General features: G+C 48.7%; 65 protein-coding genes and 1 pseudogene (1 of these 66 only partly in view). 40 read left to right on the forward strand and 26 right to left on the reverse strand.

Annotated features, from left to right (window positions below):
- Positions 1–57, forward strand: partial view of a YutD family protein gene (locus ACNA6I_RS18645; RefSeq protein ID WP_048007039.1) — the 3' portion only. The gene continues 219 nt to the left of window position 1, outside the view; only the last 57 of its 276 coding nucleotides appear in the window; the start codon falls outside the window, past its left edge; the stop codon is at positions 55–57.
- Positions 58–93: 36 nt separating this feature from the next.
- Here the strand turns inward: ACNA6I_RS18645 and ACNA6I_RS18650 are convergent, their stop codons facing one another.
- Positions 94–384 carry a hypothetical protein gene (locus ACNA6I_RS18650; RefSeq protein ID WP_048007038.1) on the reverse strand — a complete coding sequence of 97 codons (291 nt, stop codon included), beginning with the start codon at positions 382–384 and terminating at the stop codon, positions 94–96.
- A gap of 60 nt (positions 385–444) precedes the next feature.
- Complete coding sequence (locus ACNA6I_RS18655; protein WP_048007037.1) at positions 445–714, reverse strand: DUF3055 domain-containing protein; 270 nt, start codon at positions 712–714, stop codon at positions 445–447.
- 131 nt (positions 715–845) lie between these two features.
- Here ACNA6I_RS18655 and ACNA6I_RS18660 point away from each other — a divergent pair, with 131 nt between their 5' ends.
- From ACNA6I_RS18660 to ACNA6I_RS18670, 3 genes are all read left to right on the forward strand, one after another.
- Entirely contained in the window at positions 846–1,283 is a 438-nt protein-coding gene (locus ACNA6I_RS18660) for a DUF86 domain-containing protein (RefSeq protein ID WP_048013281.1), read from the forward strand.
- A gap of 50 nt (positions 1,284–1,333) precedes the next feature.
- Positions 1,334–2,098 (forward strand): TIGR01457 family HAD-type hydrolase, encoded by a 765-nt coding sequence (locus tag ACNA6I_RS18665; protein ID WP_048007035.1) that lies wholly within the window; start codon positions 1,334–1,336, stop codon positions 2,096–2,098.
- A gap of 586 nt (positions 2,099–2,684) precedes the next feature.
- Positions 2,685–2,933: a helix-turn-helix domain-containing protein gene (locus ACNA6I_RS18670; protein ID WP_053071949.1), complete on the forward strand. Its 249-nt coding sequence runs from the start codon at positions 2,685–2,687 to the stop codon at positions 2,931–2,933.
- On the opposite strand, the gene ACNA6I_RS18675 is transcribed toward ACNA6I_RS18670, so the two are convergent.
- Together ACNA6I_RS18675 and ACNA6I_RS18680 are read right to left on the reverse strand one after the other, a co-directional pair.
- The gene (locus ACNA6I_RS18675) at positions 2,922–3,113 is read right to left on the reverse strand and encodes a sporulation histidine kinase inhibitor Sda (protein ID WP_048007034.1); all 192 of its coding nucleotides are present in this window, start codon (positions 3,111–3,113) and stop codon (positions 2,922–2,924) included. The two genes, ACNA6I_RS18670 and ACNA6I_RS18675, sit on opposite strands and share 12 nt — an antisense overlap.
- A gap of 255 nt (positions 3,114–3,368) precedes the next feature.
- A complete protein-coding gene (locus tag ACNA6I_RS18680; protein ID WP_222115406.1) occupies positions 3,369–3,851 on the reverse strand; it encodes a phosphatidylglycerophosphatase A in 483 nt (160 codons plus the stop codon).
- Between the two features lie 220 nt (positions 3,852–4,071).
- Here ACNA6I_RS18680 and yutH point away from each other — a divergent pair, with 220 nt between their 5' ends.
- Both yutH and ACNA6I_RS18690 read left to right on the forward strand, forming a co-directional pair.
- Positions 4,072–5,073 carry a spore coat putative kinase YutH gene (gene yutH / locus ACNA6I_RS18685; protein ID WP_048007032.1) on the forward strand — a complete coding sequence of 334 codons (1,002 nt, stop codon included), beginning with the start codon at positions 4,072–4,074 and terminating at the stop codon, positions 5,071–5,073.
- 69 nt (positions 5,074–5,142) lie between these two features.
- Positions 5,143–6,105 (forward strand): 2-hydroxyacid dehydrogenase, encoded by a 963-nt coding sequence (locus ACNA6I_RS18690; protein WP_063191387.1) that lies wholly within the window; start codon positions 5,143–5,145, stop codon positions 6,103–6,105.
- A 42-nt stretch (positions 6,106–6,147) separates the two neighbouring features.
- Here ACNA6I_RS18690 and ACNA6I_RS18695 read toward each other — a convergent pair whose 3' ends face one another.
- Complete coding sequence (locus ACNA6I_RS18695) at positions 6,148–6,387, reverse strand: NifU family protein (protein ID WP_048007030.1); 240 nt, start codon at positions 6,385–6,387, stop codon at positions 6,148–6,150.
- 243 nt (positions 6,388–6,630) lie between these two features.
- Here ACNA6I_RS18695 and ACNA6I_RS18700 point away from each other — a divergent pair, with 243 nt between their 5' ends.
- On the forward strand, positions 6,631–6,951 hold the full coding sequence (locus tag ACNA6I_RS18700) for a YuzD family protein (protein WP_048007029.1): 321 nt from the start codon (positions 6,631–6,633) through the stop codon (positions 6,949–6,951).
- 69 nt (positions 6,952–7,020) lie between these two features.
- Here the strand turns inward: ACNA6I_RS18700 and ACNA6I_RS18705 are convergent, their stop codons facing one another.
- Positions 7,021–8,088, reverse strand: coding sequence for an NAD(P)/FAD-dependent oxidoreductase (locus ACNA6I_RS18705; protein WP_416313951.1), 1,068 nt, complete (start codon positions 8,086–8,088; stop codon positions 7,021–7,023).
- A gap of 306 nt (positions 8,089–8,394) precedes the next feature.
- Between ACNA6I_RS18705 and ACNA6I_RS18710 the strand changes: the two genes are divergently transcribed.
- From ACNA6I_RS18710 to ACNA6I_RS18735, 6 genes and pseudogenes are all read left to right on the forward strand, one after another.
- Positions 8,395–8,631 (forward strand): YuzB family protein, encoded by a 237-nt coding sequence (locus tag ACNA6I_RS18710; protein WP_048007027.1) that lies wholly within the window; start codon positions 8,395–8,397, stop codon positions 8,629–8,631.
- A 151-nt stretch (positions 8,632–8,782) separates the two neighbouring features.
- The gene (locus ACNA6I_RS18715) at positions 8,783–9,145 is read left to right on the forward strand and encodes a HesB/IscA family protein (protein WP_048014628.1); all 363 of its coding nucleotides are present in this window, start codon (positions 8,783–8,785) and stop codon (positions 9,143–9,145) included.
- A gap of 227 nt (positions 9,146–9,372) precedes the next feature.
- On the forward strand, positions 9,373–9,708 hold the full coding sequence (locus tag ACNA6I_RS18720) for a hypothetical protein (protein ID WP_416313952.1): 336 nt from the start codon (positions 9,373–9,375) through the stop codon (positions 9,706–9,708).
- 9 nt (positions 9,709–9,717) lie between these two features.
- Positions 9,718–9,984: a hypothetical protein gene (locus tag ACNA6I_RS18725; RefSeq protein ID WP_416313953.1), complete on the forward strand. Its 267-nt coding sequence runs from the start codon at positions 9,718–9,720 to the stop codon at positions 9,982–9,984.
- Positions 9,985–10,003: 19 nt separating this feature from the next.
- On the forward strand, positions 10,004–10,345 hold the full coding sequence (locus tag ACNA6I_RS18730; protein ID WP_416313954.1) for a hypothetical protein: 342 nt from the start codon (positions 10,004–10,006) through the stop codon (positions 10,343–10,345).
- A gap of 290 nt (positions 10,346–10,635) precedes the next feature.
- Positions 10,636–10,755, forward strand: a pseudogene (locus ACNA6I_RS18735) (iron-sulfur cluster assembly accessory protein); the annotation flags it as partial.
- Between the two features lie 47 nt (positions 10,756–10,802).
- Here ACNA6I_RS18735 and ACNA6I_RS18740 read toward each other — a convergent pair.
- The 3 genes from ACNA6I_RS18740 to ACNA6I_RS18750 form a co-directional block, all read right to left on the reverse strand.
- On the reverse strand, positions 10,803–11,447 hold the full coding sequence (locus ACNA6I_RS18740; RefSeq protein WP_082824337.1) for a DUF6944 family repetitive protein: 645 nt from the start codon (positions 11,445–11,447) through the stop codon (positions 10,803–10,805).
- A 112-nt stretch (positions 11,448–11,559) separates the two neighbouring features.
- Positions 11,560–12,201, reverse strand: a complete 642-nt coding sequence (locus tag ACNA6I_RS18745; protein WP_048014630.1) for an SDR family oxidoreductase — start codon at positions 12,199–12,201, stop codon at positions 11,560–11,562.
- A 107-nt stretch (positions 12,202–12,308) separates the two neighbouring features.
- The gene (locus ACNA6I_RS18750; RefSeq protein WP_251527475.1) at positions 12,309–13,307 is read right to left on the reverse strand and encodes an NAD(P)/FAD-dependent oxidoreductase; all 999 of its coding nucleotides are present in this window, start codon (positions 13,305–13,307) and stop codon (positions 12,309–12,311) included.
- A gap of 443 nt (positions 13,308–13,750) precedes the next feature.
- Between ACNA6I_RS18750 and ACNA6I_RS18755 the strand changes: the two genes are divergently transcribed.
- The 5 genes from ACNA6I_RS18755 (at position 13,751) to ACNA6I_RS18775 (ending at position 17,509) form a co-directional block, all read left to right on the forward strand.
- Positions 13,751–14,968 carry an NAD(P)/FAD-dependent oxidoreductase gene (locus ACNA6I_RS18755; protein WP_048007021.1) on the forward strand — a complete coding sequence of 406 codons (1,218 nt, stop codon included), beginning with the start codon at positions 13,751–13,753 and terminating at the stop codon, positions 14,966–14,968.
- A gap of 149 nt (positions 14,969–15,117) precedes the next feature.
- Entirely contained in the window at positions 15,118–15,924 is an 807-nt protein-coding gene (locus ACNA6I_RS18760) for a class I SAM-dependent methyltransferase (protein ID WP_416313955.1), read from the forward strand.
- Between the two features lie 154 nt (positions 15,925–16,078).
- Positions 16,079–16,201 (forward strand): YuiA family protein, encoded by a 123-nt coding sequence (locus ACNA6I_RS18765; protein ID WP_159129969.1) that lies wholly within the window; start codon positions 16,079–16,081, stop codon positions 16,199–16,201.
- A 152-nt stretch (positions 16,202–16,353) separates the two neighbouring features.
- The gene (locus ACNA6I_RS18770) at positions 16,354–16,671 is read left to right on the forward strand and encodes a YuiB family protein (protein WP_048007019.1); all 318 of its coding nucleotides are present in this window, start codon (positions 16,354–16,356) and stop codon (positions 16,669–16,671) included.
- A gap of 148 nt (positions 16,672–16,819) precedes the next feature.
- Positions 16,820–17,509 carry a 3D domain-containing protein gene (locus ACNA6I_RS18775; protein ID WP_159129968.1) on the forward strand — a complete coding sequence of 230 codons (690 nt, stop codon included), beginning with the start codon at positions 16,820–16,822 and terminating at the stop codon, positions 17,507–17,509.
- Positions 17,510–17,575: 66 nt separating this feature from the next.
- Here ACNA6I_RS18775 and ACNA6I_RS18780 read toward each other — a convergent pair whose 3' ends face one another.
- Both ACNA6I_RS18780 and ACNA6I_RS18785 read right to left on the reverse strand, forming a co-directional pair.
- Positions 17,576–18,364, reverse strand: coding sequence for a cobalamin-binding protein (locus ACNA6I_RS18780; RefSeq protein WP_367259021.1), 789 nt, complete (start codon positions 18,362–18,364; stop codon positions 17,576–17,578).
- A 12-nt stretch (positions 18,365–18,376) separates the two neighbouring features.
- Complete coding sequence (locus ACNA6I_RS18785) at positions 18,377–18,856, reverse strand: divergent PAP2 family protein (RefSeq protein ID WP_048007016.1); 480 nt, start codon at positions 18,854–18,856, stop codon at positions 18,377–18,379.
- A gap of 156 nt (positions 18,857–19,012) precedes the next feature.
- Here ACNA6I_RS18785 and ACNA6I_RS18790 point away from each other — a divergent pair, with 156 nt between their 5' ends.
- Both ACNA6I_RS18790 and ACNA6I_RS18795 read left to right on the forward strand, forming a co-directional pair.
- Positions 19,013–20,515: a leucyl aminopeptidase gene (locus ACNA6I_RS18790; RefSeq protein ID WP_048013273.1), complete on the forward strand. Its 1,503-nt coding sequence runs from the start codon at positions 19,013–19,015 to the stop codon at positions 20,513–20,515.
- 236 nt (positions 20,516–20,751) lie between these two features.
- Positions 20,752–22,068: a Na+/H+ antiporter family protein gene (locus tag ACNA6I_RS18795; protein ID WP_048007014.1), complete on the forward strand. Its 1,317-nt coding sequence runs from the start codon at positions 20,752–20,754 to the stop codon at positions 22,066–22,068.
- A gap of 131 nt (positions 22,069–22,199) precedes the next feature.
- Here the strand turns inward: ACNA6I_RS18795 and ACNA6I_RS18800 are convergent, their stop codons facing one another.
- Positions 22,200–22,580, reverse strand: a complete 381-nt coding sequence (locus ACNA6I_RS18800) for a hypothetical protein (protein WP_148796512.1) — start codon at positions 22,578–22,580, stop codon at positions 22,200–22,202.
- Between the two features lie 165 nt (positions 22,581–22,745).
- Between ACNA6I_RS18800 and ACNA6I_RS18805 the strand changes: the two genes are divergently transcribed.
- The 3 genes from ACNA6I_RS18805 (at position 22,746) to ACNA6I_RS18815 (ending at position 24,290) form a co-directional block, all read left to right on the forward strand.
- Complete coding sequence (locus ACNA6I_RS18805) at positions 22,746–23,135, forward strand: hotdog fold thioesterase (RefSeq protein ID WP_048007013.1); 390 nt, start codon at positions 22,746–22,748, stop codon at positions 23,133–23,135.
- A gap of 55 nt (positions 23,136–23,190) precedes the next feature.
- A complete protein-coding gene (locus tag ACNA6I_RS18810) occupies positions 23,191–23,559 on the forward strand; it encodes a DUF2188 domain-containing protein (protein ID WP_048007012.1) in 369 nt (122 codons plus the stop codon).
- 104 nt (positions 23,560–23,663) lie between these two features.
- On the forward strand, positions 23,664–24,290 hold the full coding sequence (locus ACNA6I_RS18815) for a nitroreductase family protein (RefSeq protein ID WP_048007011.1): 627 nt from the start codon (positions 23,664–23,666) through the stop codon (positions 24,288–24,290).
- Between the two features lie 283 nt (positions 24,291–24,573).
- Here the strand turns inward: ACNA6I_RS18815 and mnhG are convergent, their stop codons facing one another.
- From mnhG to ACNA6I_RS18850, 7 genes are read right to left on the reverse strand one after another with little or no spacing between them, the layout of a single operon-like run.
- Positions 24,574–24,933, reverse strand: coding sequence for a monovalent cation/H(+) antiporter subunit G (gene mnhG / locus ACNA6I_RS18820; protein WP_048007010.1), 360 nt, complete (start codon positions 24,931–24,933; stop codon positions 24,574–24,576).
- Complete coding sequence (locus ACNA6I_RS18825; RefSeq protein ID WP_370294848.1) at positions 24,917–25,153, reverse strand: Na(+)/H(+) antiporter subunit F1; 237 nt, start codon at positions 25,151–25,153, stop codon at positions 24,917–24,919. The genes mnhG and ACNA6I_RS18825 overlap by 17 nt, the downstream gene beginning before the upstream one ends.
- 47 nt (positions 25,154–25,200) lie before the next feature.
- Positions 25,201–25,677 carry a Na+/H+ antiporter subunit E gene (locus ACNA6I_RS18830; RefSeq protein ID WP_048007008.1) on the reverse strand — a complete coding sequence of 159 codons (477 nt, stop codon included), beginning with the start codon at positions 25,675–25,677 and terminating at the stop codon, positions 25,201–25,203.
- A 7-nt stretch (positions 25,678–25,684) separates the two neighbouring features.
- On the reverse strand, positions 25,685–27,166 hold the full coding sequence (locus ACNA6I_RS18835) for a Na+/H+ antiporter subunit D (RefSeq protein ID WP_048013270.1): 1,482 nt from the start codon (positions 27,164–27,166) through the stop codon (positions 25,685–25,687).
- Positions 27,159–27,500, reverse strand: a complete 342-nt coding sequence (locus ACNA6I_RS18840; protein ID WP_048007006.1) for a Na(+)/H(+) antiporter subunit C — start codon at positions 27,498–27,500, stop codon at positions 27,159–27,161. Before ACNA6I_RS18840 ends, ACNA6I_RS18835 begins: the two co-directional genes overlap by 8 nt.
- Positions 27,500–27,922, reverse strand: a complete 423-nt coding sequence (locus ACNA6I_RS18845) for a Na(+)/H(+) antiporter subunit B (RefSeq protein WP_048007005.1) — start codon at positions 27,920–27,922, stop codon at positions 27,500–27,502. Before ACNA6I_RS18845 ends, ACNA6I_RS18840 begins: the two co-directional genes overlap by 1 nt.
- Positions 27,919–30,324: a Na+/H+ antiporter subunit A gene (locus tag ACNA6I_RS18850; RefSeq protein WP_063191381.1), complete on the reverse strand. Its 2,406-nt coding sequence runs from the start codon at positions 30,322–30,324 to the stop codon at positions 27,919–27,921. Before ACNA6I_RS18850 ends, ACNA6I_RS18845 begins: the two co-directional genes overlap by 4 nt.
- Positions 30,325–30,606: 282 nt before the next feature.
- Between ACNA6I_RS18850 and ACNA6I_RS18855 the strand changes: the two genes are divergently transcribed.
- Positions 30,607–30,852 (forward strand): hypothetical protein, encoded by a 246-nt coding sequence (locus tag ACNA6I_RS18855; protein WP_048007003.1) that lies wholly within the window; start codon positions 30,607–30,609, stop codon positions 30,850–30,852.
- Between the two features lie 118 nt (positions 30,853–30,970).
- On the forward strand, positions 30,971–31,546 hold the full coding sequence (locus tag ACNA6I_RS18860) for a DUF5366 family protein (RefSeq protein WP_048007002.1): 576 nt from the start codon (positions 30,971–30,973) through the stop codon (positions 31,544–31,546).
- Between the two features lie 50 nt (positions 31,547–31,596).
- On the opposite strand, the gene ACNA6I_RS18865 is transcribed toward ACNA6I_RS18860, so the two are convergent.
- A complete protein-coding gene (locus ACNA6I_RS18865; protein ID WP_048007001.1) occupies positions 31,597–33,447 on the reverse strand; it encodes a transglycosylase domain-containing protein in 1,851 nt (616 codons plus the stop codon).
- 246 nt (positions 33,448–33,693) lie between these two features.
- Here ACNA6I_RS18865 and kapD point away from each other — a divergent pair, with 246 nt between their 5' ends.
- Complete coding sequence (kapD, locus tag ACNA6I_RS18870; protein ID WP_048007000.1) at positions 33,694–34,314, forward strand: 3'-5' exonuclease KapD; 621 nt, start codon at positions 33,694–33,696, stop codon at positions 34,312–34,314.
- Positions 34,315–34,354: 40 nt separating this feature from the next.
- Here the strand turns inward: kapD and ACNA6I_RS18875 are convergent, their stop codons facing one another.
- Positions 34,355–34,753 carry a kinase-associated lipoprotein B gene (locus ACNA6I_RS18875; RefSeq protein WP_048006999.1) on the reverse strand — a complete coding sequence of 133 codons (399 nt, stop codon included), beginning with the start codon at positions 34,751–34,753 and terminating at the stop codon, positions 34,355–34,357.
- Between the two features lie 95 nt (positions 34,754–34,848).
- On the opposite strand from ACNA6I_RS18875, the gene ACNA6I_RS18880 reads away from it, so the two are divergent.
- The 3 genes from ACNA6I_RS18880 to ACNA6I_RS18890 all read left to right on the forward strand — a co-directional run bounded on the left by ACNA6I_RS18880 (position 34,849) and on the right by ACNA6I_RS18890 (position 36,502).
- The gene (locus ACNA6I_RS18880; RefSeq protein WP_416313956.1) at positions 34,849–35,565 is read left to right on the forward strand and encodes a peptidylprolyl isomerase; all 717 of its coding nucleotides are present in this window, start codon (positions 34,849–34,851) and stop codon (positions 35,563–35,565) included.
- Positions 35,566–35,707: 142 nt separating this feature from the next.
- Positions 35,708–35,911 (forward strand): hypothetical protein, encoded by a 204-nt coding sequence (locus tag ACNA6I_RS18885; RefSeq protein ID WP_048013266.1) that lies wholly within the window; start codon positions 35,708–35,710, stop codon positions 35,909–35,911.
- Positions 35,912–35,989: 78 nt separating this feature from the next.
- On the forward strand, positions 35,990–36,502 hold the full coding sequence (locus ACNA6I_RS18890) for a superoxide dismutase family protein (protein WP_048006996.1): 513 nt from the start codon (positions 35,990–35,992) through the stop codon (positions 36,500–36,502).
- Positions 36,503–36,539: 37 nt separating this feature from the next.
- Here the strand turns inward: ACNA6I_RS18890 and ACNA6I_RS18895 are convergent, their stop codons facing one another.
- The gene (locus ACNA6I_RS18895; protein WP_416313957.1) at positions 36,540–37,703 is read right to left on the reverse strand and encodes a MalY/PatB family protein; all 1,164 of its coding nucleotides are present in this window, start codon (positions 37,701–37,703) and stop codon (positions 36,540–36,542) included.
- A 93-nt stretch (positions 37,704–37,796) separates the two neighbouring features.
- Positions 37,797–38,675 carry an alpha/beta fold hydrolase gene (locus tag ACNA6I_RS18900; protein ID WP_048006994.1) on the reverse strand — a complete coding sequence of 293 codons (879 nt, stop codon included), beginning with the start codon at positions 38,673–38,675 and terminating at the stop codon, positions 37,797–37,799.
- A 131-nt stretch (positions 38,676–38,806) separates the two neighbouring features.
- Here ACNA6I_RS18900 and ACNA6I_RS18905 point away from each other — a divergent pair, with 131 nt between their 5' ends.
- Entirely contained in the window at positions 38,807–39,307 is a 501-nt protein-coding gene (locus tag ACNA6I_RS18905) for an Lrp/AsnC family transcriptional regulator (RefSeq protein ID WP_048006993.1), read from the forward strand.
- Positions 39,304–40,476: an aminotransferase gene (locus ACNA6I_RS18910; protein ID WP_048013264.1), complete on the forward strand. Its 1,173-nt coding sequence runs from the start codon at positions 39,304–39,306 to the stop codon at positions 40,474–40,476. Before ACNA6I_RS18905 ends, ACNA6I_RS18910 begins: the two co-directional genes overlap by 4 nt.
- Before the next feature lie 159 nt (positions 40,477–40,635).
- Here ACNA6I_RS18910 and ACNA6I_RS18915 read toward each other — a convergent pair whose 3' ends face one another.
- Together ACNA6I_RS18915 and ACNA6I_RS18920 are read right to left on the reverse strand one after the other, a co-directional pair.
- Positions 40,636–40,848: a helix-turn-helix domain-containing protein gene (locus ACNA6I_RS18915; protein ID WP_048006991.1), complete on the reverse strand. Its 213-nt coding sequence runs from the start codon at positions 40,846–40,848 to the stop codon at positions 40,636–40,638.
- A gap of 430 nt (positions 40,849–41,278) precedes the next feature.
- Positions 41,279–42,610: a sodium-dependent transporter gene (locus tag ACNA6I_RS18920; RefSeq protein ID WP_048006990.1), complete on the reverse strand. Its 1,332-nt coding sequence runs from the start codon at positions 42,608–42,610 to the stop codon at positions 41,279–41,281.
- A gap of 335 nt (positions 42,611–42,945) precedes the next feature.
- Between ACNA6I_RS18920 and ACNA6I_RS18925 the strand changes: the two genes are divergently transcribed.
- The 5 genes from ACNA6I_RS18925 to ACNA6I_RS18945 all read left to right on the forward strand — a co-directional run bounded on the left by ACNA6I_RS18925 (position 42,946) and on the right by ACNA6I_RS18945 (position 47,550).
- Positions 42,946–43,224 carry a spore morphogenesis/germination protein YwcE gene (locus ACNA6I_RS18925; RefSeq protein WP_048006989.1) on the forward strand — a complete coding sequence of 93 codons (279 nt, stop codon included), beginning with the start codon at positions 42,946–42,948 and terminating at the stop codon, positions 43,222–43,224.
- Between the two features lie 268 nt (positions 43,225–43,492).
- Positions 43,493–43,897, forward strand: coding sequence for a S1 domain-containing post-transcriptional regulator GSP13 (gene yugI, locus ACNA6I_RS18930; RefSeq protein ID WP_048006988.1), 405 nt, complete (start codon positions 43,493–43,495; stop codon positions 43,895–43,897).
- Between the two features lie 161 nt (positions 43,898–44,058).
- Positions 44,059–45,579, forward strand: a complete 1,521-nt coding sequence (gene adh, locus ACNA6I_RS18935; RefSeq protein WP_048013262.1) for an aldehyde dehydrogenase — start codon at positions 44,059–44,061, stop codon at positions 45,577–45,579.
- A 1-nt stretch (position 45,580) separates the two neighbouring features.
- Entirely contained in the window at positions 45,581–45,904 is a 324-nt protein-coding gene (locus ACNA6I_RS18940) for a DUF779 domain-containing protein (protein ID WP_416313958.1), read from the forward strand.
- Between the two features lie 185 nt (positions 45,905–46,089).
- Positions 46,090–47,550: a catalase gene (locus tag ACNA6I_RS18945; RefSeq protein ID WP_251527488.1), complete on the forward strand. Its 1,461-nt coding sequence runs from the start codon at positions 46,090–46,092 to the stop codon at positions 47,548–47,550.
- Between the two features lie 315 nt (positions 47,551–47,865).
- On the opposite strand, the gene ACNA6I_RS18950 is transcribed toward ACNA6I_RS18945, so the two are convergent.
- On the reverse strand, positions 47,866–49,215 hold the full coding sequence (locus ACNA6I_RS18950) for a sigma-54 interaction domain-containing protein (protein ID WP_416313959.1): 1,350 nt from the start codon (positions 49,213–49,215) through the stop codon (positions 47,866–47,868).
- A 216-nt stretch (positions 49,216–49,431) separates the two neighbouring features.
- On the opposite strand from ACNA6I_RS18950, the gene pruA reads away from it, so the two are divergent.
- The 4 genes from pruA to ACNA6I_RS18970 all read left to right on the forward strand — a co-directional run bounded on the left by pruA (position 49,432) and on the right by ACNA6I_RS18970 (position 55,153).
- A complete protein-coding gene (gene pruA / locus ACNA6I_RS18955) occupies positions 49,432–50,976 on the forward strand; it encodes an L-glutamate gamma-semialdehyde dehydrogenase (RefSeq protein WP_048006984.1) in 1,545 nt (514 codons plus the stop codon).
- A gap of 85 nt (positions 50,977–51,061) precedes the next feature.
- Entirely contained in the window at positions 51,062–52,252 is a 1,191-nt protein-coding gene (locus ACNA6I_RS18960) for an ornithine--oxo-acid transaminase (RefSeq protein ID WP_048006983.1), read from the forward strand.
- A gap of 118 nt (positions 52,253–52,370) precedes the next feature.
- On the forward strand, positions 52,371–53,615 hold the full coding sequence (locus tag ACNA6I_RS18965; RefSeq protein ID WP_048006982.1) for a Glu/Leu/Phe/Val family dehydrogenase: 1,245 nt from the start codon (positions 52,371–52,373) through the stop codon (positions 53,613–53,615).
- A gap of 119 nt (positions 53,616–53,734) precedes the next feature.
- Complete coding sequence (locus ACNA6I_RS18970) at positions 53,735–55,153, forward strand: aldehyde dehydrogenase (protein ID WP_416313979.1); 1,419 nt, start codon at positions 53,735–53,737, stop codon at positions 55,151–55,153.
- The last annotated feature ends 21 nt before the right edge of the window (positions 55,154–55,174 follow it).

A 55,174-nucleotide genomic window follows, 5' to 3' on the forward strand; every position in this document is an offset into this window, starting at 1 on the left:
TACGAGTACTGTAACTTCGGTTGTGCATACTTTCTTGTGAAAAAAGTCAAGAAATGAACAAAAGGAACAACGCCTATGTTGTTCCTTTTGTTTTTACTCATTTTCAGTATAAGGCGGTTCTTCATTCCGGTCCGGATCCGCATGGGGAGGATGGGCACCCGGCATTTGCCGAGGAATATCCTGATGGAGCGATTTGTTTTCGTAGTTGAAGGCGCTATAATAGCGCTGTCCGTCTTTCCAGGGGGTGCTTTTGTTCTCAACGGGGGTCTTCTTCCCGATGGGCGAACCATACGGCCCTTCTGGAAGGGTCTCGGGGACGAGGAAGTTTCTACCCGTTTCTACATTGGAGAAGTCTGTATACGACTGATTCTCTTTATCCGGCATGGTATTCCCTCACTTTCGTTTGGGAATAGTATGTGAAAGGCGGGGAAGCTTCATTCATGATTACATGATGACTTCAGAGAGGAAATCCCTTAATTCGATGGCTTCTTCTTCTGTGAGCTTGAATGTGCTTTCCAGATAACCGGGTTCATCCAGGTCATCGCGCCCGATGATGGCGAAGCGGTTACCCTGCAGATCAAAAACCAGGGATTTCCCGTAGTATCGTTCTGTCTGGGTGATGGCCAGGTCGTATCGCTGCTCTTCTCCCATGAAGCTGACAAAGCGGGTACGGGTCTGTTCGATGTCGTCATAAAGATAAAAACGTTCTTCCACTTGTATTCCCTCCATTTGTATATCGCTTCATTCATCATAACAAAATCAGGTTTATGTGCAACATCTGTCCTTAGTCGGTTACTGGAATCTGTGATAAAATGGGGACAGTACTGCGAGATGAGGTGGACATAATGTATTTTGTGGATAGGGAAAAGATTGAAGAAAGACTCGTATTCATGCAGCATCAACTGGTCCTCTATACTGATGGCCAGGGATGGGACAAGCCCTACGGGAAGCTTGCCCTTGAGCGGATTGCCCATACCTTGATTGAATCGATCCTGGATGTAGGCAACAGCATGATCGATGGTTTCATCATGAGGGATCCAGGGAGTTATGATGATATCATTGATATCCTCCTCGATGAAAATGTGATCGACGAAGCGATGAGTGAAGACTTCAAGCGGTTCATTGCCAAACGGAAGGACCTTGTTCAGGACTATCCGTCTGTCGACATTCAGGAAATCCATGCCTTGCTGGAAGATATCAAGGCGAATCTGGAGCGGTTCCCTTATCAAATCAGGAGCTATCTTGAGAACGAGCTTGGACCGGTATCGGCATTTAAAAATTGATAACAAAACGCTTTCTGTACAGAAAGCGTTTTCTTGATGAGGTGAAGAAAATGAAGGATTATAAAGGGTATCTCATCGACTTGGATGGGACGATGTATAAAGGGTCGGAAAAGATTGAAGAAGCGGGTGATTTCATCCGCAGTCTCCAACACAAGGGAATTCCTTATCTGTTTGTGACGAATAACTCCTCCCGTAGACCGGAACAGGTGGCAGAAAAGCTGCGTGGATTCGATATCCCGGCGGAAGCTGCGCAAGTGTTTACGACGTCGATGGCGACCGCTCAATACGTACATGATCGTAAAGCCGGTGGCAGTGCCTATGTCATCGGTGAGGAAGGAATCCGCGATGCACTTGTGGACAAAGGGATCACCCTGAAAGATGAAGGAGTGGACTTCGTCATCGTTGGAATCGACAGGGAGATCAATTATGAAAAATTATCGCTTGCCTGCCTTGCGGTTCGGAACGGGGCAGAGTTTATCTCGACCAATGGAGACATCGCCATTCCCACTGAAAGGGGACTTCTCCCGGGGAACGGCTCGTTGACGGCAGTCGTGACCGTTTCGACGGGGACGGAGCCAGTATTTATCGGGAAACCCGAACCGATCATCATGGAACAGGCTCTTACGGTACTAGGTACCAGTAAAGAAGAGACCCTCATGGTAGGAGATAACTATGACACCGACATCATGGCTGGGATCCGTGCGGGAATCGATACCCTGATGGTGCACACGGGTGTGACACCGAAGGAGATGCTGAAGGAGAAAAAGGAACAGCCCACTTATTCTCTGGACCATCTTGGCCAATGGACGATATGATCTCTTGAGAGAAGCCTGCCCTCCTGAAGGAGGGCAGGCTTCTCTCATAATCAAGTGTGAATTTATTGGGATTTAAAAGGGAAATTCCATAAGAAATAACACATTTTCCGTGGACAACGTTGTCTTGTATAAGTAAAATAGAACTAGTGTTTAAGAAGCAAAAAAGACAGATCTCTGTTTGGAAAGCCTACAAACCCTATGATTGTGACATCCCTCATTCAACTTAGCGTATGAGCGTTCGTGGAATTTGCGTTTACTCCATCAGGATTTAACTACTCCCTCTAGCTAACTTTCCCAGTACCATCAATTTTGAACAGAAGGTCTTCTTCTTGCCAATACTGATAGAGTTTGAAAAGGTTTAAAAAAGCTACAATTTTTCTAATCTTTTCATGTGTTAAATGATATCTAATCGGGTAAATACAACAGACAAGATGAAAATTGGGGACTATTAGCATTGGTACCTTTTCAATTTCTAACTATTCTTTACGAAAAGTAAGGCAACTTTAAGAATGGAAGACATTGTTTCTTATTTGGACGCGAAACAACACACATCAATTCTAAAGAATTTTAAAAGGGTAGTGAGGTAATGAGTGTTACAGAACTTGTCGGGAAGAAAATCAGACATCATAGAAGGTCGAAAGAGATCACCATTCAGGAATTAAGTCGTGTATGCGGATTAACGGTCAATTACATCTCGTTAATTGAAAAAGGGGAGGCGAATCCATCGTTGAATAAACTCCATGCGATCATCAATGCATTGGAAGTTCACTGGTCGGATATCATGCCGACGAAGGATGAGCAAAAAGTCATTTGCGAGAAAGAACTATTGAGTTGATCCCAATTTTCTCTTCTTCAATTCCTCTTCGATTAATAGAATGAATTCAGAGCTGAGGTTTAATAACTTTGCTTTTTTATATGCATCTAAAAGGGCTTGATCACTTAATGTTTTCATGGAATCCACCTCTATTTCCGTTTTGGGTAGCGTGAAATTTGATTCGAATTCTGCGAAACGCATGAAGTGATCGCCTTGTTAGATGTATTTTGCCGTTCAATGCTTTAGTACCACTATAGTGATAATTATTACAACTATAATTGTAACTATATCCTAAGTATAGCACATAGTGCAACAGTAAGTTAGTAAAAAGGTTCTATTAATCGGTTATACGATGGTTGAATGAGGGAAATGTTTCCTTGGGAGAAAGGTCACTGGGCATCGCTTCTTAACACACTAAAAAATCAGACGGGGCCCCGTCTGATTTTTCTTTTATCCTTAGTCCTGATGCTTGGCCCGATGAGCAAGCCTGCTTGAAGCAGCTGCTGCGATGGCACCGACGATGTCATCTAAGAAAGTGTGGCACATACCAGTAGACTTATCGTTTAAGCGTTCCAGGATTCCCGGTTTTAATTTATCGATATATCCGTAATTGGTGAAACCGATCGACCCATAGACATTTACGATGGAAAATGCGAGGATTTCATCCACCCCGTATAACCCTTCGTCGACTTCAATGATCGCTTGCAGGGGTTCTTCAAGCATTTTCTTTTCCCCCAGCTTATCCAGCTGGATCCCGGTCAGGATGGCATTTTGGACTTCCCGTTTCGTCAGCACCCTCTCGACATTATGGATGCATTCCTTCATTTCAAGATCAGGATGATATTTCTTCTGCAGGAACATGACCAGTTCTGCAATATCTTCGATTGTCACGCCTCTTTCCAGAAGCCAATTACGTGCTGTTTTCTCTAATAAATCCATCGATTCTTTATCCTTCATCCTATTCACCTTTTCCTTGGAAGATAATGATAGCCCCTGTTTCGATTAGACGAAGCCCTGTTTTTTACTCATATGATGATGGCATGGAAAATAGACTTTACTAATAAGTCATTCATTTCATTCATGCCCTCGGCACGATGAGCGTATTCATATATATGATAACTATATGGGCCACTATTCTGGTTGTTAAGGAGAGAACGTGATGTCTTCAGAATTATTGATGAACCACTTTGGTTTGCGCCCAGAACGAACATTCTTTGATGGGACGATGAACCGTTACATGGCGGGGGGATCTTTATATAGTATTGTCGGCGTATCGAATACGGAACAGGAAACGCTGGTGGAGATCTACAAATTGTCGGAGCACCTCATCGCTCAAGGGGATCGGTATACCTCCCGTTTCGTTCAGAGCAATGAGGGGAAATTCCTCGTGACGGAAGGGGAGAAGGATTTTGTAGTCCTCCGGAATGAACCGCTTCAGCCTCCTGATGGGAATGCACTCGGGAGGAAATTGGGCAAGTTTCACTTCAGGGGTAGGCTTTATGAAGAAAAGGTCGAAAAAATCAACCGCATGGGGCAGTGGAAGATGCTGTGGGAACGGAGGCTATCCCAGCTTGAGAAGGCGTATTATCAAGTGATCCAGGACCAACCTGTCGATGAATTCGAAGAGCGGTTTGTCGAAAGCTACCCCTATTACACCGCTCTCGCCGAGAATGCCATCCAGTATCTTGTGGATACGGAGCTTGATGAGGACCCCGATGTCGCCGATGCCGGGACGATCTGTCACGAACGGTTCGGTCAGCATACGTGGGGGACCGAGAACTGTATCCATTTCCCGTTTCAGTGGGTCTTCGATCACAGTACGCGGGATTTGGCCGAGTGGGTAAGGGAGAAGTATTTCGAGAAGAGTCAGACGTTCCACCCCGAGCTGCAGGAATTCATCCGTGAGTATGAAAAAATCAATCCCCTATCACCCTTTGCGTGGAGATTGATGTATTCCCGCCTCCTTTTCCCGCTCCATTATTTCGAGTGTATCGAAGAGTATTATATCTCTACATCTGAGCAGCAAAAAAAGCTCGTGGAGGACCAATTGAACGGTCATTTAAGGAATTCTGGTCAGTATGAATCATTTCTCGCAGACTTTTACCATATGTCCGAGGTCCCGGTGAAGAAATGGGGGATCCCTGTGATCGACTGGCTGTAAAAAGTAGATCCCCTGCTTTTATGCTACACTGGTAGTATAGTCGACTACCAACATGAAAGTGGGGAACAGCTGTTGAAACCGTTCATTTACATTACGCGTAAATTACCTGGAACATTGATTGAATCGCTTCAGGATCGGTATGAAGTGGAGATGTGGGAGCAGGATGATGTGCAAGTACCGAGGGAAATCCTGTTGGAGAAAGCAGGGAAGGCGTCCGCGCTCCTGACGATGCTTTCAGACCGGATCGATCGTGAACTGCTCGATCAAGCGGAGAACCTGAAGGTCGTTGCCAATCTGGCAGTGGGGTATGACAATATCGATGTGGAGTACGCCAAGGAAAATGGCATCGTGGTCTGCAATACCCCGGACGTCTTGACGGAAACGACGGCCGATCTTGCCTTCGGTTTGATGATGGCTACGGCGAGGAGGATTGTCGAAGGTGATCGGTACATAAGGGAAGGCGAATGGAAAAGCTGGTCGCCCCTCCTCCTTGCGGGAGCGGATATCCATCACAAGACCCTGGGGATCGTCGGGATGGGCAGCATCGGGCAAGCGGTGGCGAGGAGAGCCAAAGGGTTCAGCATGGATGTCCTGTATCACAACCGGAACCGCAGGCCGGAAGCGGAAGAAGCCTTGGGAGCTGCTTTCAGGTCCCTTGATGATCTGTTGAAGGAGTCCGATTTCGTTGTGATCCTTGCCCCTCTCACTGAGGAGACGAAAGGTTTGTTCCAGAAAGAGCAGTTTGCCCTGATGAAAAACAGCGCGATTTTCATCAATGCCGCCAGGGGACCCATTGTTAATGAGGATGCGCTGGTGGAAGCGATTCGTGAAGGGATGATTGCCGGAGCAGGACTGGATGTGTTCACCAAGGAGCCGATTGACATGGATCACCCCCTCCTTTCACTGGATAGGGTCGTGGTGCTCCCTCATATCGGGAGTTCATCCGTCGATACGAGGTATGATATGGTGAGGTTATGCACCGCAAACATACAGGCAGTGCTCGAAGGAAAGGAACCGAGAACGGCCCTATAAAAAAAGAACAGCTTCGGGGTTCCGGAGCTGTTCTTCATGTCATTAAAAGACTTGTTCTACTTCGACGATTCCAGGCACTTCTTCAACCAGGGCACGCTCGATACCTGCTTTGAGGGTGATGGTTGAACTCGGGCAGCTTCCGCATGCACCCAATAGGCGAAGTTTGACGATCCCGTCTTCTACGTCGACGAGCTCACAGTCACCGCCATCGCGAAGGAGGAACGGACGCAATTTATCTAATACTTCCTGTACGGACGACATCATATCTGTTTGTTCAGTCATATTTGATCGACTCCTTTCCTTATCTCCTATTATAATGACATATCCACAAAAAATCTATCAACCTGAAAAGAATGGTGATTTTTTTCGTGGCATAGATCGACGATCCCGTCATCTCCACCCGCTGGTGGTTAATGGATTACTACCAAGATATGATAAAAACACCTCCAATGTCAAAATTGGAGTTCCAAATCAACCGGCATTTTTGTAAAATGGTCATAGAACCATGCCAAAGGGGAGTCTGTCATGAAACCGGTCGAGCTATGTGTGTATGGAGCAGAGATCACATGTCCAAGCTGTGTGAATCTGCCGTCATCAAAAGAAACGTACGAGTGGCTGGAGGCCGCAATCGGGAGGAAGTACCCCGAACAGCCATTCACCATCACGTATATCGATATCCATTCACCTCCTGAGAATGACGCCTTCAAGGAGTTTTCCGCACGTGTAATCGAAGAGGATCTCTTCTATCCCGTAGTGACGGTGGAAGGAACCATCGTGGGGGAAGGGAACCCACGCCTGAAGGATGTGTATTCAGAGCTGGAAAAGTACGGGTACAAGGCTATATGAACAAGAGCATTCCGATGATGGAATGCTTTTTTCAATAAAGAAAACGCCTGGGATCACCAGGCGCTTCCATCATCCATTATGGTATTTGTACATCCAGAGGACGCCGGACTTCAATAGTCGTGCGACACGCCCGGTAATGGAGCGCTCGTTCACCAGCCCGAAGCCATGCTTCTTGCCGAGGGAGCCGAGGATCCCTTTCAGCTTGATCTTGGGAAGCGTCTCCGGAAGGGGTTCATTGGCCCAGCGCTTCAGCAGGATCGTGACGATCTGTTCGGCCTGGCCTTCGGCGAGCTGTGCACTCGGTGCCTGTGGGAGGCTGGCGCAATCCCCGACGATGTATACATGTTCATCATTCGGAAGGTTATGGTACTTGCTGATGACGACACGCCCACTCGCGTCTGTCTCGACATCCATGTCGCGGACCACCTTGCTCGGTTGGATTCCCGCCGTCCATACGATGGCATCACAGTGAATCTGCTCTTCGTGATTGTGAAGGGTTGTCGGATCCACCTTCGTGATGTTGGAATTGTTCACGATCTCGACGTTGTTCTCATCGAACCAGCCATGCACATAGGAGCTGAGGCGTTCAGGGAACGCATTGAGAATACGTGGGCCACGGTCGAAGAGCTTGATCTTCAAATCGCTGCGACTCTCACGGAGTTCACTGGCGAGCTCGATCCCGCTTAATCCGGCTCCGACAATCCCGACGATGGAACCGGCAGGGAGATTGTTCAACGTATGATACGTCTTCCTGGATTTCTCGATGGTCTGGATGCTGTACGAATTCTCTTCAGCACCAGGGACTCCGTGGAACTTGTCCTCACAGCCCAATCCGATGACGAGGTCATCGTATGGGACCGAATCCTGACCGGCGATATGGATCTGTTTGGCTTCCGTATCGACGCGTGTCACATCTCCATATATGTAGGTAAGGCGTTCATGCTCAGGGAAGGTGACCCTCACATGGTGATCTGAAATGGTTCCTGCCGCGAGGGCGTAATATTCTGTCTTCAAGCAGTGATACGGATTGCGGTCGATCAGGGTGATGGATACATCTTCTGGTAGTTGATTCGGTAATAAGCGAAGGAGTACGCGCATATTGCCATATCCGCCGCCGAGCAGCACTAAATGTTTCATACAGATTTCCCCTTTTGCACTCTACAGTATGATAGCCACAGTAGCGTTGATTTTATCCCCAGAGAACAGGGTGCATAGAGACCCTTAAACAGGACCCTATAGAAGTAAGCACTTTCAATATGAGGACTAATTACATTTGAATAATATATTCGAATCCTTTTGTCACTAAAAGTATATCGAAATCACGCCTTTTTCACAACAGAAACAAGGTAAATTGTTCACAATCTGTTATACCAATTCAATCAGTGACGAATGATTGACGTTTAAAATAAAAAAAGGTAGCATAACAGCAGTGAGGTGATCGCGTTGAAACCAATAATCGAATTTTGTATAAGCAATCTTGCGAGTGGTGCGCAGGCAGCGCTTGAAATATTGGAGAGGGATCCGAATCTCGATGTCATCGAATATGGGTGCCTCGGGTACTGCGGGAAATGTGCCCAATCCATGTATGCCCTGGTCAACGGGGAAGTCGTGACCGGCGATACACCACAGGGATTGGTGGATGAAATCTATCAGTTCCTCGAAGAAAACCCGATGTTTTAATTCAATGCCTGCTTCCTTGGCGGAGCGGCATTTTCTTCTTTCTATATAGACGGAGTCAGAATGAGCCTTTTTTTGGCGCATCCACTTCGGTTGAGTAGTAAAATAGAAAGGAGTATACTATAGATACCATTAGGTGCTGGAGGTGTAAGTAATGAGTGAAATCGTCAACCTGACGGAAGCAGCCGCCGGTCAGATCAAGGATATGATGCGGGAACATGATGAGCTGGATGCCATGCTCCGTGTAGGAGTCAAAGGTGGTGGATGCAGCGGACTGTCCTACGGTATGGGATTCGAACATGACGTGCAGGAAGGGGATACCCTCCTTGAACAGCACGGCATCAAGCTGGTCGTGGCAAAGGACGACGCTGCCATCCTGAACGGCACGAAGATAGACTACAAGCAGTCCATGATGGGCGGAGGCTTTACCATCGACAATCCGAATGCCATCGCGTCATGCGGGTGCGGATCATCGTTCGTGACGGCTAACAATAAAGGTACGCCTGAGGAATGCTAAGTTTATAAACAAACCTTTAAGGTTAGGAATATTTGTTTGGGGTTATGAATTACAAGGTGATTTTGAGTGTACACAATCATGAAAATATATAATAACAACCCTAAATTCATCAAATCAAGGTTGTGAATTACATGCTTTCTCGATAGTTAATGTTTAAAACATTGCTATTTGAGGAGGCTTTTTTAATGTCTTGAAACAAACGAATAAGAAAAAAACCTGTTGGAAAAATGTCAAATCAGAAGGAATATCCAAAATTAACAATGGAACAAGTAATTGACCTTGTGATTGCTGGAAAGAGTGCAGAAGGTCTAAGAGAAAGAACCTTAAGAGATTACCGAAAAGATTGGAAATATTTCGTTACTGGGCTTGAAAAGAATTATGAAATCGAAACAGTGGATGAACTTTCACCACAGATTTTTAGAGATGATATTAACTATTTGAAATATGATGCACCTAAATACGATGGACATAAGTATATCCAAAGTGGGCAAGGCATCGGTTTATCTGATACAACAATAAACATTCGCCTTAGGGTGTATCGTGCTATGTTTAATTTTTTGTAGCGGGAAGATTTGATTGAAGTAAATCCAATGTCTGGTGTGAGATTATTAAAACAAGATATTGACCTAACAAACTGTTTCATAGATGATGAAGTTAAAGAGGTTCTAAGGGAACCAAATCAACGTGATTATGTTGGGTTTAGGGATTATGTAGCCATGGTATTGTTAGTAGATAGAGGGATCAGAGCAAATGAACTTTTAGGCTTACGAGCGGGCGATATCGATTTCCAAACTAGGTTCATTACCCGTGGAAAGAGTTGGTTATTTGTAACAAAATAACAAATTTCTGGAGGATAATATGACTTTTGAAGAGTTAACTAAAAACAAACCAACTGTAGAATGGAAACAAAGAATGGATGAAGATGATGACCTATTTAGCGAGGAAAATATAAATGCAACTAATGAGGTTCTTGATACATATATCAAAAGCCTAAAAGAACTGAGAAATAATCGGATTGAGGAAGAAATCTTAGAATGTGTTAAAACAGTAGTCATCAGTTTAAATGAACTAAATGATAATTATGATTATTTTATTGAAACAATGGAGAGAGAAGAACTGTGTGATTTTATTATTGCATCAGCAAATATAGCTGGGTTAGATACCGAAGAAGACATAACTGAAGAATGGAGAGAGTGGTAAAAGTAACTGCTTCTTCACAGATGTGTTTTAGTACGGTAAAACGATTAAATGTATAGTGAAAAACTGTGGTATTTCGATAATGATAACCGATAACATAGGTGTACCCTATTAGAGTAATATCGAGGGTATGGGTATCTCTGCTTTTATCATATTGTTTCCATAAGCTATATGTAAATTTAGATCATAATTCAGTTGACGATATTTACAATCGAGTTGGCTTGCAATTAATAATCATTTTGCAATTTATTATCCTCAAAAACACAAGTAAACATTGATATATCAACATCCTTAAGCAATCCCTAATGGGCGGTTGCTTCACCATCGACAATCCGAACGCCATCGCGTCATGCGGGTGCGGATCATCGTTCGTGACGGCTAACAATAAAGGTACGCCTGAGGAATGCTTATGATTTAAAACAACAAAACTCCCTTGATCGATCTCCGGTCAGGGGAGTTTTTATGTGGAATCTTCCGAATCGTCTTCCTTTACGAGGTACCCGAACCGGCTGCATTCGGGTATGCCGATGGTACTGATCAGGGAAATGACGGCACCCGTCGCCTGGATCCAGCTGCCGACGACATCGAAGGTCCGGAAGCTTCCGTCATCATCGTCTCCGTCATCAGGATACTGAAGCTTCTTTTGGATCCTGCTTTTTTTCAGGTTCTCGATTCCGTTGATGGCCTGGAGGGAATTCCCGGTCACCTGGAGGATATTCCCGATGATCGACAGGCCATCGTTGAGATCGGGGTCGGGTTCACTGAATTCAGGTCCGAGGGCAGCGGTTCCTCCTAGTGCCTGGAACCAGTTCCCGGTGATGACAAGCTTTTGCTTCGTTTCATCGTCAAAGTTGATGATCAGCCCGGCGACGACGGTCGAGTTTCCGAGGGATTGAATTTCATTTCCGATCCGACCGAGGGAAAAAGGTTCTTGGGTGTCGGCTTCGATTCCATTTCCCACACCCTGCAACACATTTCCTATAACACTCAAATCCAGTCGGAACGGTTTGGAGAGGACGCGGAAAGGGGTGGCTCCCACTGCGGCGATGACGGTACCGACCGCGGTGACGGAAGCGCCGAAGATGGCTTTGGTTTCATTGCTCATGTCATCAACCCAATCAGTGGATGTAATGCTATATCGTATTCAATCGATCCCGCATGGGTACCTACCCAGCCATGCGTGAAAAAGCCGCCTTCATTATGAAGGCGGCCGTTAATCATATTGTCTTGAGTGCTTGCTCAACCGGTACGTCCCCACCGAGTATTTCAAATACTTTGTGATACGTTTCCTCTGTGGTGATCGATTCGACGATCACCTTTGCCACGTCTTCACGGGGGATATCATTGCTTTTGTCTGCGATGGAATCGGAAGCAGTGATCTTGCCTGTACCAGGATCAAAGCTCAATGCCCCGGGTCGGACGATCGTATAATTCAGCCCGCTCTCTTTGAGGTGTTCGTCGGCGATCCCTTTGGCTTCAAGATAGTATTGAAGGCCTTCAGGTCCGTTTGATGGGTTGTCGGCCCCCATGGAACTGAGCATCACGAACCGTTCGATGCCTTTCTCTTTCGCGAAGTCGATGGCTTTAATGGCGCCCTCCCGATCAACGGCGCGGGTCTTGTCATCTCCGGTGCTTCCGCCGCTTCCTGCTGCAAAGATGACGGCGTTCACGTTATCGAGGGCATAGGAGAAGTCCCCTTCAAGATCGGCGACAATCGGCCTTGCGCCGAGGTTCTCCATCTCTTCTGCCTGTTCGGTCTTGCGGATCATCGCCTTGACGAAGTGCTGCTCACTTTGAGCGAGTTCCTTTACGATGAGACGGCCGGTATGACCGTTGGCTCCAATCACTAATACATTCATTGATTGATCTCCCTTTCTAAATGGATTCATACATATTTTTTACCCGAAGGCGCCCCGATTAAACAAAAAAAGGGCAGCAGGGTGTTTCCCTGCTGCCCTTCCTAGGGTCAATCATTGAACATAGAGGTACTGTGAAGAGGCTGTACACGTGCCTTCGGATCCATGAAGGCCTTGGCATTGTTGACGGCAGTAGGCGCTTCGCCGAATCCGCTTGCGATCAGCTTGACCTTTCCGTCATACGTGCTGATATCACCAGCAGCATAAATTCCCGGGATATTCGTCTCCATGCGGGAGTTCACCACGATGGAATTTTTCTCAATATCCAGACCCCAGTCTTTGATCGGACCGAGGGATGAGACGAAACCGAAGTTCACGATTAATTCGTCGAAGTCGATCACTTCTTTTTCCTCGCTTTTCACCTTATCGAGAACAAGCTGGTTGATGCGTTCTCCATCTGCCACCAGATCGGATGGAACGAACGGGGTCTTGAGTTCGACGCTCGATTGTTCCAGAAGCTCGACACTGTGCTCGTGAGCGCGGAATTTGTCCCTGCGGTGGATGAGCTGCACCTTGCTTGCCACCGGTTCGAGCATGAGCGCCCAGTCGACTGCAGAGTCCCCGCCACCACAGATGGCGACGTTTTTGCCGCGGAAGTATTCAAGATTATCGACGAAATAATGAAGGTTTTTCCCTTCGTATTCCAGTGCCCCTTCAAGCTCCAGGCGCCTCGGCTGGAACGCTCCGTTCCCGGCCGTGATGATGATGGTCCTTGAGTAATGGATTTCTTTATCTGTCGTCAGTTTGAAGCAACCGTCGCCCTGCTTCTCGACTTGTTCGACCGCCTGTTCGAGGCAGATCGTCGTTTCGAATTTCGACATCTGTTCCTTCAGGTTGTTGACCAGGTCCTGTGCCTTTACCTTCGGAAATCCGGCAACATCATATATGTACTTTTCAGGATAAAGGGTGGCGAGTTGTCCGCCGAGCTGGGGCAGGCTTTCGATGACTTTGACGGATGCTTTCCTCATTCCGCCGTAGAAGGCCGTGAACAACCCTGTAGGACCTCCGCCGATGACCGTGATATCGTAAACTTTTTGATCTTCCTTCACTTGCGATCCCTCCGAAATTTCATTTATTATATCGTATTCTATCATACGCCATTCCATTCTTCCTATGATTTGAAATGGGGCAGGCGATAATTCAGACTTATGAATGAGAAAACCGTCGTTTTTCCAATATTCTTAAGTTTATTATTTAGCCTTAATATCTTGAAAAACCGCAGTAAAAAGCATATTATGTTATATGGACGTATTGTTAAGGATTTATGACAATTTTCGCGGCCTTATGTCCTAGTTCGTGAAAGATGTCACATACTTTCTTGTTCCTTTGTCTTTATATTATTCATTACCGTTTTAATAAAGGTGTTGTGCCGTTTGATTCCCATCTGTCCAGGGAAAAGAAGATGGATGAGACTGACGGGATAAAAACCTATCATGTGGAGGATTCTAATACCATCCGACACAAATCTAAATAAAAGGTGGATGTGATTCAGTTGAGAAAGCCAAGAGTTGTCGTTTTAGGTGCAGGTTACGCTGGATTGATGACGGTTACCCGTCTTCAAAAACAATTGGGTACGAATGACGCAGAAATTATCCTAGTGAATAAAAATGATTATCACTATGAAACAACGTGGTTGCATGAAGCATCAGCTGGTACGCTGCATCATGATCGTGTACGCTACGATATCAAAGGTGTGGTCAATACAAGCAAGGTCAACTTCCTTCAAGCATCTGTTGAAGATATCAAAGTAGAAGAGAAGAAGGTCGTAACGGACCAAGGTGATGTCGAGTATGACTACCTTGTGATTGGACTTGGTGCAGAAGCTGAAACATTCGGTATCCAAGGTCTTCACGAGCATGCGTTCACGATCTCAAATGTGAATGGTGCACGTCAGATCCGTGACCATATCGATCTTCAATTCGCTACGTACAAAGCAGAAGGCGAAATCAACGATGAGCGCTTGACGATCGTCGTCGGTGGTGCCGGATTCACAGGAATCGAGTTCCTTGGTGAGCTTGGTAACCGTGTTCCTGAGCTCTGCAAAGAGTACGATATCGATCAGAAGAAAGTACGCATCGTCTGTGTGGAAGCTGCTCCGATGATCCTTCCTGGATTCGATCCGGAACTAGTGAAATACGCTCGTGCGGCACTTGAGAAGAAAGGCGTAGAATTCTCGATCGGAACTCCGCTTAAAGAAGCAAGAGAAGGCAGTGTCCTCATTGCGAAAAGCGAAGATGAAATCGAAGAACTGAAAGCCGGTACCATCGTATGGGCAGCAGGCGTACGCGGAAGCTCCCTCATTGAGAAATCAGGCATCGAAAACATGCGTGCCCGTGTCAAAGTCAACCTTGACCTTCGCGCACCTGGACATGACGATATCTTCGTCCTCGGAGACTGCTCACTCATGATCAACGAAGAAACAGAACGCCCTTATCCTCCGACTGCACAGATCGCCATGCAGCAAGGGGAAACATGTGCACGCAACATCGCAGCACTTGTTCACGGGAAAGATCAGCTGGAAAACTTCAAGCCGGACATCAAAGGTACCGTCTGCTCACTGGGTGAAGACGATGCCATCGGTGTGGTTTACGGTAAGAAACTGACTGGTGTGAAAGCTTCATTCATGAAAAAAGTGATCGATAACCGTTCACTATTCATGGTAGGCGGACCATCACTCGTATTCAAAAAAGGGAAATTCAAATTTTTCTAAGCCGATTGGCTGAAAAAGCGGAGCGCAGATGCTCCGCTTTTTTTTATGTAGAAACGCTCCTCATAACCATTTACGATCACTTGTCATAACGGTTTCGTCATTTCAACACGGAATGAAACGGAGTAAATTGGTAAGTGGAGGTGATTGACATGGGGATTGATTTCCATGACAGGAACTTGGAAGGATGCTACGCCAGAAGGGAAGTGCATGATTCTTGGCGTACTTTGATAAAAAGTCTCGTTCCGATCGAAAGGATTGGGAGTGCAGCAGATATCGGTTGCGGGGGAGGGATCTATTCGAGGGTGCTGGACGGAATGGGGATACCTGAAGTGACCGGGGTCGATTTTTCAGAAGCCATGCTCAAAGGAGCAGTGGAGCATAGTGAGGGATATGAGAATCTGTCGTACCATCATGGCAGTGCTTACTCGACAGGGCTGAAGTCGGACAGCCAGGACCTGGTACTCGAGAGAGCATTGATTCATCACGTGGATGATGTGGAAACGTGTTTTGCCGAAGCCTTCAGGGTGCTGCGGAAGGAAGGGACGCTGATCGTCCAGGACCGTACCCGTGAAGACTGTTTTCCAGAGGGGAGTACCCATCATATTCGCGGATACATCATGGAGTTGTTTCCGAAGCTAAGGGAAAAGGAAGAAAGCCGCCGGCCTCAGAGCAATCAGGTTATCGAGGCACTGAAGTCGGCTGGATTCAATACAATTGAAGAAATCGTTTTTTGGGAAACGAGGGCTCTGTATGAATCCAAGGAACCCTTGCTGGAGGATATAAGGAGTCGAACAGGGAGAAGCATCTTATTTGATCTGGATGACAAGGAGTTGGAGCGGCTTGTCGGGATGCTGAACGAAAAGATATCCGTAAATGGACCACTGGAGGAAAAGGACAGATGGACGATCTGGAAGGCCGTGAAATTAAACACTCCCAGTAAGGAAAGGTTTTTGTGAAAGAAGCTAACAAACTTTTTGAAATATTGAGATATTTAAAGTAAACATAAAATGTATTCGCTTTCTTCGGTGTACATCCCCTCATAGGAACCTTTTCATGAATCGGAAAAGATGATATATTATCAGAAAATTAAGAAATCAAAGGAGAGATTCGATGAGAGCTGGTACAACGAAGACAAAATCATGTGAATACTGTTCGGGAAAAGGGTATTTCCAGCTGGTATTGGGCGGATCTGAAACCTGTCCTTGCTGCAGTGGAAGCGGCAAGCAAAAATAGTCCACCAGTTGTGGTGATTTTGTGAATAATGTCGAAATTTTCCTTCGTCTTATTGACGCTTCCATCAACATTCAGTACACTTAACAATAGTGTTTGGCTCCTATATCAGGCGTGAAACGCCAAGGGAGCCAGTGTTAGATGGGGGTGGGGAAATGCCAATACACGTCATCTTGATTTCAATGCTTCTGTTTCTGGTCCTGTTCTTCGGAATCGGTTTTTTGCTCAATATGCTGCTTCGAATGACATGGATCATGACCATCATCTATCCGATCATCGTCATTTTCATCGTGGATGAAGTGCGTTTCATCGACTATTTCAGAAACGCGGGGGAAGCGTTCCCTGAACTAGGGAGAAGGATCAGTCATTTGGCTTCTGCCGATCTGCTGATTCTTGGAAGCGGTTTAGTAGGTGCGGTCCTTTCAGGGATCGTCATGAGGATATTGAGATCAAAGGGATATCGAATGTTTTAAGACAGTCCGTTCGTCTGGGAGAATTCCGGATGGCGGGCTTTTTTCATGTTTTTTCGCTTCCAATTTTTGAGATAATTCGATTATTTTATCAATTTATGAATACATGCCCTCCAGGATGGGAAGGAATAAGGATGGGAGGAGTGTATACATGATTAAGAATTGGAGCAAACGACTTTTGATGGTCCTATTGTTCATTTTTGCCCTTGAGACGACATTCCAATCGGTATCGGGCGTCAAGGCGGCAACCCTCAAAGCGTGGTGGGAGACCCAGATGGAGAATGCCGGACGGGGGGAACACGAGATCAATCAATTAGGCATGACTGCAAAGGTCCTTAAGAAAGTGAGCGGTACCAAAACCCAGATTTCATCGAGTAAACCTGTGAAAGACAAACCAGTCACCCTGAACGGGCTGAATTGGGATCAATATAAGAAGCATACTGTCGTCGCCACGGGCTATACGGCAGGGGTGGAGTCAACGGGGAAGAGTCCCGGCCACCCGGGCTATGGCATTACATACTCCGGCGTCAAGGTGAAGCGTGACCTTTATTCGACCATAGCGGCTGACACGACGGTCTTTCCGATCGGGACGGTGCTGTACATCCCTGACTATGGATTCGGGGTGGTCGCCGACACCGGGAGTGCCATCAAGGGAAACAAGCTCGACTTGTACTATGATACAGTCGCTGAGGTGTATGCAGAGTGGGGGAAGAAAACCCTTGATGTATACATCATCGAAGTCGGTTCAGGTAAGCTCACAGAAGAGCAGCTGACCAAGCTGAATGAAAATAAAACGATGCAGGTATTCAGGAATCAAATCCTTTCACCTGAGAAAGAATGACTAAAGACAAGACCGGCAGGGGCTCCTGCCGGTCTTGTCTTGTGCGGGAATGATGGATCCCTCTGCTTACATATGGGCGTATTCGTCAGGATGCAGGATTTTTGCAAGCTTGACGGCACCTTTTAAAAGGAGTGGGGATGGCCTGCAGTAGAAGGCTTCCTCCAGTATGAGGATGCGTTCATCCTGAACGGCCTTAAGGGAGGTCCAGCCGGGTCTCTTTTTGATCAGTTCCGGTTTTACTTTATCCTGCCGCACGCCCACCCACGCGAGGCATATATAATCAGGATCCCTTGCCAGGACATCTTCCCAGTCTGTCTGGACGCTCGCCAGTTCGACGTCATGGAAGAGGTTTACGGCCCCGCACATGTCACTCAGCTCCGTCAGCCAGTTTGTCCTGCCGGGCGTGAAGACCGGCTTTGGCCACCATTCCCAGTACAACGAAGGGCGATTGGTGATGCCTTGACCGATGGCCTTCAATTCTTCGACTTTTTGAAGGAAGTGACCGCGCTTATTCAACACGTCGGATTCGTCCATTCTGCATGCGCGCCCGATGGAAAGGAGATCATCCGCTATATCCTTGAAGCTCTGGGGGTTCAGCGTAAGGTGGGGAATACCACGTCTCTCAAGCTCGTCGATATTCTTCTCCATTCCCGGTACGCTCAGCGATGCAAGGACAAGATCGGGTTGAAGGCTTTCGACCCGATCCATATCGATGGAAAGGTCGGGTCCGAGCCTTGGCAGGGATAAGACGGATTCCGGATGATCAGAGTAGTCATCAACCGCCACAAGGTGCGGGGTGAGGCCGAGCTCGTCGATCAACTCTGTATTATTGGGGCATATGGATATGAGGCGCATTGATCATTCCTCCTATTGAAACATGAAAAAGTGGATCAGCAGGGTAAGGACGATCCCGGTGATCCCACCGAAGAACACTTCGATCGGTTTATGACCGAGCAGCTCCTTCAGCTCTTTTCGCTTTTCCTGATCGGGTTTGTTTTGCCAGCCTTTGGCATCGGTCATGAACTTCTGGAAATCGCCCATGAGCCGATTGAGGACGATGGCTTGTTCACCCGCCTGTCTTCTGACCCCTGTCGCATCGAACATGGTGATGATGGCAAACATGGCGGCTACGGCAAAGACCGGGGAAGCGACTCCGCTTTCGATTGCCACGCCGGTTGAAAGGGCAGTGACGGCGGCAGAGTGGGAGCTCGGCATCCCGCCGGTCGACGTGATGAGCGACCAATTGAGTTCCCTGGTGGCGATGAACTGGATGGGAACCTTGACGAATTGGGCAAACAAGATGGAAATCAATGAAGCCCAAAGGGGAAAATTATGAAAGATCTCCATGGTAATGAATCCCATCCTTTCTAATGTTTTGAATACTCTGAGTTGCCTTCATTATACCATACCCTTCTTCACCCAACCTTAACTTCAAAACGCTTTTGCTTAGATAGTCGAAATGTTCACTCACACGGGCTATAATGGGGGAGGAGGTGTTGAACAATGAATCATGTAGTCAACAATAAACGTTTAACAGAAACAACAGGGGGATGCCTCATCGTCGGGGTGTACAATCAACCTGAATTCGCAGGAGAACTGAAAGAGCTTGATCAAGCCATGGGAGGCCATCTTACCCAGCTTGCCAAAGAGGGGGATATCTCTTCTACCGCCAAAAAAATCACCGTTGTACATACGCTGGGACAACTCCCTGTGAAACGGATTGTGTTTGTCGGACTTGGAAAGGCCAAGGAAGCGGTCTTCAATGATATGAAAGAAGCGTTCGGTGCGGCAGCCAAGAAAATCAAACAATTGAAGCTCTCTTCGTTCGCAGTGGCAATCGATACATTTGCAACGGATGAAGTTCCGGCAGAAGATGTGGCACATGCATGGGCAGAGGCCTTCACCATGGCAACTTATGCCTTCCACGGGTATAAGCAATCATCGAATGAGCAAAGCTATGAAGCTTCTGATATCGAGTTCATCACAGGTTCGGATGAAAAGGAAGTCCAAACGGCTCTGCAGGTGGGTACCGCATTCGGGAACGGCGTCAACTCGGCAAGGACCCTTGTGAACACACCTGGAAATCTCCTTACATCCACAAAGCTTGCCGAATATGCCCTTGAGCTTGCAAAGCGATATGATTTTGAAGCGGAAATCCTGGACAAGGAAGAAATGGAGCATCTGGGCATGGGCGCTTTATTGGCCGTCAATCAGGGTTCAGTCGAGCCCCCGAAGATGATCGTCCTTAAATATGCAGGCAAAGAGCAATGGGAAGACGTCATCGGTCTTGTAGGAAAAGGGATTACCTTTGATACGGGGGGATATTCCCTTAAACCGAAGGACGGCATCGTCGGCATGAAAACCGATATGGGTGGCGCAGCAGCTGTCCTTGGTGCCATGGAAATCATCGGGGAGACGAGACCTGAGCAGAATGTCATCGCTGTCATCCCTTCTACCGATAACATGGTGAGTGGTGCGGCATTCAAGCCGGATGACGTCATCACATCCATGAGCGGTAAGACAATTGAAGTGTTGAATACTGATGCAGAAGGACGCCTTGCACTTGCTGACGGCATGACCTATGCCAAGCATCATGGTGCAAATTATCTTGTTGATGTCGCGACGCTCACAGGAGGGGTCATCGTTGCATTGGGGGAAGATAAGACAGGTGCCCTTACCAATAACGAAGCTTTCTTTGAGCAAGTGCTGCTTGCCTCGGCTGAATCAGGCGAGTTCATCTGGCAGCTGCCGTACACGGAAGGGGATAAGAAGCGCGTGAGAAGCAGCAAGATCGCGGATCTGAACAACTCTCCGGGACGCGCTGGGCATGCCATCATGGGAGGCGGATTTGTAGGGGAATTCGCTGAAGGCACCCCTTGGGTGCATCTGGATATCGCGGGGACCGCTACGACCAACAAAGCATACGACCTCGGGCCTTCCGGTGCCACGGGCGTGATGGTCCGCACCCTTGCCCTGATGGTGGAATCCTTTGAACCTGCGAAATAATGACAAGGAAAGGCCGACAATCGTCGGCCTTTTTTCTATGGGTAAATGTGAAGCGCCATTCCAATCAGAATCGTCCCCCGGCGACAGGTTCGAATCCCGAGAAAGAGGGAAGAATAAAGAAAGGAATAATCGTTGACAAACGTCCTTTATGTTGATAAAGTAGAAAACGTGTTTTATCACTCTACCAATTTAGCAGACTAAAGCAACATGAAGATAGATTCAAGGAGGACATTGTTATGAACGCAGTTGTCATTGCCGTACTCATCATGCTCATACTTAGTTTACTGCGTGTGAATGTAGTTTTCGCCCTCATTGCCGGGGCGCTTGCAGGAGGGGTCATCGGGGGACTAGGCTTGAATGAAACGGTCTCGATCTTCTCCGAAGGTATCAGCGGAGGAGCAAATATCGCCCTGAGCTATGCCCTTTTGGGAGGATTTGCTGTAGCCATTTCGTATACAGGCATCCCGAATCTGCTGGTTGACTTCGTCTTGAAGATGGTCGGCCGGAACGGAGATTCAAAAAAGAAGAAATTATCGAAGGCGCTGATCGTATTCGCCATCCTGATCATGGCGTGTTTCTCTCAGAACGTCATCCCTATTCACATCGCTTTCATCCCGATTTTGATTCCACCGCTCCTGAAGGTGATGACAGAGCTTGAAATCGACCGCCGGTTGATTGCCACGGTCATCACGTTCGGACTGACGGCGCCCTATATCCTGCTTCCGGTCGGTTTCGGGCTTCAGTTCCACGAGGTCATTGCACAGAATATGGACAGGAGTGGAATGGCCATCGCCATGGGAGATATTCCGAAAGCCATGCTCATGCCAGTAGGAGGGATGGTTCTGGGACTTCTGTTCGCCGTCTTCTTCTCTTATCGCAAACCTCGCAGGTATGACGAGTCCAGGGAAGTGGTGGTAGAAGAAAAGGTCGAATACAGTAAGCAATCAATGATTCTCGCGGGGATTTCCATCATTGCGGCACTTGCGGTCCAGCTTCTGCTTGAATCCATGATTTTCGGTGCTCTTGCGGGAATTGCCGTCCTGTATGTGTCGGGTGCTATCAAATGGAAGGAAGCGGACGGCCTTCTTAACGATGGGATGAAGATGATGGCCTTTATTGGATTCGTCATGATAGCAGCCTCCGGGTTTGCAGCCGTATTGACGGAAACTGGTGATGTAGAATCCCTGGTGAAGGGAACAGCCGATGCCATCGGTGGGAATAAAGCCCTTGCTGCCCTTCTGATGCTCCTAGTCGGGCTGATTGTCACAATGGGGATCGGATCATCGTTCGCTACCATTCCAATCATTGCAGCGATCTTTGTTCCTCTCTGCATGGAGCTGGGATTCAGTGAGTTTGCGACAATCATCATTGTGGGAACGGCCGGGGCCCTCGGAGATGCCGGTTCACCTGCATCGGACAGTACACTGGGGCCGACCGCCGGTTTGAATGCCGACGGACAGCACAACCACATCTGGGATACATGTGTCCCTACATTCCTGCATTACAACATCCCTCTCGTGGCCTTCGGTTGGATTGCGGCCATGATCTTTTAAAGAGAATCTCTTCGGAGGTTCTTTTTTTTCGCCTTTTTCTTCCGGTTAAGCGGACCGGGCAGGTGACGTCCCGATACGTTCATAAAAGGGAAATGCCGAAGGGAGCCGGACCCGCGGCCTCCTTCGGCATTTCAAAACTCATTCCATTTGATGGAGACAATCAAATGACAGCAATCCACCTGACCTAATTTTTCGTCAAATACGAATCTGATGCCATCAGGATTGAAAGATACAACAGGCTGAACGCGTGTCGGGATCGTCTGAAGCAATTTATGTACTTCAGGCAGATTGGATTGTTGAGCGGCAGTCATGAGCTTAGAGGCAAGATCCCTTGAGCTGTTGATGCGCCCGAGGACCAGTTTGGCATCGTCCATCAGGGTAAGGGTTTTTCCTGCTGAAGCCATCAGCGTGTCAGGTACAGCTGCAGGCAGCACCCGCTTGTCAATGTGCTGCCCCATATAGGATTGGGGAGCCGGTCTGTTTGCATGAAAGGGATGGAATCGGTACATCATGGAACACTCCTTTCTCTGACATCATCTACGTAAACGTATGAAAGAGGCACTGCATTTATTCGTTCATCTTCCTGATACCTTGTGATAGGCTGAATGTATGCTTGTAAAGCAGATAAAGGATTTTGACAGCCAGGGTCGAAGTGTATGGGGAAGGGGTGAAGAAGAATGAATTTGGATCACACATTGATCAGTGCACTGGGGATTGATTTCATCACGGTTGAGAAAGGGAAAATCGTGGCGACGATGCCCGTCAATGAACAGACGAGGCAGCCTTTTGGATTTCTGCACGGAGGAGCATCCGTCGCTCTTGCCGAAACCGTGGCAAGCGTAGGGGCTGTGGAACTGATCGATCTCGATAAGGAGATATGCTTTGGACTCGAGATCAATGCCAATCACATCAAGGCAAAGAAAGACGGTGAAGTGACGGCGACGGCGACCGTCCTGCACCAGGGACGGACCACCATGGTATGGGACATCAAGATCACCGATGAGGCAAATGATTTAATCTGCGTGTCACGGTGTACCATGGCCGTGGTACCAAAAAAGAACGTTTAACCGTGACAGGTGGGGGAAAAGGTAATACAATCCCACTTACTACGGAGGTATGAATATGAGCTGGTCTAAACAAGATTATCCCGAGTCACTGAAGAATCTGCCCTCTGATGTCCGGAATAAAGCCATCGAGATAGGAAATGCGCTGCTTGATGAAGGATATGAAGAGGGCAGGGCGATCGCCATTGCCACAGATCGTGCCCACAAGTCCGAGGAAGGTACGCAAAGCGATAAGACAGAGTATCATGTCACAGTCCATGATGACGGCTGGCAGCTGAAAAAGGCTGACGGACAGCGGGCCATCATGGTGGAAGAGACGAAGGAAAAGCTGTTGGAGCGAGCAAAGCGATATGCAACAGATCATTCCGGCACCCTTGTGGTGTATAAAGAGGATGGATCGGTTGAAAATCATCTATACCAGCAATGAGGGAAGCTCCCGGAGACGGGGGCTTTTTCTATGGATTGATTTGACAATATTCTGCCTATTCGGTATAGTTATCTTGAATTCAAGATAAATGAAGGAGTGGGAGCATGGCCGGTTTTACAGAACTGATGAAAGAACGTCGCTCGGCATCGAATTTTCTGCCTGATCATCCGATCCAAACAAACGAATTTAATGAAATTTTTGAGTTGGTCAAGCTTTCTCCATCCGCGTTCAACCTTCAACATACGCGGTATATCGTCGTGACAGATGAGAGAGTGAAAGAGCAGCTTCAGGGTGCAGCCATGGGGCAGCATAAAGTACGTTCTGCTTCAGCGGTCGTCCTGCTCCTGGGGGATAAAAAAGCGTACGAATCAGCAGAAGAAATCTATCGGGGATTGAAGATGCTTAAAATCGTGAATGAAGAGGAATTCTCAGGTATGGTCGAGAATACCATCTCCTTCTATGAAGGGAAAGGTGTTGGATTCCAACGGGATGAAGCCATCCGTAATGCGTCTCTATCTTCCATGGTCTTCATGCTGGCTGCCAAGGAGAAGGGCTGGGACACGTGCCCGATGATCGGATTCGATCCGGATAAGGTCAAGGACATCCTTGATGTAGAAGATCAGTACGAGGTCGTCATGATGATCTCCATGGGGAAGGAAAAGAGAGAAAGCCGCAAACCCCGGGGCTACCGGAAGCCCGTCAATGAGTTTGTTACATATATCGGAAAATGAAAAAGAGGGTGGGTCAAAACGAAAAAGGTACCATAGATGAAGAACACGGTCAGCATAGGTTCTTTATACCGCTCATGATTTCCGCTTTCCGCAGGTAGACCGTGAGCCTCCTCGGCAAGCATAAGCTACTCTTTCCGCAGGAGTCTTCGTCTAGCACTCCAATCAACCGCTTGGATACAATGACGGCCATAAAACAAATTAAAAACCCGAATTCATTTGCCTGATCCCAGGCAATGAATTCGGGTTTTACTATGACTGAAACACGTTTGTCCCAGCCTCTCTTTTATGGATGCTGTCGGTCGTATTTTTCCTTGTCCTTTAAGTCATCGCGTACGCTCTTATCCCAGAGTTTCGCTCCTGAATGGTAGGCTGCACGGGCGATGAGGTGACCACCGACCGGCGCAGTGACAAAGATGAACACGATGGCCAGCAGGACCTTGGAGTTGAAGATGCCGTGCACGATGTAGAAATAAAGGAATGTTCCGAGCAGGATGCACATGATTCCGAGCGTGGCACTTTTGGACGCCGCGTGGTTCCGTGTATACACATCGGGTAGCCTGAGCACCCCGAAGGATGCCACGAGGCTCAGGAATCCGCCTGCAAGAAGGAAGAATCCGATGATATAGTTAACGATTTCGGTCACGTTCGATGATCGCTCCTTTCTCAAGGAATTTGGAGAATGACACCGTCCCGATGAAGGCAAGGATTCCAAGAAGCAGAATGACTTCAAGGAAGGCGTCAGAATCAATCAGCATGGAGACCAGTGCGACGATGGCAATCAGATTTACCCCTAGGGCGTCCAGCGCCACGACCCTGTCGGGGGTAGTAGGTCCCTTGATGACCCGGTAAATAAGTCCGAGCATGGAAAGGGACACACAGATCAAGGTGATACGGATGATGATCTCAAGCATCAGCGGCTCACCTCCATGATGGCTTTCTCGAAAGAGTTGCGGATATCATCGATGACCGCGTCTTTATCGGGAAGGTCGATGGCGTGCACATAGAGGATCTTCTTATCCATGGATACATCCATCACCAGCGTCCCCGGAGTCAGCGTGATCAGATTGGCCAGCAGGGTAACTTCCCAATCCTTTTTCAGCTTGGTTTCGTACGCAAAGATCCCCGGCTGAAAATCAAGTTTGGGCTTAAGGACCGTTTTCAGTACATCCACGTTCGCTTTGATCAATTCCTTCAGGAACAATAGTAGCAGGCTGATGGAAGCCACCACTCGCCATAGATAAAAGCGATCCGGGAAGAACCGTCTCATGGCAAGGATAATCAGCAAGCCGAGCAGATAACCGACAATGAATGAAGGAGCGGTAAAGGAGACGGATAGGAACATCCAGACAAATGCCAGGATGAAGTTCAATAAGATTTGAAAAGCCATGGTTACATCACTCCTTTAACACTGCGTCAATATAGATTTGCGGATCCACCAGTACTTCAGCCGCCTGGGAGAATAGAGGTCGTAGTGCATCTGCCCCCAAACCGTAGAACACCGAAAGGAGGACGAGTACGGCAGAAGTAGCCCACAGATAGCGAGCATGACCTTTGGAAATGCCTGTGTACTCTTTCGGGACGCCCCAGATTCCGGTCAGGAAGATCTTGATCACAGAGTAAAGGACGATCAGGCTGGAGGCGAGGATGACGAACGCCCCTACATAGAATTCCGAAGAGAAACTGCCCTTCAGGATCAATAATTTCCCGATGAAGCCGCTGAGTGGAGGAATTCCCGCCAGTGAGAACGCTGCTACGAGGAAGGTCCACCCAAGCCAAGGATACTCCTTGATCAGTCCCCCCATTTTCCGGACATCCGTCGTGCCCGTAATGGAAATCATAACGCCGATCAAAAGGAAGAGGGCGGCCTTGATGAGCATGTCATGAATGAGATAGTAGATGGAGCCTTCCATCGCTTCCCCGTTCATGGTGGAGATCCCGAATAGGATGACCCCGACGGCGATGACGATATTATAGATGATGATCTTCTTCACATCCCAGAACCCGATGGCCCCCACGCATCCGACAACGATGGTCAGGATTGCCAGTATGCCAAGCATTTCATGGGTGAACCCTGGATCATGATAGAAGAACAGGGTATAGGTCCTGATGATCGAATAGACGCCGACCTTGGTCAGTAACGCTCCGAATAAGGCCAGGATCGGTGTCGGAGGTGCGTAGTAGGAGCCCGGCAGCCAGAAGTAAAGCGGGAAGATGGCTCCTTTCAGACCGAACACAATCAAAAACAGGATGGCAATGGCTGTCAGGATGCCCGGTTGTTCCACGCTTGCAATCTTCTGGGAGATATCAGCCATGTTCAGGGTGCCGACGACTGAATACAGGTAGGCAACGGTGATGACGAACAGGGCGGACGAAATGACGTTCACGAGTATGTATTTGATCCCTTCGCGGAGCTGGACTTTTGTCCCGCCGAGGACGATGAGAACATAGGAACTCATGAGCATCACTTCAAAGAACACAAACAAGTTGAAGATATCTCCTGTGGTAAATGCTCCGTTTACCCCGACTAAAAGGAATTGGACCACAGGATAATAATAGAATCGTTCCCTGTCGCGTCCGATCGATTTAAAGGAGTAGAGGACCACCAGCAGTGTGATGATGCTCGTTGTGAGTACCAGAAGGGCAGAGAGCATATCGGATACAAGCGTGATTCCGAATGGTGCCGTCCAGCTCCCCAGGTTCAGGGTCTGGATTCCTTCCTTTGAAACCGTGATGACGAGGATGACGGATGCGATGACGGTCCCGATCGTGGAAACCGCTGCGATCGTCCGTTGCGTCTTCACCTGCTTGCTGAAGAACATGAGAATCGTTGCCGTGATAAGTGGTATGAGTATCGGTAGAATCAATAAATTAATCATTTCCTTCGTTTCCTCTCAACTGATCCATATTATCGGTACCGAGCTCCTGATAGGCCCTGTAGGCGAGGACCAGGAAAAAGGCCGTCACACCGAAACTGATGACGATCGCTGTCAGGATCAATGCCTGCGGTAACGGATCAACGTAGGATTCCGCATGCTGTCCGAGCAGCGGTGCTGCCCCCCTCTTCAGGCTGCTCACCGTCAAGATGAGGAGGTGGGCGCCATGGCTCAGGACAGCGGTGCCGATAATGATCCTAAGTAAACTTTTTGAAAGCATGAGATACACTGCACAGGTGAACAGGATCCCAATGACAATGGCCATTAATAATTCCATTAATCGCTCACCCCAATCGTTTGGATGATGGTCATCGTGACGCCGACGACGACGAGATACACCCCGGTATCGAACAGGACGGCCGTATGAAGGGACGTCTTGCCGAGGATCGGCAGGGTGAAATAGTCAAACGCGTGCGTCAGGAACGGTACATTGAACAATAGTGCCCCTGCTGCGGTACCGATGGCGAACAGAAGGCCGATCGCCGTTACGATCTTATAATCGATGGGCAGGATATTCGCAACCGTCTTCAAATCGAATGCCAGCAGCAGGAGGACGAGCGCCCCGGCTGTCATGAGTCCCCCGATGAAGCCTCCTCCCGGAGTATAGTGACCGGAGAAGAAGAGGCGCAGGGAGAACAGGATGATGATGAACACAGTCACTTTTGTTACGGTTTGGAGAATCACATCATTCGTCTTCATCCTTCATCCCTCCTTGTCAACCTCAGTTTGATCATGGCGAAGATTCCGAGGGATGCAATGGCAAGAACGCAAATTTCGAATAATGTATCGAATCCACGGAAGTCGACGAGGATGACATTGACCATGTTCTTACCAGCTGCTTCCTCGTAAACGTTTTTGATGTAATACTCTGAGATCGAATCAAATAGTTTTGTGCTGTAAGCCGAGATGGCAAACAGTGTCACGGTCACACCGACACCGAGGGCAATCAGTGCATTCCCGAGTTTGAAGCCCATGCGTTCTTCATGCCTGCTCAACTTTGGCAGGTGGTAGAAACAGAGCAGGAACAGGGCGACGGACACGGTTTCGATGACGAGCTGGGTCAGGGCAAGATCGGGCGCCCTGAACACCACGAAGAATAAGGATACCGTATAGCCGGTCGCTCCCAGCAGGATGATGGATGTCAGGCGTGACTTTGCGAAAAGGATCATGACAGTACTGACCACTAGGAGCAGCGCGACGGCCACTTCATAAATCCCGATCGGGGCCATTTCGTCCATCTCCAGCGAGAAGGCATTGTTATACCAAAGGCTGAAGAGGGAGATCCCGACGAAGAACGTAAAGATATAAACAAGATAGGTGCGAATAAACCCTGTCATATGTCCGTTCATGAAACCGTATGCGCCTCGTTCACTCCCTCGCAATCCCCCATCATATAAAGAATTAAGGGAAAGCTTTTGCGGGAATACACGATAGATCTTCTCCCATTTTGAAAGGGTGAGATATAAGATCACCCCGAAGGCAATGACGCCGATTGTCATGAACAGCTCCGGACTGAAGCCGTGCCAGAAGGAGATTTCCGTTTTCACGGTCTGTCCGTCGGCAATCAGACTTGGTACGATGGCTTCCACTGCAGGAGCCAGGATCCGATCCGATAGAATATTCGGGAAGAAACCGAATATCACGACAAGGGAAGCAAGGATGATCGGAGAAATCAGCATCCCGATCGGCGCTTCATGTGGTTTCTTTTCGAGCTTCTCAGGCTGGTACTTCCCTGTGAACGTCTTGAAGACGAGGATCATGCTGTAGACGAAGGTGAAGATGCTTCCCACCCAGGCCAGCACAGGGAAAAGCGCACCGAACGTTTCAAAGTTGAAGATATCAAGGCTGAGGACATTGATCATCCCCGTAAAGAACATTTCCTTACTAAGGAAGCCGTTAAATGGCGGTAGCCCCGCCATGGAGAATGCCCCGATGATGGCAATGGTGAAGGTGATGGGCATGAAGCTCATCAGTCCGCCTAGTTTACGGATATCCCTTGTCCCGGTTTCATGATCGACAATCCCGGCCACCATGAACAGGCTTCCTTTGAACGTCGCGTGATTGATCAAATGGAAAACGGCGGCAAGTGTTGCAGCCATATAAATGTTTTCATCGAGTTGATTGTAATGAAGCGCGGCTCCTCCAATGCCCAATAAGGACATGATCATCCCCAGTTGACTGATCGTGGAGAAGGCGAGGATTCCTTTCAGATCCTTTTGGCGGACCGCATTGAAAGAACCCCAGAACACGGTGAATAATCCAATTCCGCCAACGAGCCAGATCCACACACCTGAAGTGGCAAAGATCGGGCTCATCCTGGCAACGAGGTAGATCCCCGCTTTGACCATCGTTGCTGAGTGAAGGTAGGCACTGACAGGAGTCGGTGCTTCCATGGCATCAGGCAGCCAGATGTGGAAGGGGAACTGTGCTGATTTCGTGAATGCCCCCAGCAGGATCAGGATCAATGCCCCCATGAACAGCGGGTCCGTTACCAACTGATCGCTCATCCCCACAAGTTCCCTGATGCTGAATGTACCGCCCATGAGATAGAGAAGTATGATACCCCCAAGCATGGACAGGCCACCGAATACGGTGATGAGCATCGATTTTAGTGCCCCATATCTCGAACGCTCCCTCTGATACCAATATCCGATCAGCAAGAAAGATGAAATGGACGTGAACTCCCAGAACATATAAAGGGTGATCAGGTTATCCGAAAGCACGACCCCGAGCATGGCCCCCATGAACATGAGTAAATAGACATAGAAGTTATGTAGCTGTTCTTTCGCCTTGTCCAGGTAGTAGATCGAGTACAGGACGACAAGCGCCCCGATTCCTGTGATGAGCATGGCGAACAGGAGGCCGAGACCGTCCACATATGCGGTGAATTGAATACCGAAGGAAGGCATCCAATTGACGGTTTCCGTCACCGTTTCCCCGTTCTTCGTCAATGAAATGAAACGGAAGAAATAGACGAACAGGACCACTGGCAGTACAAGGACGAACCAACCGGTGTGAACCTTTCGGAACGCCTTATACAGGAACGGAATCAGTATGGCGAATAAAAAAGGCGATAAAATTGCCCAGTGTAGCAGTGTCAAAAAAAACCCCCCTTGAATACATCAGATTATGTAGGTAATTGCTGAATTAAAATAGTCACTAGAGCATTCTGCGACCGAACAGTGCACCTATTGAGCATTATAACGTAAAAAAAAGCACCTTGCATTAGTCGGCCGCCCATCATATAAGGGTTTTCACCCTTGTTATTAAATATGTAGAGAAACGGAAAATAACGTCGAAAAAAAAAGCACATTCCGTGCCGGAGATCATGTTTTCGAATAGTTTCTCACCAATGTGAGCATCCTATTCAAGAGGTGATATCCATGAAGCAAAAGTTGCTGATCGCCGGTGCCATTTTCACAGGATTGCTCATGATGGCAGTCGTGGTGGATTCAAGGGATCAAATCGATCTTGAATCGGTCGAAAGCGGGGAAGGGACGGACTATGTTCCGATCGGGTACGACCGGGGAGGCAATGCTGCGCCGGTTGAATTCAAGCCGCGTCAATACATTAAAGTAATCGATAGGGACAGTCATCTGATCCAATCGGACCTGCTGCACGACGAGTGAAGTCAACTTCTTGACAGTAGGGACTTTCGACCCGTACACTTGGTACCTTTACCCTTTTCAATCTGCTCATAAACGATTATGATGGGAATGCACAGATTGATCACGGGAGAGGTACTTTTTGAAGAATACATATTTAACAAGCTATCTGCCTATTTTGTCCATCCTTTTGTTCAGCCTGACGTTTTCGGTTTATGGGGTGGGTGTCTTCGAGACACTGTCCAAAAAGATCGGCGTCTATGCGGGAATGAGCGAATTCCTATCCGAGATGCAGCTGAAGCTGGCCATCCTAATCCTGCTTATGATGATCTTCTTTATGATCCTAGCTGCCCTGAAGCTCATCGCAGAGACAATCAACGGCATTTCCATGCTGTTCTTCTCGATTGACTCAGAGGGTGAACTTTATAATAAAGTCCGTCCGGGTTCGATGATTTATTTTATAGGAGGACTGGTTTCCGTCCTCAGCTTGCAATCATTCAAGGGATTGATCGGGATCTTCGTTTTGACCTCTGTGGTTTACTTTTTTTATTTTGTGAATAAAATCAGCTCTTCCCTTACCAAAGCTGGTATCCTCGGTGTCGTGAGCATGCAGCTTTTCTCATGGGCAGCCCTCATCCTGACCATTTTCTTTGTCCTCATTAAACTTTATAACGGCCTGATGGCGAGCCTTCCGATCATATCGGAGGTCAAGCTGTGAGCTAGAATGAAAAAACGGATATCCACCACACAGGGGATATCCGTTTTTATTTATTGCATGATCTGCTTCCAGATCCTGTGTCCGGGACGCAATGATTCAATGCTGCTCATATTTTCAGGTGTATCATGGCCGACCCAGACCCCTGTGGTGTAGCGATCGGTGAGACCCATGACCCAAAAGTCATGATACTGGTTCGTGGTCCCTGTCTTGATTCCCACATAGGATTTGGAGACATAGGCAGGCTTTCCGGTCCCTGTGACGGCTCCTTGATGAAGCAGGGATCTCATTTGTGAAGTGGTGGACTTCGACCATACTTCCGTGGCTTTATCCTTCCATTGATATAGGATGTTTCCTTCGGAATCCGTCACCCCGGTAATGGCCCTGGCCGGTGTATACTCCCCGTCGATGAAGGAAGTGTAGGCATCCGTCATCTCGAGGGGGCTCATCCCATAGGTGAATCCTCCGACGGAAGCGGCAAAGGTCTCATCCTCCTTGCTGACCTTTTGGAAATGGAACGGGCGGATGAACCCGAAGGCCTGATCGACGCCAACCTTTTCCATCATGCGAAGAGCCGGACCATTATATGATTGGGCGAAAGCCTGACTGATCGTCACCATGCCGGGACTCGCATTCCCGTAGTTCACGGGGCAGTATCCCTTGATGCAGTATCGATTTCCATCAATCGTTTGCTGCAGGGAGGGGTGCAGCTTCTCCATATAGGGACCATAGACCAGGAGCGGTTTGATGGCGGACCCGGGCTGCCTGAACGCCTGAAAGGCATGGTGGAAATTATATTCCTTATAGTTTTTGCCGCCTGTGATGGCAACGATCTTACGGGTCTTATTATCGATGGAAGCACTCGCTCCCTCAAGTTCCATTGATTCCAGCGTATCATTCAGTGCTTTCGTGCTTTTTTTCTGCATGGCGGGGTCCAGGGCGGTGTTGATGATGACGCCGGAAGAGATCACGGCATGGAACCGTTCATCCCATTCCTTCAGAATACCGTTTCGCTCTTCCTCAGATCCGGCATCTGCAAGCTCGGTGGCGAACCCTTCTTCTTCTCCGATCAATTCCTTCAGTTCGTGTTCAACAAAAAAGGCATAGTCCGGATACTCTTCGACGGCTTTTTTTACCTTCAAATGGATCGGGGTCTTTTTGATCTTCACGGCCTCTTTTTCCGTGAGCTTGTCCGATGTGACCAGCAGCTCGAGCAACCGCTCCTGACGCTTTTTCGTTTCATCGAAGTGCTTGATCGGATCATATTTTCCCGGATTATTCGGGATGGAGGCGAGGAAGGAGATTTCCCCCTGGTTTAGTTCGGTCACGGGCTTGCTGAAATAATACTGGGAAGCCGTTCCGATGCCGTACACGCCATTGCTGAAGTAAATCACATTCAAGTACATTTCCATGATTTCATCCTTGGTCAGATTTTTCTCGATCTGACCGGCGTAGAAGAGCTCGGTCAGCTTCCGGTTATATGTCTTTTCCTGACCCAGGTACATATTTCGGGCAAGCTGCTGGGTGATGGTGCTTCCTCCCTGCTTGATATGGGTGAAGACAAGGTTTTTCACCACGGCCCGGAGGATTGCTCCAGCATCGAATCCGACGTGTTCATAAAAATTCTGATCTTCACTCGTGATGATGATCTCCTTCGCGAAGTCCGGGATATCTTCGTCCTCCGTGTACAGGCGGAATGGACGGTTGATCTCGGAAAACACCCGTCCGTCCGCATCCTTCATCAGGGACGTACGGTTTACGTTCATCTGTTCCTTATTGACCTTTGATTCCAGTGCCTCTTGGAACTCACCGGCTTTCTTCACTTCCCCTGCTGAAAAAAACAAGGTAGTGAAAAAGATGGAAACGATACAACTGATGGCGATATATCCTGCAAAAGTTCTCATGAAACCCTCTACTTTTCTCGTAATCTTATTCTCCCATGATAATCCAATGGAACCAATTAATAAAGAAGCATTTCCCGGGAGTGGGTGGTTCTTTATACCCTGATCGCTTCATGAGTAAAGTTTCGGGGAGGGGCAAGGAAATAGTCATAATTCAGGAAATAAACATGATATAATAAAAGAATACACCATCAGGGGTCCCGCACAGGGATGGGATAACGGGATACAAACAAACAAGGAGGGGTTTCAATGGGAAGTGAGGGACAGCTTGTTTTCATTGATTTTGAGTTTTCAATGCCCGAGCGGCATAAGGTCCCGAAGGATTTTCATCCGGAAATCATTGAGGCCGGTGTGGTCGTGGTGAACGGAGGCAAAGTCATCGACACCTTTTCCTGCTATATCAAGCCGGTTTCCTTCCCAAGGCTTACAAATCGATGCAAGAGATTCTTATCCATCACTCAGGCCGATGTAGACGGGGGACGTACGTTTAATGAGATGCATGATTATTTCACGTCATTGGATCAATCCGGCGTGAAGGAAGTGGTCACATGGGGGAATATGGATATGAAGGTGCTCAGGGACAGTTGTGCACGCCTCGGGATGGCATTCCCTTTCCATGCACGATTCGTCGATCTTTCCATGGAATATAAACGATTCTTCGGTGACCAGAATCAGACGGGGCTGTGGAAGGCCGTACAGGAATACGGACGTGAGGGTGTTGGCAAGCATCACAAAGCTCTTGATGACGCCATGACGACCCAGCATATCTATCATCTGGTGGAAAAGGATAAGAAGTACCTCGAAAAAGCCGAGCCCACCACGATCGGGGACAGGATCGACCTTTCGAAATTCTATAACCAGCTTGCATGATGAAGGACCTGACCGCCGATGTGCGTTCAGGTCCTTTGTATTAGAATTCGATTCCGTACATCAAGGCATATTCCTTCTGGATTTCGGCCAGTGCTTCGAGGCTTTTTGCATCATGGGGCGTCGGATCGGCGGAGAGCTTCGCCTTAAGTTCCTTGAAAGCAGCAAGGAGTGATTCATTGTAATCAGGAATCGTCCCTTCATAGGGCTTGACCATTTTGTCCGGTATGTTGGACTGCTCACGGTAAGCTAGTGCTTTTCGCTCATGGAAAAGGGGAACGTCGATTTTCCCGGGGTTGTGAAGATCTCCCTGGCGCGGATGCTTCACAACGGCCAGTACCTTCACCACATAACTCCCCGGGCGTTCCCCGGTCACCTCTCCGATATAGGTGCCTGTCTTATAAAAGGCCGTGACATAATCACCAATTTGGATATTTTTCATAAAACCCCTCCTAACAGAAGATGAACTCGATTATAATAATAGGTGGAAATGTTTGAGAATACGCTATATACAATGTAACACGTGGAGGTACATATATGAAGAAGTGGTTTTTGGTCTTACTGGTGGGCCTGGCCCTCGTGCTGGCAGCCTGTGGACAAGGTAACGACAAAAGTTCAGAAAGCAAGAAAGAGTCCAAGAAGGAACAGGCGTCGGATGGGAACATTACTTATCCGCAGCTCACAAAGGAAGTGAAGGGGAATGAAAAGCTTGTGGAGATGAAAACCTCCATGGGAACGATCAAGATCAAGCTCTTCCCCGATCAAGCACCGAAAGCCGTCGAGAACTTCGTGACCCACAGCGAGAAAGGGTACTATGACGGACTCAAGTTTCACCGGGTCATCAATAATTTCATGATTCAGGGGGGAGACCCTGAGGGGAATGGAACCGGTGGTGAAAGCATCTGGGGGAAACCGTTCGAGGATGAGTTCTCAGAAGATCTCTTTAATCTACGCGGTGCCCTCTCCATGGCCAACTCCGGTCCCGATACCAACGGAAGCCAATTCTTCATCGTACAGAATAAAGCAGTCGATCCAGAGGTTGAGGAGCAGATGAAATCGGCTGGATTCCCTAAAGAGGTCATCGAAGCGTACATGAAAGACGGAGGTACGCCGTGGCTTGATCAAAAGCACACCGTCTTCGGTCAGGTGATCGAAGGCATGGACGTCGTGGATGATATCGCTTCGGTAGAAGTCGGAGAGCAGGATGCTCCGAAAAAAGACGTGATCATCGAAAGCATCAAAGTCGTGAAGTGACAGGGCCCGGAGAAATCCGGGTCTTTCTTATGCGGCGTTCAAGGGATTGTGACATTCCTTCCCAATCCGGCATGGTGAAGGGGAGGGAAGATTGCTATAATAAACATGACTGTAATCGCTTTAATTGGAAAGGAGCGTTTCCGTGATCTCATTTTTTGTCCTTAATCTATTCTTGTATTTTCCTGAAGATAAAAGTGAATATATCCCTGCGGGCATTACGATGTTCATTTTCATGATTGCCGCCGTCCTCACGTTCCGGCTGATCATCCGCATCTCGAAGCGTGAAGAGCTGAAGACGAAGAAGATGGAAGAGGAGGCAAGGGCATCCCGTCATCAAGAAGACTGACAAAAACGATCCATCTGCGAATACTTTTCTCCTGACTCGTCAACAATGATGAGGAGTATGAACGTGGAGGAACGGCAGATGAAACTATTCTTGATCGGAATCACGGCGCTTCTTTTGTCAGGATGCGTCCTGGAGGAACCGACGAAAGTGACTGTAGATATGAAGAACGGGGTCGGGGACTCCATCGGCACAGCGATCCTCGAGGAAACAGCAGATGGCGTGGAGATTGCCCTTGACCTTGAGGGGCTTCCGCCGGGGGACCTTGCCATCCATATCCATGAAAAAAGTGCATGTAAACGACCTGATTTTGCTTCGGCGGGAAATCATTTCAACCCCTTGGAAAAGAAACATGGACTTCTTCATCCTCAAGGTCCCCACGCAGGGGATCTACCCAATCTGATCGTCGGGGATGATGGGAGCGTGAAGGCAACGATCATGGCTCCTCAGGTGACCCTTTCAAAAGGCAAGACGTCCCTCATGACCAAGGACGGGACCTCGCTGGTCATTGACGAAAGCGCTGATGACGGCATGACCCAGCCATCGGGAGATTCCGGGGAGCGCATTGCCTGCGGGTCCATCGGGAAAAAATAAAAAAGACTGCCATTCATGGCAGTCTTTTTTTATTTGCTCATGTGAGGGCCGTTCTTAGGCGATCCAGTCCCTCAAGGAGCGTTTCTTTCGGGCATGCGATATTCATCCGCACGAACCCTTCTCCTCCTTGCCCGTATTTCGTTCCCTCTTCTAAGGCAAGCTTCCCTTTTCTCAGTAGACGGTCCTTCAGGTCTTCGTCCGAGAGTCCCGTTTCCCGGCAATCGATCCAGAGCAGATAGGTTCCTTCAGGTTCGACAAGATGCAAGGACGGAAGGTGTTCCTTCAGATAGGTTCTTGTTGTGGCGATGTTTTCCTCTAGATAAGCTAAGACGTCTTCCAGCCATTCTTCTCCGTGACGGTAAGCGGCTTCCATGGCACTGATTCCGAGGGCATTCAACGTAAAGAATCCCTGTTTGGCATGAATGCCAGCAATCTTATTCCGAAGCTCTTCATTTTTGGTGATCATGGCTGAAGCCTGCAGACCGGCCAGATTGAACGTCTTGCTCGGGGCGATGCACGTAATGATCGCATCCGGATCGCCTTCTTGAAGGGACGCAATCGGGATATGGCGGTGTGGGCGATAGATCAGGTCGGAGTGGATTTCATCCGAAGCGATGATAACGCCGTATTGCTTGCAGAGTGAAGCGATCCGGGTCAGATCTTCCTTCGTCCAGACCCGTCCCCCGGGATTATGCGGATTGCATAACAGGAACAACTTCACCCCATTTTGAAGGGCTTTTTCGAAAGCGGTGAAATCGATGGAGTACTCCCCGTTGCGATACACGAGCTGGGCGTTTTCCACCACCCGTCCATTTTCCTTCACCAGGTTGAAGAATGGCGGATAAACAGGTGATTGGATGAGTACTTTGTCACCAGGTTCTGTAAGGGCCTGGATGATCGTGGCCAGGGCGGGAACCACCCCGGGGCTGTACTGCACCCATGATGATTGGATCTCCCACCCATGCCTCTTGGCCATCCAATCCTTGATGGATCCGGCAGTGGATGCTCCTGCGTATGTATAGCCGAAAATCGGGTGTTCCATCCTTTTCTTCAAGGCTTCAATTACAGGTTCAGGAGGCGCGAAGTCCATGTCGGCCACCCACATGGGCAGCACATCCCCGTATCCGAAGACTTCTTTCGTCCTGTCCCACTTGACCGATGAGGAACCTCTGCGATCAATGACGTTTTCAAATGAACTCAAGTGAACTCCCCCTTACGAAATGTCGCTTTACTCTTCCATCATAAAAGCTCAGTGGAAAAGATGAAAATAATATGATTCAGCAGTCCCCTACCTTCATATATGGGAGGGGGAGAGGCCGAATTCGAACTCGGAAGTATTTGCTTCCGGAAGACCCTCTTCCACGAAGGACCGGATATGGGTCATGACCACATCGGGCTTTTCCTCTGGAACGAGATGCCCCGTGTCTTTCAGCACAATCAGGGAGGAAAGGGGAAGATCTTCATTCAATCGCCTCCCTGTCGCCACAGGCACCACCCTGTCATGCTCCCCCCATATGAGCAGGCAGGGAGTCCGGATAGCGGAGAGATCTTCTCTGGACAGGTCCCCTTCGCGGTCGCGGATCATCTTCGTGAGGGCTTTGAAGATATCATCCTGTAGAAAGGGCTTCATATACCCATCCATCATTTCCTCATCAATCATGGCGTGATCATATACGACATTCTCGAGATTTTTCCGGACTCCTGTCTTGGCGAGCCATTTTTTGATGTACAAATGAAAGTAAGGAGTACGGCTCAGGGTAAGCACGGGCCATGTGAACCGTTTCAAATAACCTGAACTGCAGAGCAGGATCCCTTTTTTAACGAGGGAAGGGGCCTTTTTCATGATATTCAAGGCGATCTGCCCACCCATGGAATGACCGGTGAGGTACACCTGTTGTATCCCCAACTGCCCGAGGAGATCGATGACGGTTTTGGCCAGGTTGTCGTATGAATAAATGAATCCCTTTGTCTTACTGCTTTTGCCGAAGGGAGGAAGGTCGATGGAGAGAACATTATAGGATGCCTTCAAGAGCGGATGAAGCTGCCTGAAGCTGAAGGTCGATGAAAGAAATCCATGAATAAGGACGAAGGTTTCGGAAGAATGCGGATGTTTATCGTATTCATAATAGATCTCGGCCCCGTTCAATCGGGCAAATTGTGCACGGTCGCTCATGATCGACACTCCTTTACGTTGTTCCAATTATTTTACCCGCTCCTTTCGTTTTAACACTCAGACTTTTAGGAGAAATGTGCTTGAGCTTCTGATATAATGAAACCATTTACAGGTGATGAGGAGGAAAAGTCATGCAGCTTAGAGATTGGGAACTGGATCTGTTACGGGTCCTTCAAAAGGATTCAAGGCTGACGTATGAGGATTTAAGCAAGATGCTTCAGGTGACAAAGGAAGAAGTGGAAGAGACGGTCGCAAGGATGGAAAAAGACCATATCCTCGTCCGCTACAATTCAGTGGTCGACTGGTCCAAAGTAGAAGGACATGAAGGTGTGACGGCCATGATCGACGTAAAAGTGGCGCCAAAAAGGGGTGTAGGCTTTGACGAAGTCGCCCAGCGCATCTATCGGTATAAAGAAGTCAAAAGCGTCTATCTCATGTCTGGAGCATACGATCTATCGGTGACGGTGGAGGGGCGCACGATGAATGAGGTGGCAAACTTCGTATCGGATAAATTGTCCACGATTGATTCCGTGCTTTCGACCACGACCCACTTTCAATTGAAAAAATACAAGCATGACGGCACCATCTTCGGGGATTATGAAGAAGATAAACGGATCGTGGTATCCCCATGACGACAAAAACGAGCTATGTATCCAAGTCTGTTGAGAAACTGAAACCGTCCGGGATCCGAAAGTTCTTCGATCTGGCCGCAGGGATGGAAGGCGTCATCTCCCTCGGTGTCGGTGAGCCTGATTTCGTTACTTCCTGGACCGTAAGGGAAGCGGCCATCCTGTCCCTTGAACAGGGCTATACTTCCTATACGGCGAATGCGGGGCTGTTCGATCTCCGGAAAAGGATTGCGGACTACATGAATTCCCGTTACCAACTTACCTATGACCCCGCGCATGAGATCATCGTCACGGTCGGGGCAAGTCAGGCCCTTGACATCAGCCTGCGCGCCCTTGTCGATCAAGGGGATGAGGTCATCATCGTCGAACCGGGGTTTGTTTCCTATGTTCCCCTGGTGGAACTCGCCGGTGGTGTAGCCGTGACAGTCAAGACGAAACCGGAAAACGGATTCAACCTGACTGCTGAAGAGCTTGAAGCGGCGATCACCGATAAGACGAAGGCGGTCCTGTTGTGCTCCCCCAATAATCCAACGGGAAGCGTGTTGGAGAAGGATGATCTCATCGAGCTCGCTGAGGTGATCAAGCGCCATGATCTTGCCGTCTTGTCCGATGAGATCTATTCCGAGCTTGCCTACGATGCCGATCATGTGTCCATCGCATCCCTTGAAGGGATGAGGGATCGAACCATCGTCATCAACGGATTCTCCAAAGGATTCGCCATGACCGGCTGGCGCCTTGGATACATCTGTGCTCCTGTTGAGATTGCGCAGGCACTCCTGAAGATCCATCAATATGCGATGATGTGCGCCTCCACGCCTGCGCAGTTCGCAGCCATCGAGGCGCTGGATAAAGGGATGGAGGATGTGACGGAGATGAAAAGGAGCTATCGCCACAGGAGGCATTATTTCGTCGACTCCCTGAATGAGATCGGCCTGGAATGCCATACCCCCGGCGGTGCGTTCTATGCTTTTCCTTCCATCCGGAAGACGGGACTATCCTCTGAGGAGTTTGCCGAGAAACTGCTCCTTGAAGAGAAAGTCGCCGTCGTGCCCGGAAATGTATTCGGGAAAGGCGGGGAAGGGTTTATCCGGTGCTCCTATGCCTCGAGCATGGAACAGCTCCAGGAGGCCGTGAAGCGCCTGAAACGATTCGTTGAAAACCATTCAAACTAAAGAAAGGCCGTACCGTGTAGGGTACGGCCTTTTGCATGCAAAAAAAAGGGACGCCTCAAAGGCGTCCATCAAAATGAAAACAAAAGGGGGAATACTTAGAAAGCTTATTTTCAGTATGACCAGGTTTTCACGGATCTATACCTTGCGTGGAAAAATGTTTCAGGAAGCAGGGGTCCTGTCTTCCAGGAGTGTAGAAGCAGGGACATCCAGGACCGTTGAAAATTTCAGGACAGTGGGAGTGTCGGGGATCTTTTCCCCCTCTTCGTATTTCATCAGTGAATTCGTCCCGATCCTTGCCTTCACCGCAAGTTCCTGCAGAGTCATTTGGCGTTCTTCGCGGATCCTCTTGATATTCTTACCGAAATGGGACATGGCGTCCTCCTCCTTTATATGAAAGCGGTTGATATCCTATATATTCAGTATACCATCATATGGAAAAAACGCGCACGTCCATGCTTGAACAATCTGTTACGGAATCTGATGAAAGCGGAGGGACTTCAGAGAGAGTTTGCCAGGCACCGAACGTCGGAATTGTGCCAGGCACCGAACGGCGAATTTGTGCCAGGCACCGAATGTAGGAATTGTGCCAGGCACCGAATGTCGGAATTGTGCCAGGCACCAAACGGCGAAATTGTGCCTGGCACCGAACGGCAAAATTGTACCTGGCACCAAACGGCGAAATTGTACCAGGCACCGAACCTCGAAATGGTACCAGGTACAATCCTATAATTTACCCCCATGACCCAATGCATAAAAAAACCCCGGGAAACCGCATTAAAAGCAGTCCCAAGGGGTTGGAAAATCAATTGGTAATGAGGATCAATATGATCGCAATGGGGACGAGAATGCGGATCAGGAGCATCCAGGCGTTGAACACGCCCCGTGAAATACCTGAACCCAACCTTACTTCGTCCCACACATCTTCCTTCTTCAGTCGATAGCCGATGAAGATACTGATCAGGAGTGCTCCGATCGGAAGACCGAAGTTCGAGGTGATGTTGTCTGCGAAGTCGAAGAAGTTCAGACCTGCAATTTTGATATCACCCAATACCCCGAAGGAAAGGGCGCTCGGAATCCCTGCTACAAAAGCGAGGATCCCCACCATCCACGAAAATTTCACCCGTTTTGTGGATGCTCCTTTTGATAAGCCAGCCACACCGATCTCCAGGATGGAGAATGCGGAGGTCAATGTCGCGAACAGGAGCAGGACCAGGAAGATCGTGAAGAACAGTCCGCCGAAGGCCATTTCATTGAAAACGGCTGGAAGTACGACGAAGGCGATCCCTGGACCCTGGTCGGGTTGGAACCCGAGGGCATAAACAGCCGGGAAGATCACAAGGCCCGCAAGCAGTGAAATCAGGATATTCAATCCCGATACGCTGAGGGCCGATTTCGGCATGCTGTCATTCTTCGGCAGGTAGGAAGCGTAGGTGACCATGACCGATAGTCCGACTGTGAGAGCGAAGAAGGCCTGTCCCATGGCAAGGAGGACCGTCTTTCCAGTAAGCTGGCTCCAGTCAGGAAGAAGAAGGAAGCGAACTCCTTCCATGGCACCGTCCAGCGTCAGGGCCCGGATGACGAGAACGAAGAATAAAATGAATAATGATGGCATCATATACCGGCTCGCCCGTTCGATCCCTTTCTGTACGCCTCCCTGTACGACCATAATGGTCATGATCATGAAGACGCCCTGTGCAATCAGCACCTCCCATGGATTCGATATGACACTTTCAAAGAGCGCCGAATATCCTTCCTGGGTTTTCCCGCTCAAAGAGCCCGTTACACTTCTCCAAAGGTAGGATAAAATCCAGCCTCCGACGACACTATAAAAAGATAGGATGATGAAGGAAACGATGGTTCCTAAGTATCCTATGAGATGCCAGTATGAATTGGGAGCAAGTTTTTTATAGGAAGTAATCGCATCTGCACCAGCTTTGCGTCCGATGATGAATTCCGCCAGCAGGATCGGTGCCCCGATCAGGACGGTGAAGAGGATGAAGAGAAGGAAGAAGACACCTCCACCATTTGCCCCGGCCATATAGGGGAATTTCCAGATGGCGCCCAGTCCGATTGCGGAACCTGCGGCAGCCAGGATGAAGCCAAGTTTAGAAGTCCATTGTTGTTTTGCAGCCAATTACAGCTCCTCCTTTCAAAAAAATAAGATTTTTCAATCGTACTATGTTTTCATACCCATGTACACTGGATTTTGAAATTTTCAATTTATAAGTGATCTGGGTTTAACTGACAGAAAAGTGGATAAAATATGGGTGTGATTCCACTTATTATGCATGAAAACGGTTCACCTTATTACTTTTTCACTAAATTATTGAAAATTTTAAAAAAATCAGCTTTTGGGGTGGAAATTTTATCTGTTTGTAGTATACTAATTGTAACAAAACGTTCACAAATTAGACTCTTTTTCGACAAAATTGAAAGCGTTTCCTTATAATATGAATGGAGGTTATCAAAATGGATGTATTCATGGTTTATCTATTTATTGCAACCGCCACGCCTCTTTTTCTCTGGATAGAACACCGCAAGTGGGCAGTGGCCCATATCCCGTTCGTCATCGCCCTATGGGGTGCATTCATCTATTACGTCGTTGTTCCTGAACTCGGTGGCTGGGGACATGTGACGCTGTGGAGCTTGCTCGTTGCGAACTTTGCCTTTGCCCATCTGGCTGCATTTTATCTGTACGCGACACCTTATCTTCGGAAACAACGTGAGAAAAGGCTCATCAAATCATAATGTGCAAAACCCGCCCGCGGCCACTGGCCCGGGTTTTTTTCTGCTCTCTCACCCGTGGGAATTCATACTCTCCATTCGCACGAAGAATAAAGATTGATAAAATGGGTATTATTTGTTGTTCGGTATGGGAAACCTACATAAGGAGAGTGCAATTGTAGGCTGATCTGCAATGGACCGGTGAAATTAGTTTTGCGGAAATCAAAGAACTGTGATATAATCTACAATTGCGTGTAAAAGAGAAAATAATATATATACTAGGAGTGTTACCATGACTACAAAATTCGAAACAGGATCTGTTGTAACTGGTAAAGTTACAGGAATCCAGCCTTACGGTGCGTTTGTTGCTTTAGATGAAGAAACACAAGGACTTGTCCACATTTCAGAAATCACTCACGGATTCGTTAAAGACGTGAATGAGCACCTTTCTGTTGGTGATGAAGTACAAGTGAAAGTTCTTTCTGTTGACGAAGCGAAAGGGAAAATCAGCCTTTCAATCCGCGCAACTCAAGAAGCTCCTGCAGAACAACCTGCAGCAGCAAAGAAACCACGTCGTCAAGGAAGTGTGAAACCGGCAGCAGCTGAAGAAACAACTCCTGCAGGCTTCAATACTCTTAAAGACAAACTTGAAGAGTGGATTGAGCAATCAAAACGCGAAGATCTAATCAAAAAGTAAGACGAAAGAAGCGGCTAAGGCCGCTTTTTTATTTGTCTTGATTTATTTGAAAATATAGAATAATGAGTCAATATGCTTGTAGGAAGAATAAGATCTCTAGTATACTCGATATGTAAGCGCTTTATTTAGTAGGAATATACATAAATAAAGGAGGATGTCGAATGCTGTATCAGAACCCGAATACAGAAGGCTCATTGGTGTCGTTCAAGGATCAGTATGAAAACTTTATCGGAGGGGAATTCGTACCGCCTGTAAGCGGTGAATACTTTGATAATGTATCGCCGGTGACAGGGAAGGTCTTCACACGGATTGCACGATCCAATCAGGAGGATGTGGAAAAGGCTCTTGATGCCGCCCATGCTGCAAAGGACGCCTGGGGAAAAACGACTGTTGCCGAAAGGGCGTCCGTCCTGAATAAGATTGCCGACCGGATGGAAGAAAACCTGGAAATGCTGGCAGTGGCAGAGACCTGGGATAATGGGAAGCCTGTGCGGGAGACGCTGGCAGCGGATCTTCCCCTTGCCATCGATCACTTCAGGTATTTTGCAGGGTGTATCAGGGGGCAGGAAGGTACGATCGGTGAAATCGATGAAGATACGGTATCCTACCACTTCCACGAGCCGATCGGTGTCGTCGCCCAGATCATCCCGTGGAACTTCCCTCTCCTCATGGCCACATGGAAGATCGCGCCGGCATTGGCCGCCGGGAACTGCATCGTCCTTAAACCGGCCGAGCAGACGCCTGCTTCCATCATGGTCCTGATGGATCTCATCAAGGACATCCTTCCGAAAGGCGTCCTGAATGTGGTTCAAGGTTTTGGGCTTGAAGCGGGAAAACCACTGGCCCAAAGCAAGCGGGTCGGCAAAGTGGCCTTCACTGGTGAGACGACGACGGGAAGGCTGATCATGCAGTATGCTTCTCAGAACCTCATCCCTGTCACGCTTGAACTGGGTGGAAAATCCCCGAACATATTCTTCGAGGATGTGATGGACCAGGATGACGACTTCCTTGATAAAGCGGTGGAAGGCTTTGTCATGTTCGCGCTGAATCAGGGGGAGGTTTGTACCTGTCCTTCAAGGGCCCTGGTCCAGGAGTCCATTTATGATAAATTCATAGAGCGCGCCATCGAACGGGTCAAGCAGATCAAGCAGGGGAATCCCCTTGATACGGATACAATGCTCGGGGCGCAGGCTTCCCAGGAGCAGCTCGATAAAATCCTTTCTTATATTCAAATCGGAAAAGATGAAGGTGCCGAGGTGTTGATCGGTGGTGAACAGAACCAGCTTGACGGCGATCATGGCACAGGTTTCTATGTCAAACCGACGATCTTCAAAGGAACAAACGATATGAGGGTCTTCCAAGAAGAAATCTTTGGCCCGGTCGTTTCCGTGACGACGTTCAAAACGAAAGAAGAGGCGCTGGACATCGCCAATGATACACTTTATGGACTTGGGGCAGGCGTATGGTCGAGGGATATGAATACGGCCTACCGCTTCGGCAGGGATATCCAGGCGGGACGCGTATGGACGAACTGTTACCACCAGTACCCTGCGCATGCCGCTTTCGGTGGATATAAAATGTCCGGAATCGGGCGCGAGACCCATAAGATGATGCTCTCCCACTATCAGCAGACGAAGAATCTTCTTGTCAGCTACAGTCCAAAGAAACTGGGATTCTTCTAACATGTCAGTCTCTGCAACTGACGCAGCGGATGGCGTGATTAAGAAACTGTGGGAAAAGCATGGTCCCCTCATCTTTCACCAATCCGGTGGATGCTGTGATGGCAGCGCCCCGATCTGCCTGGAAGAGGGAGACCTCCTGATCGGTGACGGGGACGTCCTTGTGGGTACCGTGTCTCAGACGCCGTTCTATATGAGTCGGGAGCAATATGAGTACTGGAAAGCCTTCGACATCCTTTTGGATGTGAAAGAGGGGAGAGGTGGCATGTTTTCCCTGGAATCTTCGCTCGGGGTCAGATTTGTCACCACCTCCTCTCTGAAAAAATAATGCGTTCTATTTCATAGTGCGTGAGAATACAGTGTAAGAGACAACGGGCGATGTTGTCTCTTTTTTTGCTGATTTTAAAAGTTATTACTTTATAATTATTATAATTAATGTTGACAAAACCCCGGAAATAGGTAAAATAAAACTATACTTTAATAATAATTATTATAAATAAAAGAGGTGTTCATATGAAGAATCAAAAACTGACAACGAATCAAGGAGCCCCGATCGGAGACAATCAAAACTCTTTGACGGCCGGAAGCAATGGGCCAACTCTTCTCGAAGATTATCAGCTAATTGAGAAATTGGCGCATTTCGACCGGGAACGGGTTCCGGAGCGGGTGGTCCATGCGAGGGGTGCGGGGGCTCACGGGGTCTTCATCACGAAGAATAGTATGAAGAAGTATACAAAAGCTGCATTCCTTCAGGAGGAAGGGAAGGAAACGCCGGTTTTTGCCCGTTTTTCGACCGTGATACATGGTCAACATTCTCCGGAAACGCTTCGCGATCCCCGTGGATTTTCAGTCAAGTTCTATACCGAGGAAGGAAACTGGGATTTTGTCGGCAATAATCTGCCTGTCTTCTTCATCCGCGATGCGATGAAGTTCCCGGATATGGTTCATGCCCTCAAACCGAATCCCCAGACGAATATACAGGAACCGGAGCGCTACTGGGACTTCATGACCCTGTCCCCGGAGTCGACGAACATGCTCCTGCATCTGTACACGGATGAAGGGATTCCCGCAAACTATCGTCAGATGCGGGGGTCGAGCGTGCATGCATTCAAGTGGGTGAATGCAGCAGGCAATATGGTTTATGTGAAGTTGAGGTGGAAGCCGAAGGAGGGAATCCGGAATCTTTCTGCAGAAGAAGCAGCTGAGATCCAGGGGAAGGACTTCAACCATGCAAGCAGGGACCTATATGAGGCCATCGAGGAAGGGAATTATCCTGAATGGGATCTGTACGTCCAGATCCTTGATCCGATGGACCTTGATTCGTTCTCATACGATCCTCTGGATGCCACAAAGGACTGGCCGGAAGAGGATATTCCTGCCCACTTTGTCGGGACGATGATCCTCAACCGGAATCCTGAAAATGTGTTCGCGGAGACTGAGTCCGTTGGGTTCAATCCTGGTGTATTGGTCAATGGGATGCTCCCTTCTGAAGATAAACTGCTGCAGGGGAGATTATTCTCTTATTCCGATACACAGCGCTACCGGATCGGGGCCAATTATCTTCAGCTCCCGATCAACTGCCCGTTCGCCCAGGTAGCCAATCAGCAGCGGGACGGCGGGATGCCGTTCAAGCAGCAGAAGAGTCCGGTGAACTATGAACCGAACAGCTTTTCAGGTGAGCCGGAGGAAGTGCCGGGGTATGAAGAGGTTCATCAACCGGTCACTGGTGAAAGAGGAAGGATCAAGATTCGTAAACCCGATGATTTTGGTCAGGCCGGCGACATTTACAGGAGCTACCCCGATGAGGTCAAAGCCCAAGTGGTCAAAAACATTTCAAATGAACTGGCTGGGATCGATACGCGCATCGCATTGCGTGCAGTCTGTAACTTCTTCCGTGCCGATGTGGAGTTGGGGAAAGAACTTTCAAAAGAAATCGGAGTCGATCTCACCCCGTACCTTCAACATATGCAATAGGCAAAACGAGGGTGGGACAAAAAACGAAAAAGGGTGACCAACACGATCAGTGTAGGTTCATTATACCGCTCATGATTTCCGTGCAAGACTCCGCTTTACGCGGGTAGCCCATGAGCCTCCTCTTCAGGTCTGCGGGGTCTCACATCAGCTACTCTTCCCGCAGGAGTCTTCGTCTTGCACTCCAATCAACCGTTTGAAACGATGATCGTCATGAACCAAAGTAAAAACCCGAATGCATTTGTCGTAGGCAAATGCATTCGGGTTTTACTATGTCTAAAACACGTTGTCCCAGCCTCGTATTTTTTACGTGAGGAGTCAAAATCCCCCACGCTCGATGCCGTATTTGCGGATTCTGTACTGAAGGTTCTGCCTGCTCATCCCAAGTGCCTTGGCGGTCTTGGTGATATTGAATTGGTGGTGCTTCATGGCCTTTTGGATATAGTACGTCTCGGCTTCTTCCATGAAGACCTCAAGGGGTTTAGGCTCACTCCCTGACTGATGGAGGAAGTCGGAGTCGCCCTGGTGGTCATCAGCGACGGGAGAATGATGGATCCGCTGCCTGAACCCGAATGGAAGATGATTAAAACCGATTACCTTATGGGAACCGATGAGCTGATACGCTCCTTCAAGCACGTGCTCGAGCTCCCTCACGTTCCCGGGCCAGTCATATTTACGGAACGTCCCCTCCACCTCTGTGGAAATGCCCGTGACATTCCTGGCGTAGTGATGATTGAATCGATCAAGGAAGCTCGATACAAGGTCGTGCAGATCCTCCAGCCTGTTCCGGAGGGGAGGGATGAAAAAGGAGGCGGAGCTGAACCGATAATATAGCTCCTTCAACAGCCTGCCGTCTGCCACTGCGTCGATCGGATCTTCATTGACCGTGGCCATGAGGCGGACATCAGGGAATGAGCTGCTGTCCATCAGGTCGAGTAATTGTTCCTGAACGTGGAGGGGCATGGCATTCAGTTCATCGAATAGGATCGATCCGCCTGAGGCTTTTTTCATCACCCCGTCTTTGGAACCGGTACCAAAAAGGATCATCGTTAGATCTTCCCCAGGCATGGACGCACAATCCTGTTTGATGAACGGGGCATCCTTCCGTACGCCATCACAGTGGATGGAGCGGGCCAACATTTCCTTACCCGTACCGATTTCGCCACAAATGAGGATGGGAGTCGTGGATAGAGCGGCTTTCTTCCCGGCGGAGAGTGCTTCCTGAATGCGCGGATGGGACCCGACGATCCGGTGAAACGAAGGGGGAGCCGGCTGTTTGTGAACATGGTCCTTCATCATTTTTTCCAGGCTTGTCACATCCCGTGCAATTTCAACGGCACCGATGATGTCATCATCAAAGTGAATCGGATACGTGTCGTTGATGGTGGTGATTTCCACGCCATTGCTATTGAAATAGGTTTGCTTTACGTTCAGCGTCGGTGTCCCTGTGTGGAGTACCTGAAGAAGGGTGCTTTCTTCTTCTGAGTGAAATTGAAAGACATCGAGGAGATTTTTATCCAATACATCCTCGACCTCCATACCTTCGATTTCCTTCATTTTATCGTTATAGATCACGGTCCGGCCGGTTGAATCGATGACGTGGACCCCTGACTCGAGGTGATGGGCCACGACTTCATACATATATAGGCGTTTCTCACGTTCGAGCAAGATGAATCCCCCTCTGCGATTGGTGCTCTCTTATCTTCTAAGCCGCGTCGTCGACTTTGAAAATAAAAATTTTTCAAAAAACTCTTGAAAAAAGCAACCATCTTTTGCATTATTATAAGTGTAAGGGTTTTCTGAATGCAAATATTTTTTGCGGTTCACACCGGAAATACTCTGAGATCACATTAAAATCTTTGTTTAAAAGGGGGCAACACCCATATGATTCCTTACAAGCATGAACCATTCACAGACTTCTCGAACAAAGAAAACCAAAAAGCGTATAAAGAAGGCTTGAAAACAGTTGAAGCCTATCTTGGACAAGACTATCCCCTGATTATCGGCGGGGAGCGAGTGACTACTGATGCAAAATTGGTGTCAGTCAATCCTGCAGACCATAAAGAACTGATCGGAAACGTATCTAAAGCTGATCAGGAACTCGCAGAAAAAGCAATGAACGTAGCATATGATACATTCCAGACCTGGCGAAAGGTGAAACCGGAAACGCGTGCAGATATCCTGTTCCGTGCTTCTGCCATCGTACGCCGACGCAAGCACGAGTTTTCAGCCCTGCTGACAAAAGAAGCGGGCAAACCATGGAATGAGGCGGATGCCGATACGGCCGAAGCAATCGACTTCATGGAGTATTATGCACGCCAGATGCTGCGCCTGAAAGATGGTTTCCCTGTAGAAAGCCGTCCTGGCGAATACAACCAGTTCAACTATATCCCTCTTGGAGTGGGCGTTGTCATCTCTCCTTGGAACTTCGCGTTTGCCATCATGGCCGGTACGGCTGTTGCGGCCATCGTGACAGGGAATACGGTGCTCTTGAAGCCTGCATCCACGACAGCCGTCGTTGCGGCTAAATTCATCGAAGTCCTTGAAGAAGCCGGTCTTCCAAAAGGCGTTATCAACTATATCCCTGGAAGCGGTGCTGAAGTCGGGGATTACCTCGTAGATCACCCGAAAACACGTTTCATCTCCTTCACTGGGTCACGTGATGTCGGGATCCGCATCTACGAAAGGGCTGCAAAAGTCCATCCTGGTCAGAAATGGCTGAAGCGCGTGATCGCTGAAATGGGAGGGAAAGATACGATTGTCGTCGATTCAGAAGGCGATATCGAACTTGCAGCCAAATCCATCGTGGCATCTGCCTTTGGCTTCTCCGGTCAAAAATGCTCGGCTTGTTCACGTGCCGTCGTCGTGGAAGATGTATACGACCAGGTGCTCGAGCGTGCGGTTGAATTGACGAAGGAACTCACAGTAGGAAACCCTGTCGACCAGGATAACTTCATGGGACCGGTCATCGATCAAGCTTCATTCGATAAGATCATGAGCTACATCGAAATCGGGAAGGAAGAAGGAAAACTCATGGTTGGCGGTGAAGGAGACAGCTCGAAAGGCTACTTCGTCAAACCGACGATCTTTGCCGACCTTGCTCCTGATGCACGACTCATGCAGGAAGAAATCTTCGGACCGGTCGTTGCCTTCTCCAAGGCGAAGGATTTCGATCATGCCCTTGAGATCGCCAACAACACGGATTACGGATTGACTGGAGCAGTCATCACGAATAACCGTGCGAAAATCGAGCAGGCGCGGGAGGACTTCCACGTCGGAAACCTTTACTTCAACCGCGGCTGTACAGGTGCCATCGTTGGATACCAGCCGTTCGGAGGATTCAATATGTCCGGGACGGATTCCAAAGCAGGCGGACCTGATTATCTGTTGCTTCACCTTCAAGCGAAAACAACTTCGGAAACTCTATAAGGAAAAACGGAAGGAGCTCTTGTCTGACAGGGGCTCCATCCTTATATAAACCGGTAATACCGGTGAATTTAAAGGAGGAATATGCATGGCGAGTTCACAGGCGATCATCGATCAAACAGATAAATACGGAGCAAGGAATTATCATCCCCTGCCGATTGTCATTTCGGAAGCAGAAGGGGTATGGGTGACCGATCCCGAAGGCAACCGCTACATGGATATGCTCAGTGCGTATTCTGCCGTCAACCAGGGCCATCGCCATCCGAAGATCATCCAGGCGCTGAAGGATCAGGCGGACCGCGTGACGCTTACATCACGTGCCTTCCATAACGATCAGTTGGCACCGTGGTACGAGAAAATCTGTCAGCTGACAGGCAAGGATATGGCCCTGCCGATGAACACGGGAGCAGAAGCAGTCGAAACGGCCATCAAAACGGCCAGGCGCTGGGCGTATGATGTGAAAGGTGTCGAGGAAAACCGTGCTGAAATCATCGCGTGCAATGGGAACTTCCACGGCAGGACGATGACGGCTGTTTCTCTATCGTCAGAAGAAGAATATAAGCGTGGATTCGGCCCGATGCTGCCAGGCATCAATCTCATTCCATATGGCGATCTTGACGCGTTGAAAGAGGCGATCACACCGAATACGGCAGCCTTCCTCATCGAGCCGATCCAGGGAGAGGCCGGGATTGTGTTCCCTCCTGAAGGTTTCCTGAAAGCAGCTGCCGATCTTTGCAAGGAACAGAATGTGCTCTTCATCGCAGATGAGATCCAGGCGGGGCTTGCCCGTTCCGGTAAAATGTTTGCGTGTGAGTGGGCCGGGGTCGATCCGGATATGTATATTCTCGGTAAAGCACTCGGCGGAGGCGTGTTCCCGATTTCATGCGTAGTGGCGGACGAAGCGGTCCTTGGTGTGTTCAATCCGGGCTCACATGGTTCCACATTCGGAGGAAACCCGATGGCATGTGCCGTTTCCATCGCCTCCCTCGATGTGCTCATCGATGAAAACCTTGCAGATCGCTCCCTGGAGATGGGCGAGTACTTCATGGGTAAACTCAAGGAGATCAAGAACCCCCTCATCAAGGAAGTGCGGGGAAGCGGCCTCTTCATCGGAGTCGAGCTTCATGAACCGGCACGTGCGTATTGTGAAAAGCTCAAGGATGAAGGTCTCCTTTGCAAAGAAACCCATGATACCGTCATCCGTTTCGCTCCACCCCTTGTGATTTCTCAGGAGGATCTGGACTGGGCAATCGAGCGGATCAAGAAAGTGCTTTCTTGAAAGCGTGGGCAAGAGACGGAATCTTTTCGAAATTTTGTAGATGCTGATGGTTTAGGTAACGGTTATATGTTACAATTACAACGTTTCAGATCACATAATAAAGAGGCGAATGTTAACAATGGGAGAAAACCTTAATCTGTTTACTTCTACACAACATGTCATCAATGATGCTTTGTCCAAACTGGGCTATTCCGAAGAAATGTTCGAGCTTCTAAAAGAACCGATCCGCATGCTCACCGTCCGCATCCCTGTCAGGATGGACGACGGAAGCATCAAGGTTTTCACGGGTTACCGCGCGCAGCATAACGACGCCGTCGGTCCTACAAAGGGGGGCGTGCGCTTCCATCCTGAGGTCGATGAGGAAGAAGTGAAGGCGCTTTCCATGTGGATGAGCCTGAAGTGCGGGATCGTCGACCTTCCGTACGGCGGAGGGAAAGGCGGGATCATCTGCGATCCCCGCACCATGTCCTTCACCGAGCTTGAAAAGCTCAGCCGTGGATATGTAAGGGCGATCAGCCAGATCGTCGGGCCGACAAAGGATATTCCGGCACCTGACGTGTACACCAACTCGCAGATCATGGCCTGGATGATGGATGAATACAGCCGTTTACGGGAAAATGATTCGCCTGGTTTCATCACGGGTAAACCGATCGTCCTCGGAGGATCCCAGGGACGTGAAAAAGCGACCGCTCAGGGTGTGACCATCTGCATCGATGAAGCGGCCAAAAAACGCGGGATCGATATCAAGGGAGCACGTGTCGTGATCCAAGGATTCGGGAATGCAGGAAGCTTCCTTGCGAAGTTCATGCATGATGCCGGAGCCAAGGTCATCGCGATCTCGGATGCCCACGGAGCGCTCCATGATCCGGACGGACTCGATATCGATTATCTCCTGGACCGCCGCGACAGTTTCGGAACCGTCACGACGCTCTTTGAGAATACGCTTACGAACAAAGAACTCCTTGAGCTGGATTGTGATATTCTTGTGCCTGCTGCCATCTCGAATCAGATTACAGAGCAGAATGCCCATGATATCAAAGCGTCGATCGTCGTGGAAGCGGCGAATGGACCTACAACATTGGAAGCTACAAGGATCTTGTCTGAGCGTGGCATCCTCCTCGTACCGGACGTCCTTGCCAGTGCAGGCGGCGTAACGGTATCCTACTTCGAATGGGTACAGAACAACCAAGGCTATTACTGGACAGAAGAAGAAGTAAACGAGAAGCTTCAGATCAAGCTTGTCGAAGCGTTCAATAATGTCTATGAAACATCACAGAATCGCAGAGTCAATATGCGTCTTGCCGCCTACATGGTGGGAGCGCGCAAAATGGCTGAAGCCTCAAGATTCAGAGGTTGGGTCTAACCATCGCATACCATGGCGCATCATCCTTCGGGGTGATGCGCTTTTTTTGTTCCTGCACCTTATAAAATTGACATTCATCTGTTCCATTCGTACGATTGAAGGTAGAACAGCTAAAGCGGATACATAGGATATCGGAGGTCATGAAGATGAATATTGAGGAAACGTCCCTAAAAACCGTAAAACAGGCCATACAGAATCAAAAGTCTTTTTTTAAGAACGGACATACCAGACCAATTTCCAGTAGGAAAGAAACCCTTCAAACGCTCTATCGTATGATCAAAGATCATGAAGAAGATATCATCCACGCCCTGCAGATGGATCTGAATAAGTCCGAAATGGAAACCTATGCAACGGAAATCGGCATCCTTCTCGAAGAAATACGCTTCGTGCTCAAACAGATCGATGAGTGGGCAGAACCGAAAAAAGTAAAGGTAGCCAAGACCCATATCGGATCTAAAAGTTACTCGGTGCCGGAACCCTATGGGGTCACGCTGATCATCTCCCCATGGAATTACCCGTTCCAGCTTGCCCTGGCCCCGGTGATCGGTGCCATTGCGGCGGGGAACACGGCCATCATCAAGCCTTCAGAGCTTACGGTCCATACATCACGTCTTCTTGAGCGGATCATCTCCGCCCGCTTTGACGGACATGTGCTGAAAGTGATCGAAGGAGGAGTGGAAACAACGGGGCATCTCCTTGACCAACCGTTTGACTACATCTTCTTCACAGGCAGTGTACCCGTCGGGAAGGTCGTCATGGAAGCGGCAAGCAAACGGTTGATCCCCGTCACCCTCGAACTTGGAGGGAAAAGCCCGTGCATCGTGGACGAGACGGCGGATATCGCCCTGGCAGCCAAGCGGATCGCCTTTGGGAAGGTCACGAATGCAGGACAGACATGCATTGCCCCCGATTACCTCTTCCTTCACAAAAGCATCAAGGAGCAATTCATCACGGAGTTCAAGAATGCCGTCGTGACATTTTATGGTCCGGAGCCCCTTAAGAATGATAAGTACGGACGCATCATCAATGAACGGCATTTCGACAGGATTGCCTCTTATCTCGATGACGGGGAAATCCTCCTGGGCGGGAAACTCGATCGTACGTTCCTGAAGATGGAGCCGACCCTGATGACACCGAGGGATCACTCTGTCCCGGTCATGCAGGAAGAAATCTTCGGTCCCGTATTCCCGGTGCTCGAGTACGAAAACCTGGAAGAAGTCATCGACTATGTAACGGAAAGGCCGAAGCCCCTGGCACTGTATCTGTTCACGAACAATGAAGCAACCGAAGCCGCCATCACCGGAAATATCTCGTATGGCGGGGGCTGTATCAATGATACCCTGATGCATATCGTGACGCCCTATCTTCCATTCGGCGGCGTAGGGGAAAGTGGCATGGGGAGCTATCACGGTGAGTCCAGCTTCTCCACATTCTCCCACTATAAAAGCGTCATGAAACAGACCAACAAATTCGATATGAGCTTCCGGTACCCAAATGGGAAATTCGGGATGCAGCTCATCAAAAAACTGCTGAAATAAAGAAGAAGGCGTCCCGTCTAG

Origin of the sequence: Rossellomorea sp. FS2 (assembly GCF_047915635.1) — a bacterium.
GTDB lineage: Bacteria > Bacillota > Bacilli > Bacillales > Bacillaceae_B > Rossellomorea > Rossellomorea marisflavi_A.

Bases quoted from the DNA above. Each gene is read 5' to 3' on its own strand.
- ACNA6I_RS18650 (WP_048007038.1), bottom strand. From the start codon at position 384: ATGCCGGATAAAGAGAATCAGTCGTATACAGACTTCTCCAATGTAGAA.
- ACNA6I_RS18660 (WP_048013281.1), top strand. From the start codon at position 846: ATGTATTTTGTGGATAGGGAAAAGATTGAAGAAAGACTCGTATTCATG.
- ACNA6I_RS18665 (WP_048007035.1), top strand. From the start codon at position 1,334: ATGAAGGATTATAAAGGGTATCTCATCGACTTGGATGGGACGATGTAT.
- ACNA6I_RS18670 (WP_053071949.1), top strand. From the start codon at position 2,685: ATGAGTGTTACAGAACTTGTCGGGAAGAAAATCAGACATCATAGAAGG.
- ACNA6I_RS18675 (WP_048007034.1), bottom strand. From the start codon at position 3,113: ATGCGTTTCGCAGAATTCGAATCAAATTTCACGCTACCCAAAACGGAA.
- ACNA6I_RS18680 (WP_222115406.1), bottom strand. From the start codon at position 3,851: ATGGATTTATTAGAGAAAACAGCACGTAATTGGCTTCTGGAAAGAGGC.
- yutH (WP_048007032.1), top strand. From the start codon at position 4,072: ATGTCTTCAGAATTATTGATGAACCACTTTGGTTTGCGCCCAGAACGA.
- ACNA6I_RS18695 (WP_048007030.1), bottom strand. From the start codon at position 6,387: ATGACTGAACAAACAGATATGATGTCGTCCGTACAGGAAGTATTAGAT.
- ACNA6I_RS18700 (WP_048007029.1), top strand. From the start codon at position 6,631: ATGAAACCGGTCGAGCTATGTGTGTATGGAGCAGAGATCACATGTCCA.
- ACNA6I_RS18705 (WP_416313951.1), bottom strand. From the start codon at position 8,088: ATGAAACATTTAGTGCTGCTCGGCGGCGGATATGGCAATATGCGCGTA.
- ACNA6I_RS18715 (WP_048014628.1), top strand. From the start codon at position 8,783: ATGAGTGAAATCGTCAACCTGACGGAAGCAGCCGCCGGTCAGATCAAG.
- ACNA6I_RS18720 (WP_416313952.1), top strand. From the start codon at position 9,373: ATGTCAAATCAGAAGGAATATCCAAAATTAACAATGGAACAAGTAATT.
- ACNA6I_RS18730 (WP_416313954.1), top strand. From the start codon at position 10,004: ATGACTTTTGAAGAGTTAACTAAAAACAAACCAACTGTAGAATGGAAA.
- ACNA6I_RS18740 (WP_082824337.1), bottom strand. From the start codon at position 11,447: ATGAGCAATGAAACCAAAGCCATCTTCGGCGCTTCCGTCACCGCGGTC.
- ACNA6I_RS18745 (WP_048014630.1), bottom strand. From the start codon at position 12,201: ATGAATGTATTAGTGATTGGAGCCAACGGTCATACCGGCCGTCTCATC.
- ACNA6I_RS18760 (WP_416313955.1), top strand. From the start codon at position 15,118: ATGGGGATTGATTTCCATGACAGGAACTTGGAAGGATGCTACGCCAGA.
- ACNA6I_RS18765 (WP_159129969.1), top strand. From the start codon at position 16,079: ATGAGAGCTGGTACAACGAAGACAAAATCATGTGAATACTGTTCGGGA.
- ACNA6I_RS18770 (WP_048007019.1), top strand. From the start codon at position 16,354: ATGCCAATACACGTCATCTTGATTTCAATGCTTCTGTTTCTGGTCCTG.
- ACNA6I_RS18775 (WP_159129968.1), top strand. From the start codon at position 16,820: ATGATTAAGAATTGGAGCAAACGACTTTTGATGGTCCTATTGTTCATT.
- ACNA6I_RS18780 (WP_367259021.1), bottom strand. From the start codon at position 18,364: ATGCGCCTCATATCCATATGCCCCAATAATACAGAGTTGATCGACGAG.
- ACNA6I_RS18785 (WP_048007016.1), bottom strand. From the start codon at position 18,856: ATGGAGATCTTTCATAATTTTCCCCTTTGGGCTTCATTGATTTCCATC.
- ACNA6I_RS18790 (WP_048013273.1), top strand. From the start codon at position 19,013: ATGAATCATGTAGTCAACAATAAACGTTTAACAGAAACAACAGGGGGA.
- ACNA6I_RS18795 (WP_048007014.1), top strand. From the start codon at position 20,752: ATGAACGCAGTTGTCATTGCCGTACTCATCATGCTCATACTTAGTTTA.
- ACNA6I_RS18800 (WP_148796512.1), bottom strand. From the start codon at position 22,580: ATGATGTACCGATTCCATCCCTTTCATGCAAACAGACCGGCTCCCCAA.
- ACNA6I_RS18805 (WP_048007013.1), top strand. From the start codon at position 22,746: ATGAATTTGGATCACACATTGATCAGTGCACTGGGGATTGATTTCATC.
- ACNA6I_RS18810 (WP_048007012.1), top strand. From the start codon at position 23,191: ATGAGCTGGTCTAAACAAGATTATCCCGAGTCACTGAAGAATCTGCCC.
- ACNA6I_RS18815 (WP_048007011.1), top strand. From the start codon at position 23,664: ATGGCCGGTTTTACAGAACTGATGAAAGAACGTCGCTCGGCATCGAAT.
- ACNA6I_RS18825 (WP_370294848.1), bottom strand. From the start codon at position 25,153: ATGCTCGGACTTATTTACCGGGTCATCAAGGGACCTACTACCCCCGAC.
- ACNA6I_RS18830 (WP_048007008.1), bottom strand. From the start codon at position 25,677: ATGGCTTTTCAAATCTTATTGAACTTCATCCTGGCATTTGTCTGGATG.
- ACNA6I_RS18835 (WP_048013270.1), bottom strand. From the start codon at position 27,166: ATGATTAATTTATTGATTCTACCGATACTCATACCACTTATCACGGCA.
- ACNA6I_RS18840 (WP_048007006.1), bottom strand. From the start codon at position 27,500: ATGGAATTATTAATGGCCATTGTCATTGGGATCCTGTTCACCTGTGCA.
- ACNA6I_RS18845 (WP_048007005.1), bottom strand. From the start codon at position 27,922: ATGAAGACGAATGATGTGATTCTCCAAACCGTAACAAAAGTGACTGTG.
- ACNA6I_RS18855 (WP_048007003.1), top strand. From the start codon at position 30,607: ATGAAGCAAAAGTTGCTGATCGCCGGTGCCATTTTCACAGGATTGCTC.
- ACNA6I_RS18865 (WP_048007001.1), bottom strand. From the start codon at position 33,447: ATGAGAACTTTTGCAGGATATATCGCCATCAGTTGTATCGTTTCCATC.
- kapD (WP_048007000.1), top strand. From the start codon at position 33,694: ATGGGAAGTGAGGGACAGCTTGTTTTCATTGATTTTGAGTTTTCAATG.
- ACNA6I_RS18875 (WP_048006999.1), bottom strand. From the start codon at position 34,753: ATGAAAAATATCCAAATTGGTGATTATGTCACGGCCTTTTATAAGACA.
- ACNA6I_RS18880 (WP_416313956.1), top strand. From the start codon at position 34,849: ATGAAGAAGTGGTTTTTGGTCTTACTGGTGGGCCTGGCCCTCGTGCTG.
- ACNA6I_RS18890 (WP_048006996.1), top strand. From the start codon at position 35,990: ATGAAACTATTCTTGATCGGAATCACGGCGCTTCTTTTGTCAGGATGC.
- ACNA6I_RS18900 (WP_048006994.1), bottom strand. From the start codon at position 38,675: ATGAGCGACCGTGCACAATTTGCCCGATTGAACGGGGCCGAGATCTAT.
- ACNA6I_RS18905 (WP_048006993.1), top strand. From the start codon at position 38,807: ATGCAGCTTAGAGATTGGGAACTGGATCTGTTACGGGTCCTTCAAAAG.
- ACNA6I_RS18910 (WP_048013264.1), top strand. From the start codon at position 39,304: ATGACGACAAAAACGAGCTATGTATCCAAGTCTGTTGAGAAACTGAAA.
- ACNA6I_RS18915 (WP_048006991.1), bottom strand. From the start codon at position 40,848: ATGTCCCATTTCGGTAAGAATATCAAGAGGATCCGCGAAGAACGCCAA.
- ACNA6I_RS18925 (WP_048006989.1), top strand. From the start codon at position 42,946: ATGGATGTATTCATGGTTTATCTATTTATTGCAACCGCCACGCCTCTT.
- yugI (WP_048006988.1), top strand. From the start codon at position 43,493: ATGACTACAAAATTCGAAACAGGATCTGTTGTAACTGGTAAAGTTACA.
- adh (WP_048013262.1), top strand. From the start codon at position 44,059: ATGCTGTATCAGAACCCGAATACAGAAGGCTCATTGGTGTCGTTCAAG.
- ACNA6I_RS18940 (WP_416313958.1), top strand. From the start codon at position 45,581: ATGTCAGTCTCTGCAACTGACGCAGCGGATGGCGTGATTAAGAAACTG.
- ACNA6I_RS18945 (WP_251527488.1), top strand. From the start codon at position 46,090: ATGAAGAATCAAAAACTGACAACGAATCAAGGAGCCCCGATCGGAGAC.
- pruA (WP_048006984.1), top strand. From the start codon at position 49,432: ATGATTCCTTACAAGCATGAACCATTCACAGACTTCTCGAACAAAGAA.
- ACNA6I_RS18960 (WP_048006983.1), top strand. From the start codon at position 51,062: ATGGCGAGTTCACAGGCGATCATCGATCAAACAGATAAATACGGAGCA.
- ACNA6I_RS18965 (WP_048006982.1), top strand. From the start codon at position 52,371: ATGGGAGAAAACCTTAATCTGTTTACTTCTACACAACATGTCATCAAT.